The sequence below is a fragment of the Humibacter sp. genome (genome assembly GCF_035547335.1).
In the GTDB taxonomy this organism is placed as follows: Bacteria; Actinomycetota; Actinomycetes; order Actinomycetales; family Microbacteriaceae; genus Humibacter.
On record NZ_DASZVF010000007.1, the window covers coordinates 1 to 56,874 of the forward strand.

The window sequence follows — 56,874 nt, forward strand, 5'->3', positions numbered from 1 at the left end:
GTCCGGTCCGCGTTCGCCGCAGTGGCACGGGGTCTCCCCGGCGATGGCGGCGCGCTCCTCCCCGGGCTGGCGATCGGAGACGTGCACGACGTGCCCGAGTCGCTGTCCGCCGACATGAAGCAGGCCAGCCTGACGCACCTCACGGCCGTCTCCGGTGCGAACTGCGCCGTCGTCGTGTCCCTCGTCGGCGTGACCGCGGGAGCGCTCGGCCTCGGCCGTGGAGTGCGAGCCGTGGCGTCGTTGACGGCGCTTGCCGGTTTCGTCGTGCTCGTGACGCCGCAGCCCAGCGTGCTGCGGGCCGCCGTCATGGCAGCGGTCATCGTCTTCGGAGGCTGGACGGGGAGACCGGAGCGAGCCGTGCCCGCGCTCTCGCTCGCCGTCGTGATCCTGCTCGCGGTCGACCCATGGCTGGCGTTGAGCTACGGCTTCGCTCTGTCGGTGCTCGCCACGGGTGCGCTCCTGCTTCTCGCACCGCCGCTGTCCGAGCGGCTATCGCACTGGATGCCGTCCCGTGTGGGTGCCCTGCTGGCCGTCCCGGTCGCCGCGCAGGTCGTCTGCCAGCCTGTGCTGCTCATGCTCAACCCGACGGTTCCGTTGTACGGCGTGCTGGCGAACCTCGTCGCCGAGCCGGCCGCTCCCGTGGCGACGGTGCTCGGACTGGCATCCTGTGTTCTCCTTCCGGTCTGGCCGGTAGCGGGTTCGGTGCTGGCCCACCTCGCCTGGCTTCCTTCCGCCTGGATCGCCGCGGTCGCCCGGGTGAGCGCCGCGCTTCCAGCGAGCGGACTCGGCTGGGTCGACGGCGTGCTCGGTGTCGTGCTGATGCTCGTGCTCGCTCTCGCCGTCATCCTGCTGGTCGCCCGGCCGGTTCGGGTCTTCGCGCGGTGGGCGCGCGTCGCGGCCCTTGCCGCAGCAGCCGCCGTCACGGTCTGCTCTCTCGCCGGCATCGCCGGCGGGCGCATCGCGCAGGCGGCAGACCGTCCGAGCAGGTGGAGCATTGCAGCATGCGACATCGGGCAGGGCGATGCCGTGCTCCTGCAGAGCAACGGCGCGCACGCGCTCGTCGACACCGGTCCCGACCCGGCGCGGCTCACCGCGTGCCTCGACGAGCTGGGGATCTCCCGCATCGACCTCCTCGTGCTGACGCACTACGACCTGGACCACGTGGGCGGTACCCAGGCCGTGATCGGGAAGGTCGGCGTCGCCATGGTGGAGCCCCCGGCGGACGAGCGGGGAGAACGACTGGACCGGCAGCTCGAGAAGGGTGGCGCGACGGTGCACATCGCGCAGACGGGCGACGGCGGGCGGCTGGGCGACGTGGCCTGGAAGGTGCTGTGGCCCGACAGCGAGCCGCACGGCATGGAGCCGGGGAACGAGCGCAGCGTCACCGTGCTCTTCTCGGGCGACGGCATCCGCTCGCTGTTCCTCGGCGATCTCGACGAACGGGCGCAGGATACCCTGCTGCGGACGGGCCGCGTTCCCCGGGTCGACGTGGTCAAGGTGGCACACCACGGATCCCGCGATCAGGCGGAGCCGCTGTACCGGCAGATCGGGGCCGCCATCGGTCTCATCTCGGTCGGCGCCGGGAACGACTACGGCCATCCCACCGCCACGGCGCTCTCCATCCTGAACCGAGCGCGGACGCTCGTCATGCGCACCGACGTGGAGGGCATGCTGATGATCAGCGGCGACGGGAAGGGCGGCCTCCGCACCTGGACGGAGCGTCATGCCGACAGGGAACAGCTGGCGAGACCCGGATGACGACGGCCGGTGCGAAGCCGAGCACTGCGTCGATCGGCGGGCGGGTCGATCCGTCACGGGATGAGAGTCGGCGGAGCCGAATAGGCTGGGCTCGCGGTATCCACGCGGTATGGAACCCGGGGGAACCGACGTCTCGCAGCGCGGAACGGAAGCCGCGCGGAACGGAAGCCGCGCTGAACGAGAGCCGCGGTGAACGAGAGCCACGGTGAACGAGAGCTACGCGGAACGGAAGCCACGCGGAACGGAAGCCGCGGGAAATGGAGTCGATGCGGTGGCGGCAAGAACGGGTGGCGGGGCGGCACGGTCGTCCGCATCGCGGTCCGGCGGCGGTTCGAGAGCGGCGGCCGGCGGATCGCGTGCTGGTGCTTCGCGATCGTCGTCCGGTCGCGGTGCCTCCGTGAAGGCGGTCATCCCGCAGCTGTCGTGGCACGAGGTGCGTCCCGCGGCCGTGGTTCTCGTCAGCGGCACCGAGACCGTGCTGGCCGAGCGTGCGATGCGCATCCTCCGCGACACTCTTCGAGACGCCGACCCGAGCCTCGAGGTCACCGACGTGGATGCCGCGGACTATGTGCCGGGAGAGCTGGCCTCGCTCGCGAGTCCGTCGTTGTTCGGCGAGCCGCGGCTGATCAGAGTCAGCGGTGCCGAACGTGCCAACGATGCGTTCGTCGACGACCTCATCGGGTACCTTCAGGCGCCCGCCGACGACACGACGCTTCTCGTGCGTCATGGTGGAGGTCAGCGCGGCAAGCGGTTCCTGGACGCCATCCGATCCGGAACGGGCGGCGGCGTCGAGGTCGTCTGCGCGGAGCTGAAGCGCGACGCCGACAAGTACGACTTCGCTCAGGCCGAGTTTCGCATGGCAGGCAAGCGCGTGACGCCCGGCGCCTTGCGCGCCGTGACGAGCGCGTTCACCGACGACCTCGCCGAGCTCGCGGCGGCGTGCCAGCAGCTCATCTCCGACGCGGGTGACGAGGTGACCGAGTCGACCGTCGACCGGTACTACGGCGGCCGGGTCGAGACGAACGCGTTCCGCGTGGCGGATGCCGCTCTGGCCGGACGCTACGGCGAGGCGCTCATCACCTTGAGGCACGCACTGGCATCCGGCGCCGACCCGGTGCCGATGGTGGCGGCGTTCGCGAGCAAACTGCGCACGATGGCGCGCCTCTACGGCGCCAGGGGCAGCTCCGCTCAGCTCGCTTCGCAGTTCGGGCTGGCGCCCTGGCAGGTCGATCGCGCCAGGCGCGACCTTCAGGGGTGGACGGAAGAGGGACTGGCGCGCAGCATCGAGGTCGTCGCCGACACGGATGCCGACGTCAAGGGCGCAGCCCGCGATCCGGAGTTCGCGCTCGAACGAATGATCGCGGTGCTGAGCGCGCGCGGCGAGATCGTGCGCAGTTGAGGTGGCGCCGGACATGAAAGAACCCCGCTCGATAACGGGGTTCTTTCACAACGGTTCGCTGGGCTCGCCGGCATCGCCTCGCTGAAGCGGCGCCGATCGAAGCAGGCCGATCGGCGTGCGGGCCGATCAGAGCGCGGAGACCTGCTTGGCGATCGCCGACTTGCGGTTGGCGGCCTGGTTCTTGTGGATGACGCCCTTGCTGACGGCCTTGTCGAGCTTCTTGCTCGCGAGGGCGAGAGCAGCGGTCGCCTTGTCCTTGTCGCCGGCCACGACGGCCTCGCGCGTGGAGCGGATGGCGGTCTTCAGCTCGCTCTTGACGGCCTTGTTGCGCTCACGCGCCTTCTCGTTCGTCTTGATGCGCTTCAGCTGCGACTTGATGTTTGCCACGGATGATCGTCTTTCGTTCGAAGTATCGAATGGGATGGGCCGCGAGACGAGAGAGGGCATCCCACGGTGTTCGTGCGGTAGAGACCACACGCAAGCCAACAGACAACGATACCAGAAGGCGTGAGGGCGGCCGAATCGGGCTGCGCGTCCGCACGGCTCTCCTCTACCGCGCGGTCGAGGGACAGAGCTGACGGTCGATCGAGGGTCAGCAGGGTGCCTCTCACGACCGATCGAGGGTCTGCGGAGTGTCTCTCTCGGACGATCGAGAGGCTCGGGCGGAGCGTCGACCTTCCGCAACCACCCGATGCGGCACGCCTCAATAGGCTGGAGAGATGAGTTCAGCATCCATCGCCATCATCGGAGCACACGTCGTCCCTGTGAAGGGTGAGGAGATCGAGAACGGCACGGTCGTCGTCGAGAACGGCGTCATCACGGCGGTCGGGAAGGACGTCGCGACGCCGCAGGGCGTTCCCGTCGTGGATGCTCGTGGGCGCTGGCTCCTGCCCGGCTTCATCGAGGCGCACGGGCACGTCGGCATCCACGAGGAGGCCAACGGCAGCGCGGGCAACGACACGAACGAGATGACGGACCCGAACACGGCGGGCGTTCGCGCGATCGACGCCATCGACATCGACGACGAGGGATTCCGCGACGCGTTGAGCGGCGGGATCACGTCGGTGGTCGTCAAGCCGGGCAGCGGCAACGTGATCGGCGGGCAGACCGTCGCGATCAAGACGTGGGGCGGTCGCACGATCGACGAGCAGGTCATCAAAGAGGCCGTCAGCGTGAAGTCCGCACTCGGCGAGAACCCGAAGCGGGTGTACGGCGAGAAGAAGCAGCTGCCGAGCACGCGACTGGGCGTGGCCTATGTGCTGCGTCAGGCGTTCGTCGAGGCGCAGAACTATGTGGCGGCGCGCGACGCGGCTGCAGCCAAAGGCGAGCCCTTCGCGCGCGACCTCGGCAAGGAGACGCTCGGCCGCGTGCTGGCCGGCGAGCTGGCGTGGGACCAGCACGTGCACCGCCACGACGACATCGCGACGGCGCTCCGGCTCGCGGACGAGTTCGGATACCGGCTCGTGATCAACCACGGAACGGAGGGGGCGAAGCTGGCGGACGTGCTCGCCGAACGGGACATCCCGGTCATCTACGGACCGCTGTTCACCTCGCGTTCCAAAGTCGAGCTGCGGGACAGGGCCATCGCCAACCTGGGTCGTCTCGCCGCGGCAGGCGTGCGGGTGGCGATCACGACGGATCACCCCGTCGTGCCCATCAACTTCCTGGTGCACCAGGCGTCGCTCGCGGTCAAGGACGGGCTCGACCCGAAGGTGGCCATCGAGGCGCTCACGTCGAACCCGGCATCGTTCCTCGGACTCGACGATCGCATCGGCGCCATCAGCCCCGGCCTGGACGGCGACCTCGTGCTGTGGTCCGGCGATCCGCTCGATGTCATGAGCCGTGCCGAGCAGGTGTTCATCTCCGGAGTCGAGGTGTACAGGTGGCGGGACGGTCGCGGCGTCGTGACCGAGAGGTCCGAGCGCTTCGACGCGTAACAGCGCGCCGACGCGGAAACCGCCGGGCGCAGTGGCGCCCGCTGTCGAGGCCGGGCGGTCGTGGCCGTCGGGAGCATCCGAAGGTTCATGGGAGAATTGCCGCACGATGTCCCCACGTGCCACGAAGGCTCTCGAGCCCGCCGCGACCGATCCCGCGCGCATCCGCAACTTCTGCATCATCGCGCACATCGACCACGGCAAGTCGACGCTCGCCGACCGCATGCTCCAGCTCACGGGCGTGGTGGAGGAACGCGCGATGCGCGCGCAGTACCTCGACCGGATGGACATCGAACGCGAGCGCGGCATCACGATCAAGAGCCAGGCCGTTCGGATGCCGTGGGAGTTTCAGGGAGACACGTACGCCCTGAACATGATCGACACCCCTGGGCACGTCGACTTCACCTACGAGGTGTCCAGATCGCTCGCGGCGTGCGAGGGCGCCATCCTGCTGGTGGATGCCGCACAGGGCATCGAAGCGCAGACGCTCGCCAACCTCTACCTGGCTCTGGAGAACGACCTCGCGATCATCCCGGTGCTGAACAAGATCGACCTGCCCGCGGCTGAGCCGGAGAAGTACGCGAAGGAGCTCGCCGACCTGATCGGCGGCGACCCCGATGACGTGCTGCGCGTGAGCGGCAAGACCGGGGCCGGCGTCGACACGCTTCTCGACCGCGTCACTGAGCTCGTTCCCGCACCGTCCGGTGTGAAGGATGCCCCGGCCCGGGCGATGATCTTCGACTCCGTCTACGACAGCTACCGCGGCGTCGTCACGTACGTGCGGATGGTCGACGGGCAGCTCACGCCGCGCGAGCGCATCCAGATGATGTCGACGAAGGCCACGCACGAACTGCTCGAGATCGGGGTGAGCTCGCCGGAACCGGTTCCGACCAAGGGGCTCGGCGTCGGCGAGGTGGGCTACCTCATCACGGGTGTCAAGGACGTTCGGCAGTCCAGGGTGGGTGACACGGTCACCAACGCGTCACGGCCGGCATCCGATCCGCTCGCGGGCTACACGGATCCGAAGCCCATGGTCTTCTCGGGCCTCTACCCGATCGACGGCAGCGACTACCCGGATCTGCGCGAGGCGCTCGACAAGCTCAAGCTCTCGGATGCCGCGCTCGTCTACGAACCGGAGACCTCGGTGGCGCTGGGGTTCGGATTCCGGTGCGGATTCCTTGGCCTGCTCCATCTGGAGATCGTCACCGAGCGGCTGGAGCGCGAGTTCGGCCTCGACCTCATCACCACGGCGCCCAGCGTGATCTACGACGTGACGACCGAGGACGGCAAGAACGTCACGGTCACCAACCCGAGCGAGTACCCGACAGGCAAGGTCAGAACCGTGAGCGAGCCGGTCGTGAAGGCGGCCATCCTCACGCCGAAGGACTACGTCGGCACCGTCATGGAGCTCTGCCAGTCGCGACGCGGGACGATGCTCGGCATGGACTATCTCGGTGAGGACCGCGTCGAGATCCGCTACTCGATGCCGCTCGGCGAGATCGTCTTCGACTTCTTCGACCAGTTGAAGAGCCGCACGCAGGGTTACGCCAGCCTCGACTACGAGCCCTCAGGCGAGCAGGAGGCCGACCTCGTGAAGGTCGACATCCTGCTGCAGGGCGAGCAGGTGGATGCCTTCAGCGCGATCGTGCACCGCGACAAGGCCTACGCATATGGCGTCATGATGACCGAGCGTCTGAAGAAGCTGATCCCGCGACAGCAGTTCGAGGTGCCGGTGCAGGCCGCGATCGGGGCGAGGATCATCGCTCGCGAGTCGATCCGCGCGATGCGCAAGGACGTTCTGGCCAAGTGCTACGGCGGTGACATCACCCGCAAGCGCAAGCTGCTCGAGAAGCAGAAAGAGGGCAAGAAGCGCATGAAGATGGTCGGCCGCGTCGAGGTTCCGCAGGAGGCGTTCATCGCCGCGCTGTCCGGCGACGTGGAGACCAAGGACAAGAAGTAAGGGCGCTGCCACGAAGTCGGGGCACCCGGGCCGGGCTGTGTCAAGCGGCGGGGCCGCGCGGCACCGTCCGCTAGACTCTTGGGGCGACAAGGGGGCTCGTCGGCGGCGGCGGTGCTTCACCCCGGATCAGGAATTCGGGCGCCGAGACCGAAGGACGAGCTCACGAAGACCATGCGACGCAGTACTTTCACCGATCAGCCGGTGACCTACGCGGCGGTGGGTGCGACGCTCTCCCACGATCTGACGCTGCATCCGCCGAAGGGCTATCGCGCGCATTCGCGCTCCATCCGGCTGGGGAGTGGCGACGATCGTTTCGCGACGTCGGCGAAGGCGCTCATGACGTGGGGTGTTCAGCGAGGCAGCGGTGTCGAGGTGACGCACGTCGACCCGGGAACCGGCGAGGAGTACGCCGGGGTGCGGTACGCGGAAGACGGCACGCCGGAGCGGCTCGAGCCGCATCACGGCACGGAGGCCGTGTTCGACGAGGACGGGCATCCGTACATCGCCAACGGCATGACGGCGGTGCTGCGCGTGCCGTTCGGCCCGTTCCACGTGAGCGCGCCCGTGCGGGTCGTCTACGTCATCGAGGAGCAGCACAAGGTCGGCTTCGGCTACGGCACCATGCACGGCCATCCGCTCTCCGGCGAGGAGTCGTTCGTGCTCGAGCAGCGCGACGACGACTCGGTGTGGCTGACCATGCGGTCGTTCTCCCGTGCAGCGGGCGGTGCGCGGGCGGCCATCGCGCCCGTCGTGCTCGCCTCGCAGGCGCAGCTCGCCAAGCGCTACCTGCGTGCCCTGCATCCCGTCACCGGTAACCCCGCCATCGGGCCGGCCGCCGCCGGCGGCGAGCCTGCGGGTGGCACAGGGGCCGCCGAGGCGGCCGTGACCGACGTGCGGGTGCATGACGCGCCGCAACTGACCGGCGGTGCCGAGACTCGCTCGCTGCTCGCCGACCGTGACACCGGCGGAGCCGAGGGTGCCGAGCACTCTTCCGATCGCTGACCCCGCGCCGCGCGACGGACTCCTTCCCTCCCACAGCGCGGCAGCATCCGCGGGAGCGGATTTCGGCGTCTACCTGCACGTGCCGTTCTGCCGGGTGCGGTGCGGCTACTGCGACTTCAACACGTACACCGCTACCGAGTTGCGCGGAGCCAGGCAGGCGGACTACGCCGAGCAGGCGGCGACCGAGGTGCGGTTCGCCTCGGACGTGCTCGAGCGTTCCGGCGTGCCCGCTCGCCAGGCGGCCACAGTGTTCTTCGGGGGCGGCACTCCCACGCTGCTGCCTTCGACGGACCTCGGCCTCATGCTGCGTTCGGTGCGCGACACGTTCGGCCTGGCCGACGGAGCAGAGGTCACGACGGAGGCGAACCCCGACAGCGTGGATGCCCGCTACCTCGACGAGCTGGCGGCCGCCGGATTCACGCGGCTCTCGTTCGGGATGCAGTCGGCGGTTCCGCACGTGCTGCGCACCCTCGAGCGCACGCATGATCCCGAGCGCGTGCCGCAGGTGGTGCGCTGGGCGAAGGACGCCGGGCTGCAGGTGAGCCTCGACCTGATCTACGGCACGCCGGGGGAGTCCCTGGCGGACTGGGCGGCATCCGTCGACGCCGCGCTGGAGTGCGAGCCCGACCATCTCTCGGCGTACGCGCTCATCGTGGAGGACGGCACCAAGCTCGCCAGGCAGATCCGCAAGGGAGAGCTGTCCCAGCCCGACGACGACCTGCAGGCCGACATGTATGAGCTCGTCGACGACCGGCTGGCCGCCGCCGGCTTCCGGTGGTACGAGGTGAGCAACTGGGCCAGGGACGAGGCCCACCGATCCCGCCACAACCTGGCGTACTGGCTCGGGCAGGACTGGTGGGGCGTCGGACCCGGAGCGCACAGCCATGTCGGCGGCGTGCGCTGGTGGAACGTCAAGCACCCCGCGGCGTACGCCCAGCGGGTGCTGGCGGGCGAGTCGCCCGCGGCCGGGAGAGAGACCCTGGATGCCGCGACCCGACAGTTCGAGGACATCCTGCTGCGCGTGCGCATCCGCGACGGCCTGCCTGCATCGTCGTTGAGCGCCGCGGGCAGGTCTGCAGTGGCGGGTCTCATCGCCGACGGCCTCGTGGACGCGAAAGCCGCCCTGCGCGGATCCGTCGAACTGACCCGGACAGGGCGGCTTCTCGCCGACGCGGTCGTGCGCCGGCTGGTCGCGTGACGACCCGCTACTTCACGAACGCAATGGTGATCGGGTAGCGGTACACCTCACCGCGGTTGGCGCGGACGGCCGCGATGATGCTGAAGATGATGTTCACCACCCACACGGCGATGAGGATCAGGAAGCCGATGAGGATGAAGGCCGTGATCCAGCCGACGATGACGCCGATGAGCATGGTGAGCTGGAAGTTGAGCGCGTTCTTCGTGTTCTCACGCACGAACGGTCCGCGGTCCTTGAGCACCAGGAAGCCGATCAGCGCGGGCAGGAACGCCAGGCTGGCGTAGGTGATGAACGAGATGATCGCGCCACCGAGGTGGATGAGCATCGACCAAGTCTTCTCACTGGTCGGGTCCATCGGTTGGGAGCTCTGCGCGTACGGGCTCTGCGGCGGCGGAGGAACGTTGGTCATGATGACTCCTTGCACGAGACGGATGAGAGCGATTCAGGTACGGCCACTCAGGGTAGGGGAGCGGCGGCGTGTCGGCCATCCGTTCCCCGGTGTGTCACCGGGGCGGACCGCCCGCCCCGGTGACCGTCGTTCGTCAGCCGAGGGAGGGAACGACAGCTGGACACGTGCGTCGGCTCACGAAGCTGAGTCGAACCGTCACTTGATGAACCGGATGGCGAACGGATAGCGGTAGCTGCCGCCGGCGTTCACCCGCACGCCGCCCACGATGGAGAAGACGACGTCGAGCACGACGAGCGCCCATCCCACGAGCGCCAGGATGATGCCGAGGATGAACCACCCTCCTCCCAGCACGAGCGGCACGAACAGGATGGCGTAGATGATGGCGGCGACGATCGCCCAGACGATCATGGCGCCGACCATCGTGATCTGGAAGTTCAGCGCCTCCTTCGCCTCCTGGCGCACGCGTTCGCCGCGCTTGCCGAACGCGAGGTAGAAGACGAGTGCCGGGATGATGGCGAGGATCGCGAGCCATCCCGTGAAGAGCGCCAGGAACGAGATGGCGCCGCCGAAGTGAGACCACATGGCGTACGTCTTGTCCTGCTCCGGCGTCAACGGTCCGGCGGGGTTCGCGTACGGCTGCGCCGGTTGCGAGCCGGGCTGCTGCGCGTATTGCGGCGGCTGCTGCCCGTATTGCGGCGGCTGCTGCGTGTACTGCGGTGGCTGCTGGCCGTATTGGGGCGGCTGCTGGGGCGGCTGCTGCGTGTACTGCGGTGGCTGCTGCGCAGGCTGCTGGTTCGGTTCAGCCGGCGGTTGGGGTGCGTTCGGATCACTCATGGCGCTGTCCCTTTCCAAGGGTGGGCAGGATCACTGTCTCGTGGGACGCACGCGCGACCACGTGCAGGGGTCACGCACGCCTTCGTGCGAGATAGCGCTAAAAGTACTGCCCGCCAGTGCGCTCTGCAATGATTCCGGCGGGCAATGACCCCGACAAGGGGCCAAGGAGCGCACGCGAGTCCGCGTGTTCGGCTCCGCGGCGCGGTTCGAGCATCCCCAGGGACAGCGGGATATGATTGGCACTCGAACACAGCGAGTGCCAACCCGATCGTTCGCGACGATCGGTGACCGGGAGGGAGTGATCGTCATGGTGTCGGATCGCAGCCTCGAGGTCCTCCGCGTGATCGTGCAGGATTACGTCGCATCCCGCGAGCCCGTCGGATCCAAGAGCATCGTCGAGCGGCACGGCTTCGGCGTCTCCGCCGCGACCATCCGCAACGACATGGCGGCGCTCGAAGAAGAGGAGCTGATCACGGCTCCGCACACGTCATCCGGCCGGGTGCCGACCGACAAGGGATACCGGCTGTTCGTCGACAGGATGTCCGAGCTCCGACCGCTCTCGAGCGCGCAGCGACAGGCCGTCGAGGTGTTCCTCGGGCAGTCGGTCGACGTGGACGACGTGCTTGCGCGCACGGTTCGTCTGCTGGCCCAGCTCACGCAGCAGGTCGCCGTCGTGCAGTACCCCTCCGTGTCGCACGCGCGCGTGCGGCACGTGGAGTTCGTGCCCCTGGCGCCCAGCCGTGTGCTGTGCGTGCTCATCGCCGACTTCGGCGTGGTGGAGCAGGGCGTGGCGGAACCGGAACAGGAGCTCGGCGAAGACGCGCTGGCCGAGTTGCGCGCGCACGTGAACGCGCGCACCGGCGGCATGCGGCTGTCGGATGCCGCCGACGTACTGCGCGAGCTGCCGGAGACGCTGCCGTCGGAACGCTGGTCCCAGCAGGCACGCGACCTTGCGGCGACCCTATGCCAGGTGATCGTGGAGCAGATCGAGTCCACCCGGCACGATCGCCTCATCATGGCAGGCGCGGCGAACCTCGTGCGCACCGAGAACGACTTCAGCGGAAGCGTCACGCCGGTGCTCGAGGCCATCGAGGAGCAGGTCGAGCTGCTCAAGCTGTTCAGCGAGATGGCCAAGGAGCAGCACGGAGTGGCGGTGCGGATCGGCAGGGAGAACGCGGTGTCGCCGTTCTCCGAGGCATCCGTCGTGACGAGCGGCTACACGGGATCCGGATACGACGTCGCCCGGCTGGGCGTGCTCGGACCCACCAGGATGGACTACTCCAACAACATGGCCGCCGTGCGCGCGGTGGCCCGCTATCTTTCCCGGCTGCTCGGCGAGTGACCCTGCCGCAGCAACGCGAAACGTCAAGTACACGATCAGGTAAGGAAACCCCCCTTCCGTGGCCGACCACTACGAAGTCCTGGGCGTCGCTCGCGACGCCAGTCCCGACGAGATCAAGAAGGCGTACCGGCGCCTGGCCCGCGAGCTGCACCCGGATGTGAACCCGAGCCCTGAGGCGTCCGAACGGTTCAAGCTCGTCACGCACGCCTACGACGTGCTGAGCGATCCGCAGCAGCGCCAGCAGTACGACCTCGGCCCCCAGCCTGGTTTCGACGGCGGTGGCTTCGGGGGATTCGGCGACATCTTCGAGACGTTCTTCGGCGGGGCGACGTCCGGTGCGCAGCGCGGGCCGCGTTCGCGGCGGGAGCGCGGGCAGGATGCGCTGCTCCGGGTCGAGGTGGACCTCGACGAGGTGATCTTCGGAGCGCACCGCGACCTGGAGGTCGACACCGCGGTCGTGTGCGAGACGTGCGGCGGCTCGTGCTGCCAGCCGGGCACCGCGCCCGTGACCTGTGACATCTGCCACGGCACGGGAAGCATCCAGCGCACCGTGCGCTCGCTGCTCGGCAATGTCATGACGTCGTCGCCCTGCGGAACCTGCCGCGGCTACGGCACCGTGATAGCCACGCCGTGCGTCACGTGCCAGGGGCAGGGACGCGTGCGGGCGCGGCGCACGGTTCCCGTCGACATCCCGGCCGGCGTTGACACAGGTCTGCGCCTGCAGATGCCGGGCAGCGGCGAGGCCGGCCCGGCCGGCGGCCCCAACGGCGACCTGTATCTGGAGATCAAGGTCCGTCATCACGACGTGTTCAGCCGCGACGGCGACGACCTGCTGTGCACGCTGACCGTCTCGATGGCGGATGCCGTGCTCGGCGCGCACACGAAGGTCAAGGCGCTCGACGGCGACATCGACCTCGAGCTGAAGCCCGGAGTGCAGAGCGCCGACGTCATCACCGTGAAGGGCAGAGGCATCACGCACCTGCGAGGAACGGGCCGGGGAGACCTCCGGGTGGGCGTGCAGGTCGTGACGCCGACCAAGCTCGACCGCAAGGAGCGAGAGCTCATCGAGCAGTTCGCCAAGCATCACAAGGCGGAGACGCCGACGCTGGCGAGGTTCCAGCAAGGGCTGTTCGCGAAGCTGCGCGACCGGTTCCTCTGACCCCAGATGGCCAACCTGTACCTGCGTGAGGATCTCGCCGACGCGACGGTCGGCGGCGAGATCGCGATCGAAGGCGCCGAGGCGAAGCACATCGTGAGCGTCAGCCGTACGCGAGCGGGCGAGGCTCTCACGGTGTCCAACGGTTGTGGGCTCGTCGTCGACGGCACGGTCACGAGCGCCGAACCGTCCAGGGTGGTGGCGCGCGTGGATGCCGTGACCCGCGTCGAGCCGCAGCGCCCCCGCCTCGTGCTGGTGCAGGCGCTGGCGAAAGGCGACAGGGACGAGCTGGCGGTGCAGGCATCCGTCGAGCTCGGGGTGGACGAGGTCGTGCCGTGGCAGGCATCCCGCTCGGTCTCCCGCTGGCAGGGCGACAAGGCGGTGAAGGGCGTGCAGCGCTGGCGCACGATCGTGCGGGAGGCGACGAAGCAGTCCATGCGCGCGTGGCTGCCCGAGGTCGCAGTTCCGGCGACGATCGCGGGGCTGACGTCGAGGGCGCGGGCGAGCCGCATGCTCGTGCTCGAGCCCGGAGCGCCGAGACGGCTGTCGGAGATCCGCGTCGACTCCGGCGACGACCGTGACCTGGTCGTCGTCGTGGGGCCGGAGGGCGGCATCGCGCCCGACGAGACGGAGAGGCTCGTGGAAGCGGGAGCCGAGGCGGTTCGGCTCGGGTCGTCGGTGCTGCGCACGTCGAGCGCGGGCCCCGCGGCGCTCGCGGTGCTCAATGTGGCGCTGGGCCGGTGGTGATGCGTCGGGCCGTGGAACCGCTCCGCGTCGCGCCGTTCTCCATAGAATGAGGGACATGACCCAGACGGAGCCCAGCGTCTTCATGCGCATCATCAACGGGGAGATCCCGGCCGATGTGGTGTACGAGGACGACCGGGTGATCGCGTTCAACGACATCGCTCCGCAGGCACCCGTCCACATCGTGGTCGTGCCGAAGACGGAGCGGTACAGCAACGTGGTGGAGCTCGCGGCGGACGACCCCGGGCTGCTGGCTCACGTCGTCGACGTGGCACGGCAGGTGGCATCCGAACGTGCAGGCGGCGAGTTCCGGCTGGTCTTCAACAACGGCGAATCTGCCGGACAGACGATCTTCCATGTGCACGCACACGTGCTCGCGGGAGATCTAGCGGAAGGAACACTTGGCTCGAAGTGATGAGACGTCGGCCGCGGCTGACGTCACCCGCGACAACGCGGAAGCCCGGCTGCACGTCGATGGCGTCGCCATGGTGCGCCTGCTGGGAGCCCAGGATCGACTGCTCACGACCATCGAGAAGCAGTACCCGCTCGTCAGCGTGCACGTGCGGGGCAACGACATCTCCATCACGGGAGACCCCGGCCAGGTGGAGGCGGCGCGCACGCTCGTCGAGGAGCTCCTCGTCATGGTGCGCGAGGGACACGAGCTGAGCCCCGTCGAGGTGGCCAGCTCCGCACGCATCATCCAGAAGGGCTCGAGCCCGGCTGACGTCTTCGGGCAGGCGATCCTCACCTCGCGAGGCAAGACGATCCGGCCCAAGACGCTCGGCCAGAAGCAGTACGTGGATGCCATCGACCAGAACACCATCGTGTTCGGCATCGGCCCTGCGGGAACCGGCAAGACGTATCTGGCGATGGCGAAGGCCGTGCAGGCGCTGCAGCGCAAAGAGGTGGACAGGATCATCCTGTCGCGTCCCGCGATCGAGGCGGGGGAGCGGCTGGGTTACCTGCCTGGCACCCTCACCGACAAGATCGATCCGTATCTGCGGCCGCTGTACGACGCTCTCAATGAGATGCTGGATCCCGAGCTCGTCCCCAAGCTCCTGGCCAGCGGCACCATCGAGGTCGCACCGCTGGCGTACATGCGAGGACGCACGCTCAACGACTCGTTCGTCGTGCTCGACGAGGCGCAGAACACCACACCCGAGCAGATGAAGATGTTCCTCACCCGTCTCGGCTTCGGATCGAAGATGGTCATCACGGGCGACATCACGCAGATCGACCTGCCGACGGCGGCCAGCGGCCTGCGGCTCGTGACCCGGGTGCTCGACGGGATCGACGACATCCACTTCTCGCGCCTGACGAGCGACGACGTTGTGCGGCACAGCCTCGTCGGCAGGATCGTGGATGCCTACACCGAGTACGACGCGCGCAAGCAGGCTGAGCACTACGAGCGCGAGCAGGCGCGCGAGTTCGCGAACCGCGCAGAACGCCGAGGCGCGACGCCGCGCGACCATCTCCCCAAACGGCGCTGACGCCCTTGCCGTCGACCGGCCATGAGAACACGACGCACCCCAGCACGAGACGCGAAGAGGACACCGTGAGCATCGAAGTCAACAACGAGTCGGCAGTCGAGGTCGACGAGGCCGCGCTGCAGCGGCTGGCCGCGTACGCCCTCGACACGATGCACGTGTCCACCGAAGCCGAACTCGCGATCCTGCTCGTCGACGAGGCCGCCATGGAGCAGCTGCACGTGCAGTGGATGGACGAGCCGGGGCCGACCGACGTGCTGAGCTTCCCCATGGACGAGTTGCGGCCGGGGACCGAGGAGGAGCCGACGCCGGCCGGGCTGCTCGGCGACGTCGTGCTGTGCCCTCAGGTGGCGGGCGCCCAGGCCGAGGCCGCAGGACACGGCCTCATGGATGAGCTCAAGCTGCTCATGGCGCACGGCATCCTCCACCTTCTCGGATTCGATCACGCCGAGCCGGAGGAGGAGCGCGAGATGTTCGCGATCCAGCGCGACATCCTGATCGGTTTCGCGGTCGCCGAACGACGACGATAGGTCGCTCATGATCGCTCTGTTCTTCGTCATCGCGGTGCTGCTGGTGGCGTTCGGCGGTCTCATGGCGGCCGTGGATGCCGCGATCACGGTGCAGTCGCGTGCCGACATCGCCGAGCTGGGACAGATTTCCCGGTTCCGGCGCTCGCTGGAGGCGATCGCGGCCGACCCCGGCGCGCACCTGAATGCCGTGAGCTTCGCGCGCATCATCGCCGAGACGACGGCCGCCGTGCTCGTCACGCTCGCCTTCGCGAGTGTGCTGTCCGAGTGGTGGCTCACGCTCATCCTGTCGGCCGCCATCATGACCGGAGCGTCGTTCGTGCTCGTGGGCACGAGCCCGCGGAGTGTGGGCAGGGCTCATGCCAAGGGCCTGCTGGTCACGACCGCGCCGCTCGTGCACGGCATCCGGGTGCTGATCGGACCTCTCGCCAGGGCCCTCGTCGAACTCGGCAACCGGGTGACGCCGTCGCGCGCCCGGTCGGCCGCCGTCGCCACAGAGGAGCAGCTGCTGAGCATCGTCGACGAGGCCGCCGAGCTCGACGTGCTCGAGGAGGACGACCGGGAGCTCATCCACTCCATCTTCGAGTTCAACGAGACGCTGGTGCGCGAGGTGATGCTTCCGCGAACCGACATGGTGACGGTGGACGCGGACGCCACTGTGTCTGCAGCCATGAGCCTCTTCCTCGCGAAGGGCGTCTCGCGCATGCCCGTCGTGGGCGACGATGTGGACGAGGTCTCAGGCATCCTCTATCTGCGCGATGTCGCGCAGCAGGCGTTCGAGCGGCCGCTCGACGTCGACGTCTCCACCATCGCGTCGCTCGCTCGCCCTGCGCTGTTCGTGCCGGAGTCGAAGAAGGTGGATGCGCTGCTGCGGCAGATGCAGCTGGAGTCGAACCATCTCGCGATGGTCGTCGACGAGTACGGCGGCATCGCGGGACTAGTGACGCTGGAGGACCTCATCGAGGAGCTCGTCGGAGACATCTCCGACGAGTACGACCACGAGGTGCCGCTCGTGGAGCCGCTGGGCGAAGACCGGTTCCGCGTCAGCGCGCGGCTGCCGGTCGACGAGCTGGGCGACCTGTTCGACATCGAGCTCGACGACGACGACGTCGATTCCGTCGGAGGGCTCCTGGCCAAAGCCCTGGGTCGGCTGCCCGTCGAGGGATCGGTGGCGACCGTTTCAGGGCTGCGGCTGACGGCCGACCGGTCAGAGGGCCGGCGCCGGCGGATCAGCACGGTGCTGGCCGAGCGCGACACGGCGCTGTTCGGCATCGCCGAGGCCTCGGGCGACGAGCAGCGCGACCGAGCGGATGCCGCTCCGCTGCAGCGGAGACCGGGCAGACATCACGAGACGGGACCCGTGCCGGTACAGAGCACCGGACAGTCGAGAGGACACGATCGATGAGCCGCGAGAAGCGACGAGACGACACGGCGGAATCGTCGGAGAGCGCGTACCGCGCGGGCTTCGTGTCGTTCGTCGGCCGGCCGAACGTGGGCAAGTCCACGCTGATGAACGCGCTGGTCGGCGAGAAGGTGGCCATCACGAGCTCCAAGCCCCAGACCACCCGCAGGGCGATCCGGGGCATCGTGAACCGGCCGGGCGGGCAGCTGATCGTGGTGGACACGCCAGGCATCCACCGGCCGCGAACGCTGCTCGGTGAACGGCTCAACGCGCTCGTCACGTCGACGCTCGGCGATGTGGATGTGATCGGCTTCTGCGTGCCCGCGGACGAGAAGGTCGGTCCCGGCGACAGGTTCATCAACGAGAGGCTCGACGATTTTCCCCGGGCCAAGAAGGTGGCGATCGTCACCAAGACGGATGCCGAATCCCGGTCCGCCGTCGCCGAGCAGCTCCTTGCCGTGTCGCAGCTGCGCCAGTGGGACACGATCATCCCGCTCTCGGCAGTGCGCCACGATCAGCTCGATCTGCTCGTGGACGAGTTGATCGCCCTGCTCCCGGTCTCGCCCCAGCTGTACCCGGACGACACGATCACCGACGAGCAGCTCGAGGACCGCATCGCCGAGTACATCCGCGAGGCCGTGCTCGAGGATGTCCGCGACGAGCTGCCGCACTCCCTCGCCGTGACGATCGACGACATCGTGGAACGCGACGACAAGCCCATCACCGAGATCTACGCCAACCTGTTCGTGGAACGCGACAGCCAGAAGGCCATCGTGATCGGCAAGGGCGGCTCCCGCCTCCGCGCGATCGGCGAGACGGCCCGAAGCCAGATCGAGCCGCTCGTCGGCAGCAGGGTGTTCCTCTCGATCCGGGTCAAGGTGGCCAAGGAGTGGCAGCGCGACCCCAAGCAGCTGGGCCGCCTCGGCTTCTGACGACGACCACTTCCGGCCGCCGGTTCCCGCGCGGGCTCAGGCGGGCGGTTCCGAGCAGGCGTCGCGGGCCCTGCGTCCGATGCGCGGCATCGGCAGAGGGATGCACGTTCATCCGTCCGAAGGATGATTCCGGCCGCTCGGCAGGGGCGCGTCGGGCCGCTCCCAGTAGCGTTGTCGGGTGATCCGTTCCATCAGCAGAGCGCAGCTCATCGTCGACATCGTCGTCGCGTGCGTGCTGCTGCTCCTCACGATCTGGAACGCGGTCGCGGAGTCGCCCTTCGGCGGCCCGATCGTGGCCGTGATCTACTGCGCGGCGCTGGCGGTGCGTCGGCTGAGCCCGGCACTCGCGGTGATCGGCGTGTGGATCGCGGCGCTGCTACAGATGGCCGTGCTCATCCCGGCGACGGGCGTCGACGTCGCGGTCCTGGGTGTCGCGTACGCCAGCGCCGCGTACGGAGGCAGAACCGTCCGTCTGGTGGGGCTGGGTTCCGCCGTGGGAGGGGGCATGCTCGCCGCCGTCTATCTCACGCTGTCGTCACGCGAGTCCTACTTCAGCCCGGTGGGTGGGGGATCGCACGTGCTGGTGACGCTGATCGCCGTCGCGATCGGCATGGTCACGCTGTTCGGGCTGAGTTGGACGGTCGGTCTGCTCGTGCGAACCGTGCGGCAGTCCCGCGAGGCGAAAGTGCAGGCCGCGGTGGCGGCGCAGCGAGCGGCGTACGAGTCGGCGGCGGAGCAGGAACGCACCCGCATCGCCCGTGACATGCACGACGTGGTCGCGCACTCGCTCGCGGTGGTCATCGCGCAGGCGGATGGCGCGCGGTACGCGGGCGCCCGGAGTCCGCAGGTGCAGTCGGATGCGCTCGGCACCATCTCCGCCACGGCACGCTCCGCACTGGCCGAGGTGCGCCTGCTGCTGACCCAGCTCCGCCAGGAGGAGACGGAGGGGCCGCAGCCGTCGCTCGACGACCTGCCCGGACTCATCGCGGGCATGCGCAGCGCGGGGCTGAGCATCGCGGAGTCCGTCAGCGGCACGCCGGTTCCGCTGCTGCAGGTGACGAGTCTCGCCGCGTACCGCGTGCTCCAGGAGGCGCTCACGAACGCGCTCAGGCACGGAGACCCGACGAAGACGGTCGGGGTCGACCTGCTGTGGGAGGAGCAGGCCCTGCACCTGAGGGTGCGCAATGCGGTGCGGCCGTCGGCGGCCGCCGAGACGGCGTCGGCCGGCCACGGGATCCCCGGAATGCGCGAGCGCGCCGCCCTCGCGGGCGGAGGCCTCAGCGCGGGCCCGACGAGCGAGGTGAGCGGCACGTACGAGGTGACGGCGGTGTTCCCGATCTCCGGGATCGGGCGGGAAGGGGAGCGGACCACATGACCGAGCGCATCCGCGTGGCTCTCGTCGACGATCAGGCGCTGTTCCGTGCCGGCGTGCGCATGCTCATCGAGTCGCAGCCCGATCTCGAGTTCGCCGGCGAGGCGGCCAACGGCCTCGAGGCCGTCGAACTCGCCTCGCGATCGGATCCGGACGTCATCCTCATGGACATCCGCATGCCGGAGCTCGACGGCGTCGCCGCGACAGCCCGGATCGTCGCGCGCAACACGGGGTCGACTCCGCGGGTTCTCGTGCTCACGACGTTCGACGTCGACGAGAGCGCGGCACGGGCAATCCAGGCCGGGGCGAGCGGATTCGTGCTCAAGGATGCCGATCCCGAGTTCCTGCTGGCCGCGATCCGCACCGTGCACGCCGGCAACGCCGTCATCGCGGCGTCGGCGACGCGCCGCCTGCTCGAGCAGTTCACGTCCCGGCAGGTGAAGCGCACGCCGCCAGAACTGGAGACCCTCACTGCTCGCGAGCGTCAGATCTTCGACCTCGCCGCGCGAGCGCTGAGCAACGGCGAGATCGCCGGCCGCGAGTACCTCTCGGAAGCGACCGTCAAGACGCACATCTCCCGGGTGCTCACGAAGCTCGGACTCCGCGACCGTGTGCAGCTGGTGGCGTACGCCTACGAGAACGGTCTCGTGGAGCGCACCGCAGGCTGATTTCGCGCGGCCGGATTATCCTGAGGTCGCATGCGAATGCCCCGCTGGGCCGACGAGGGCGACACCGCCCGTTGCCTAGCGTCGTCGGTATGCAGATCAACTCCTCCGACCTCGGGCTCGCGGCGCGTGTAGCCGGGCTCACCAAGACCTACGGTGCAGGAAGCGGCACGGTGACCGCGCTCGACGACGTCTCGGTCGGCATCCGCACGGGCGAGTTCACAGCCGTGATCGGCGCCAGCGGCTCGGGCAAGTCCACGCTCATGCATGTCATGGCCGGCCTCGACACTCCCACCAGCGGCAGAGTGTGGCTGGGGGAGACGGAACTGACATCGCTCGGCGACCGGGAGCTGACGCGCGTGCGCCGTCGGTCGGCAGGGTTCGTGTTCCAGTCGTTCAACCTGGTGCCGGTGCTCGACGTGCGCTCCAACATCCTGTTGCCTTTTGAGCTCGACGGGCACCGGCCGAGCAAGGACGAGCTGACCTGGATCGACCACCTGATCGGCACGCTCGGGCTGTCGGCGCGCACGGCGCAGCGGCCCTACGAGCTCTCCGGCGGACAGCAGCAACGGGTGGCGATCGCCAGGGCCCTCGCCACCCGGCCTGCGGTGATCTTCGCCGACGAGCCGACGGGCAATCTGGACTCGCGGACCGGGCGCGAGGTGCTCGCGCTCCTCGCCGAGGCGTCGAGCCTGCACGGGCAGAGCATCGCGATGGTCACGCACGACCCCGTCGCCGCCAGCCATGCCGATCGCATCATCATGCTCGCCGATGGGCGCATCGTTCACGATGGGGGTCGCCTCTCTGCGGCCGACGCCTCCGAGCTCATGCTTTCCGTGGAGCCGGCGCGATGACATCGGCGACACGACGCCCCGCCCTCCGCACCGGCAACGGTATTCGGGACAACGTCGCGACGCTGATGGTGTCGGGCGTCAGCGCGCTGTTCGGGGTCGCGCTCATCGAGGCGACCGCCATCGTGGCCGGAGCGGTCGCAGCCTCGCCCGGCGCATCGTCGGGCACTCTCGCCGTCGGTCTCGGCACGGTCTCGGCCGTGTTCCTCCTGCTGGCCGTGTACGTGGCCTCCGTGGTCAGGTCCAACACGTTCGCGACCGTTGTGGCCGGGCGCCGACGATCGATCGCACTGCTGCGAGTGCTGGGTGCCGAGTCGTCGAACGTGCGACGCTCGCTCGCCCGTGAGGGCCTGGTGGTCGGCGCCATCGGCGCAGTGCTCGGTTTGGTCGTCGGTGTGCTCGCGGCCTGGCTGGTCGTCGCCGTCGGCATGTCACAGGGATGGCTGCCGCGCGCCGCCTATGCACTGGCGAACCCTGCCCTCGCGGCACCCGTCGTGATCGTGGCGCTCACCACCTGGCTGGCGGCGTGGATCGGCTGCCGCAGCGTCACCGCTGTGTCGCCCCTCGAGGCCACGGCTGCGGCGGCTGCGTCGGGTTCGAACGCGCGCCCACGGCGATCTCGCGTCGCGGCGGCCGTCGTCCTCCTCGTGCTGGGCGCGGTGCTCCTGGGTCTCGGCCTGCTCGTCGGGATGCTCAGTCCGGTCGGCCTCCTCGTCGCCTTCTTCGGCGGCGTGCTGTCGTTCTCCGGCGTGATCGCCGCGGCGGGCCGGATCATGCCCCGGGTGCTCCGGCTGGTCGGCCGGTTGTTCGGCGGCTCGCCCGCGGCGCGCATCGCCACGGCCAACGCGTCGCGCTACCCCGAGCGCAGCACCAGGGCCACCATGGCGCTCGTCATCGGTGTCACACTCGTCACGACGTTCGCGGTGGCGCTCACCACCTACTACGACGCCGTCATGCTCCACCTTCCCTTGAGCCCCGAGGAGCGCGAGGCGATGGCGAGCACGATCTCCGTCACCATCGGCATCTTCTCCACCCTGGTGGGGTTCTCGGCACTGATCGCCGCGGTCGGCCTGGTCAACACGCTGACGGTGGGCATCCTGCAGCGCATCAGAGAGCTGGGTCTGCTGCGCGCACTCGGCTTCACCACGGGTCAGCTCCGGGTGATGATCCTCGTGGAGGGCGCCCAGCTCACGGTGGGCGCCCTCGTGTTCGGCCTGCTGCTCGGCGTCTTCTACGGCTGGGTGGCCGCGCAATCCCTGATGGGCGGTCTCGTCCGCGGCGTCCTGGCGCCATCGGTGCCCTGGGCCATGGTGGTGGTCGTCGCCGGCGGGGGAGTCCTGCTCACCGCGGTGTGCAGCATCGTCGCCTCGCGCAGAGCCGGCGCCGTCTCACCGGTCGTCGCACTGTCGGTGGAGTGATGGTGGACGACCCCGGAGTGACGATGGCGGGGATCCGCGGGCCGCTTCCCTAGGCTGGAAGCATGCCGCGCATCCCCGACCTGCCTGTGAACCACTTCCGCGGAGCGGATGGCGCGGCCCTCGCGTATCGCGAGACCGGCGAGGGGCGACCCGTGATCCTGATTCACGGGTTCTTCTCCACCGCCTACGTGAACTGGATTCGCTACGGTCATGCGCGGCTGCTCGCCGAAGCGGGGTTCCGCGTGATCATGCCCGACCTGCGTGCTCACGGCGGAAGCGCGAAGTCGCACGACCCGCAGGCGTATCCACGCGACGTGCTGGCCGACGACGCGTTCGCGCTGATCGACCAGTTGGGGCTGACCGAGTACGACCTGGGCGGATACTCGCTGGGCGCCCGCACGACCGTGCGCATGATGGTGCGCGGTGCAGAACCGCGGCGAGCGATCGTCGCAGGCATGGGCCTGTCCGGCATCACGGAAGTGGACAAGCGCAACGAGTTCTTCCGGCGGGTGTTCGACGGTCTCGGCAGCCATCAGCGGGGGAGCGCGGAGTGGCGTTCCGAGGCGTTCCTGCGCACGACGGGCGGTGATCCGACGGCACTCCGCCTGGTGCTGGAGACGTCGGTCGGGGCCACGGAGGCCGAGCTCGCCGACATCCTCACACCGACGCTCGTCGTGATGGGCGACGACGACCGCGGTCTCGGTTCCGGCGCCGAGCTCGCCGACGCCATGCCGCTTGCACGGTTCGTGGAGATTCCGGGCAACCACATGAGCGCCGTGACCGATCCGGCGCTCGGCACCGTCATCAGGGAGTTCCTCCTTGGCTGAGGTTCATCCGATGATCGCGGCCGTCCGTAGACGACCGCCGCGGTCAGGGTCAGACTGGTCTGGCGAACGGCGCATCCGATAGAGTTCACCCGCGGCCGATTGGTCGGATGTTTGCTCCGCACCTCGCCGCGTTCCGCATCCCGACCGATCGAAAGCAGGCAGCCTTGCGCATCGCGAACCTCTCCGGACGACTCGTGCTCCTCTCGGGCGATCGCGCGCTCGACGTCGAACGGGCCAGCGACGGCCGGTTCGAGTCGGACCCGCAGAGCGTGTACGCGCGATGGGACGAGCTCACGCGGTGGGCGGCCGATCAGGATGCCTCCCTCGGCTCCGCCTTCGAGGCGAGGGATCTCGGTCCGGCCGTTCCGCGACCTCCACAGGTGTTCGCGATCGGCCTCAACTACGCCAGCCACGCCGGGGAGTCGGGGCTCAGCGTCCCGGAGAACCCCATGGTCTTCACGAAGTTCGTCTCGAGCTTCGCGGGAGCCGAGACCGAGGTGGAGCTGACCGGAAGCACTGTCGACTGGGAGGTCGAGCTCGTCGCCGTCATCGCGGCCGGCGGCCGCGACATCGCCGAGGACGACGCCTGGAGCCACGTCGCAGGGCTCACGGTGGGGCAGGACATCAGCGACCGCACCGTGCAGTTCTGGGGAGACCCGGCGCAGTTCAGCCTCGGCAAGTCGCTCAGGGGGTTCGCCCCGATCGGACCGGCCGTTGTCACACTCGACGAGATCGATGCCGTCGCCGACCGCGACGACCTCGCCATCGGATGCACGCTGACGCGCGCCGACGGAACCACGGAGCTGCTCCAGAGCGGCCGCACCCGCGACATGATCTTCTCCGTCCCCTCGCTCATCGCGCGCCTGTCGGCTCTCGTCGAGCTGTTGCCGGGAGACGTGATCTTCACCGGAACGCCAGACGGTGTGGGGCTGGGACGGAATCCGCGCGTGTACCTGGAGGCCGGGCAGACCGTGACGAGCGAGATCGAGGCGCTGGGCAGCATCCGTCAGCACTTCGTGGCGAAGGCCTGAGGCGCGAACGGGTGTACCCTTTTCTCGTGCGCTTCGGCATGCTCCTTCTTAGCTGCCGCGACGAGGCCTAGTCTCTCGGCCTCCCTCGTCGCGGAGTTCGTTGTCGGCTGACAAGATTCGCGAGATCGAGAAGAAGAGAATCATGCAGAACACCCAGCAGCCGTCTGCGATGCCGATCCACAAATATCGGCCGTACCACGAGCAGATCAAAGTCGAGCTCCCCGACCGCACGTGGCCGGATGCCCGCATCGCCAAAGCGCCCCGGTGGTGCGCCGTCGACCTGCGCGACGGCAATCAGGCGCTGATCGACCCGATGAGCCCCGAGCGCAAGCGCATCATGTTCGACCTGCTCGTGCGCATGGGCTACAAGGAGATCGAGGTCGGCTTTCCCAGCGCGAGCCAGACGGACTTCGACTTCGTCCGCAGCCTCATCGAGACCGGCGCGATCCCCGACGACGTCACGATCCAGGTGCTGACGCAGGCGCGCGATCACCTGATCGAGCGCACGTACGAGGCGATCCGCGGCGCGAAGCAGGCGATCGTGCACCTCTACAACTCCACGAGCGTGCTGCAGCGTGCCGTCGTGTTCCGCACCGACCAGCAGGGCATCATCGACATCGCCCTGCACGGCGCGCGCAAGTGCAAGGAGCTCGAGGCCACGGTTCCCGGCACCACCATCTACTACGAGTACTCGCCGGAGAGTTACACCGGCACCGAGCTCGAGTTCGCCGCCGAGATCTGCAACCAGGTGCTCGAGGTGTTCGAGCCGACGCCGGAGCGCAAGGTCATCATCAATCTGCCGTCCACTGTCGAGATGGCCAGCCCGAACGTCTACGCGGACTCCATCGAATGGATGTCGCGTCACCTGAATCACCGCGAGAACGTCATCCTGTCGCTGCACCCGCATAACGACCGTGGCACGGCGATCGCGTCGGCCGAGCTCGGCTACATGGCCGGTGCCGACCGCATCGAGGGATGCCTGTTCGGCAACGGTGAGCGCACCGGCAACGTGGACCTGGTGGCGCTCGGCATCAACCTGTTCACGCAGGGCATCGACCCGCAGATCGACTTCAGCGACATCGACGAGGTGAAGCGCACCGCCGAGTACTGCAACCAGCTGCCGGTGCACGAGCGCAGTCCGTGGGCGGGCGACCTGGTGTTCACGGCGTTCAGCGGATCGCATCAGGACGCCATCAAGAAGGGTTTCGAGGCCATGGCGGCGCGCGCCGACGAGCAGGGCGTCGACGTCGACGAGCTCGTGTGGGCCGTTCCGTATCTGCCGGTGGATCCCAAGGATCTGGGCAGGAGCTACGAGGCCGTCATCCGGGTCAACTCGCAGTCCGGCAAGGGCGGCGTCGCCTACCTGCTCAAGTCCGACCACTCGCTCGACCTGCCGCGCAAACTGCAGATCGAGTTCTCGGGTGTCGTCCAGGCCAAGACGGATGCCGAGGGCGGCGAGGTCACGAGCGACCAGCTCTGGAGCATCTTCAGCGACGAATACCTGCCGAGCGCCGACGAGAGCGAGAAGTGGGGACGCTTCGAGGTGCAGTCGACGGCCACATCGAAAGACGAGTCGGGAACGGTGTCGCTTCGCGTGAAGCTGCGCGACGGCGACGACGTCGAGTGGACGGAGGCGAGCGGGAACGGACCGATCAACGCGTTCCTCACGCTGCTCGCCGACCGCGGCATCGAGGTGGCCCTCTACGACTATGTGGAGCACACCATGTCGGAGGGCGGCGACGCGCAGGCCGCGTCGTACGTCGAGCTCCAGGTGGGCGACCGCAGGCTGTGGGGCGTCGGGATCGACGCCGACACGGTGGCGGCATCCCTCAAAGCCGTGGTGTCCGCCGTGAACCGCGCGGTGCGCATCGGCGGGGTGGGCGAACTGGGCGAGCGCCAGCTCACCACCGTCTGAGTGACGGTCTCCGGTTCTTCCGGCATCGGCGCACCCGACACCGGGTCGCCGGCCGGGACGCACGGCGTTCGTGTCTTCTCCGGACGACCCGAAGCGTCGTTCGCCGTCCCCGAGCCGCTCAGAAGGCGACTCGGGGACGGCATCGAATCGGTGGTGTGGGTCAACGAGATCGGCGGCGTGACCGTGAGCGGGAGCCTCGGCCGAGAGCCCGTGTTCGCGAAGTGGGCTCCGCCGGGGAGCGAGCTGGATCTCGCCGCCGAGGTCGAGCGGCTGGCATGGGCGGGCCGATACATCCGGGTACCCGAAGTGGTGGAGTACAGCTCCGGGGAGGACGGCGACGTGCTCGTCACGCGGGCCATTGCCGGTGCCAACGCCGTGACGCAGAGGTGGCTGGCGGAACCGCGCCAGGCGGTGATCGCCCTCGGAGAGGGACTCCGGTCGCTTCACGAGTCGCTGCCCGTGGCGAGCTGCCCGTTCGAGTGGACCGTGAAGGCGCGCGTCGCGCGGAGCCGCGCTGAGGGCATCCGGGAACGCATCGACCTGCTCGACCGGCTGCCGCCCGCGCCCTCCGTCGACTCCCTCGTCGTGTGCCACGGCGACGCGTGCGCGCCGAACACCCTGCTGACCGACGAAGGAACGGTGGCGGGATACGTCGATGTCGGGCGGCTCGGCATCGGCGACAGGTGGGGCGACATCGCCGTCGGAGCATGGAGCACCGAGTGGAACTACGGCGAGGGATACACCGGCCTGTACTACGAGGCGTACGGGGTCGAGCCGGACGAGGAGCACATCCGCTTCTACCGGTCGTTGTGGGACGCCACCTGAGCGGTGCGCGAGGCGCTCAGTCGCGTCGCACGATGGGCACCGCGGCCGTCTCCGCCGCCACCTTGCGCCGGTAGAGCATGCGCTGCTCGGGCAGCGACAGGTCGAAGACGACGGCCAGGATGCGGATGACGGCCGTGAGGGCGAATCCCGCGATGCCGGAGACGAACAGGTCGACGCCGAATGCGTGGAGCACGACGAGGAGCACGCATCCGGCCGCCGCGGCCACCGCATAGAGCGAGCCGACGTGCATGATCGCCACGGGCAGGCCCATGATCATGTCACGCAGCACGCCGCCTCCGACGGCGGCGAACACGCCGACGAAGACCGCAGGCACGACGGGAACGCCCAGTCCGAGCGCCTTCGCCGTGCCGAACGCGCCGAACATGCCGATCACGAGGGCGTCGAGCACCACGATCAGGGAGTTGAGCCTGTGCAGAGGTCCGGCGAGCAGCATGCCGAGCAGGGATGCCGCGATCACGGTGATCAGGTACCAGTTGTTGGAGAGCATGCTCGGCCGCACCACGAGCAGCAGGTCTCTGATGAGCCCGCCGCCCAGACCCACGACGGTGCCGATGATGGCGACGCCCAACAGGTCGAGCCGGCGCTGACCCCTGAACCCCGAGGCGAAGAGCGCTCCCTGCACGCCGCCGAGCGCCACCGCGGTCAGGTCGGCCCAAAGAGGAATGGTGAAGACGGGCTCGGTCACGCTTCCATTCTTCTGCGCTGTGCGCTCCGTGGTGCACCGGCGGTGACCAGCCTCACCGCGATAATGGAGCGGTGCCCACCTATCGTGATGAAGCAGTCGTGCTGCGCACCCACAAGCTGGGCGAAGCCGACCGCATCGTGACGCTGCTCACGAGAGGCCACGGCAAGGTGCGGGCCGTCGCCAAAGGTGTCCGGCGCACGGCGTCGAAGTTCGGCGCACGGCTGGAGCCGTTCATGGTCGCGGATGTGCAGCTCTACGAGGGCCGCAGCCTCGACATCGTGAACCAGGCCGAGTCGCTCGGCGCCTATGGTGCAGAGATCGCAGGTGACTACGCGAGCTTCACGGCGGCGAACGCCATGGTCGAGACGGCCGATCGGCTGACGGAGTCGGAAGGGGCGTCGCAGCAGTACCTGCTGCTGGTCGGCGCGCTGCGATCGCTCTCCCGGCACGAGCACGATGCCTCGCTCACGCTCGACTCCTACCTGCTGCGCGCGCTCTCGCTCGCAGGCTGGGCGCCGAGCTTCGACGCGTGCGCGCGGTGCGGACGACCGGGCGAGCACACGAGCGTCGTGGTGCAGCTGGGCGGCGTGGTGTGCGACGACTGCGCCCCGAGCGGCGCACCGCGTGTCGGGCGCGTCGTCATCGACCTGCTCGCGGCGCTCGTCAAGGGCGACTGGGCGGCCGCCGAGACGACCGACCAGGGAACGAGGGCCAAAGCGAGCGGCATCGTCTCCGCCTACACGCAGTGGCACCTGGAGCGCGGACTCCGTTCTCTGCCCTACGTGTCCCGAGCAGCGGGGGAGTCGGCATGAGCCCGAAGCCGTACACGCACAAGGATGCCGTCGCGTACCGTCCGGTCGACTGGACAGGGCTCTATCCACCGCGGCTGCCGGCATCCGCCGTGCCCGACCACGTCGCGCTGGTCATGGACGGCAACGGCCGGTGGGCCAACCGGCGAGGGCTGACGCGCATCGAAGGCCACAGAGCAGGCGAGGCGTCGCTTCTCGACGTGGTGGCCGGCGCCATCCAGGTCGGCATCAAGCACCTGAGCGTGTACGCGTTCTCCACCGAGAACTGGCGCCGCTCGCCCGACGAGGTCCGATTCCTCATGGGCTTCAACCGCGACGTGCTGCACCGCAGACGCGACCAGCTCAACGAGTGGGGCGTTCGGGTGAGGTGGGCAGGGCGGCGCCCGCGCCTGTGGGCATCCGTGATCAAGGAGCTCCAGTTCGCCGAGCGACTCACTGCGGGCAACGACGTGCTCACGTTGACGATGTGCGTCAACTACGGCGGACGCACGGAGCTCGCCGACGCCGTTCGCGACATCGCGTCCGAGGTGGCAGCAGGCAGGATGCGCCCCTCGGCGATCAGCGAGAATACGATCCAGCGGCACCTGTACGTGCCCGATCTGCCCGACGTCGATCTCTTCGTGCGCAGCTCGGGGGAGCAGCGCACCAGCAACTTCATGCTCTGGCAGAGCGCGTACGCCGAGATGGTCTTCCTCGACACGCTGTGGCCCGACTTCTCGCGCACCGACCTGTGGCAGGCGATCGAGACGTACGCGGCACGCAACCGGCGCTTCGGCGGTGCCGTGGATGCGCCGACGGCCGACTCGGAATAGCGCCGAACGCTGTGCCGTTGCACCCAGGCGTGACTGATCCGATCAAGGTTGACATCTGGTCCGACGTGGCGTGCCCGTGGTGCTACATCGGAAAGCGCAAGTTCGAGGCGGGATCCGGCCTCTTCGCCGGAGCAGGCGACGGTCGAGGCGTCGAGGTCGAATACCACTCCTTCGAGCTCTCACCCGACACTCCCGTGGACTTCGAGGGGATCGAGTCGGACTACCTCGCGCAGCACAAGGGCATCAGCCAGGAGCAGGCTTCCGAGATGCTGGCCCGCGTCGGCGGCATCGCCAAGCAGGTGGGCCTCGACTACGACTTCTCCGCGATGCATCACACGAACACGGTCAAGGCGCACGAGCTCATCCACTATGCGAAGGCGCACGGCAAGCAGTCCGAGATGAAGGAACGGCTCCTCAAGGCGTACTTCGTCGAAGGCGGCCACGTCGGCCGCATCGACGATCTTGCGGAGTACGCCGCCCAGATCGGCCTGGACCGCGAGGACGCGCGCGCCGCGCTCGAGCGCAGCGACTACCTCGCGGCGGTGCGGGAAGACCAGGCCGTCGCGCAGGAGTACGGCATCGGCGGCGTCCCATTCTTCGTGATCGACGGCAAGTACGGCGTCTCAGGCGCACAGGAAGCCGCCACGTTCGCTCAGGTGCTCGAACAGGTGTGGCACGAACGCGACGAGTCCGCCGAGCCGGAGGAGGCGACGGCGTGAGCGGCCTCATACCCCTCGGCGACGCGAACGCCCTCGTCTGCGACGGCGACGTCTGCGTTCTCCCAGCAGCATCGCCCGCGGCTGACCCGGGAACCGCCGACGAGGCCGAGCAGGTCACTCCGGCTCGGTGATGTCGGCGACCGTCGCGTCGAAGCCCTTGATCAGCGCGTCCGCGTCGACGAACGCGCTGTAGCCGTGCGCGCCTGCGCCCATCGCCACCGTGCGGCCGACGATGCTGGAGTCCGCGAAGACCGGCCACGCCGTGGTCGAGCCGAACGGCGTGATGGTGCCGCGTTCGTATCCCGTGGCCTCCAGCGCGAGGTCGGCATCGGGCAGTGAGAGCTTGTTCGCCCCGACGAGGGAGCGCAGCTTCGCCCACGAGATCTTGCGTCCACCGGGAACGAGGGCGAACAGGTAGTCGCCGCTGTGCCGCTTGACGACGAGCGTCTTCACGATGTCGCCCGGCTGGATGCCGAGCAGTGCTGCCGCCTCGTGCAGAGAGCCGGCCGCCGGCCGCTCGACGATGCGGACGTCCACGCCGCGGGAGGCGGCATCCTGCAGCACTCGATCTCGTCCGTCCGCCATCGCTGTCCACCGCTCCTCTCGCTCGCCTGTTCTTTCAGGCGCAATCTGGGAGAATCATGAACGATGTCTCCCTCCGCAACCCTAAGCGCCGCGCCGCCTGAGCACGGGTCCCGCACCGACGGCCGGCTGGCCATCGGGCCGCTGTCACTCGACGTTCCGGTCGTGCTCGCCCCCATGGCGGGCATCACGAACACGGCGTTCCGGCGCCTGTGCCGCGAGTTCGGCGCCGGTCTCTACGTCAGCGAGATGATCACGTCGCGCGCGCTCGTGGAGCGCACGCCGGAGTCGATGCGGCTCATCAGGCACCACGAGAGCGAGACGCCGCGTTCCATCCAGCTCTACGGCGTCGATCCGACGACGGTGCGCGAGGCCGTCACCATGCTCGTCGCCGAGGACCGCGCGGATCACATCGACCTGAACTTCGGATGCCCGGTTCCCAAGGTCACGCGCAAGGGCGGCGGTGCCGCGCTGCCGTGGAAGGTCGACCTCTTCCGCGACATCGTGACCAGCGCCGTGCAGGCATCCGGTGAGCTGCCGCTGACCATCAAGATGCGCAAGGGCATCGACGCCGACCACCTCACGTACCTCGAGGCGGGCCGCATCGCCGAGGACGCCGGTGTCTCCTCGATCGCGCTTCACGCGCGAACGGCGAGCGAGTTCTACTCCGGCCATTCGGACTGGTCGGCGATCGCGAAGCTGAAAGAGACGGTGACGAGCGTTCCGGTGCTCGGCAACGGCGACATCTGGACGGCACAGGACGCCGTGGCGATGGTCGAGCAGACGGGCTGCGACGGTGTCGTCGTCGGTCGCGGCTGCCTGGGGCGTCCCTGGCTGTTCGGCGACCTGGCCGCCGCGTTCCGCGCACGTTCCGGGCAGCTCAGCGCCGAGGAGGCGTCCGCCGCCACCGCGCATCCCGATCTCGGCGAGGTGATGGCCGCATTCCGCAGGCATGCCGAGCTGCTCGTGGAGTTCTTCGAGAGCGAGGAGCGCGGATGCCGCGACATCCGCAAGCATGTCGCGTGGTACTTCAAGGGCTACCCGGTCGGCGGCGAGCTGCGCGCGAGGCTCGCCACCGTCGAGTCGCTGCAGCAGCTGGACGATCTGCTCGGCACGCTCGACCCCACGCTGCCGTACCCGGGCGAAGACGCGGAGGGTCCGCGCGGGCGGGCGGGAACGCCCAAGGTCCCTGCGCTGCCCGACCGATGGCTCGAGTCCCGGTCCATCGCGGCCGACCAGCACGCGCAGCTCGCCGAGGCTGAGGTGAACACGAGTGGCGGCTGATCCCGGCACCACCATGGAGGCCGACGCGGGTGCGGCGCACCACAACCGTTCGTCGGAGCAGGCGGGCTACACCGCCTTCGACCGCGAGCGCTGGCTCGCCGAGGAGCACTCGACGCGGCGCAGCGACTTCGCCCGAGACCGCGCGCGGCTGCTGCATTCCAGCGCGCTGCGCAGGCTCGCCGCGAAGACGCAGGTGCTCAGCCCGACGGCGGGCCTGGACTTCGCGCGCAACCGGCTCACGCACTCGCTCGAGGTGGCGCAGGTGGGCCGCGAGCTGGCATCCAGCCTGGGGCTCGACCCCGACGTCGTGGACACGGCGTGCCTCGCGCACGACATCGGGCATCCGCCGTTCGGGCACAACGGGGAACGCGCGCTGTCCGAATGGGCTGCAGACATCGGAGGGTTCGAAGGCAACGCGCAGACGCTGCGCCTGCTCACGAGGCTCGAGCCCAAGGTGTTCGGCTCGGATGGTCGGCCGTACGGGCTGAATCTCACGCGCGCCAGCCTCGACGCGAGCTGCAAGTATCCATGGCCGGCGTCATCCTCCGTCGCCGACCCCAGCGGTCGCGCCAAGTTCGGCTTCTACGCCGACGACGAGCCGGTCTTCCACTGGCTGCGGCAGGGCGCACCGGACCGCGTGCGCTGCATCGAGGCGCAGGTGATGGACCTCTCCGACGACATCGCGTACTCCGTGCACGACTTCGAGGACGCCGTGGTGAACGGATACATCGACGTCGCGGCGCTCGGCCGCCGGGTCGACCACGACGCGCTCGTCGGTTCGATGTACGAGTGGATCGGCGGCGAGGTCGGCCACGACGAGCTCATCGAGGCGTTCGACCGGCTGGACAGCCTGGATGTCTGGCTCGACGACTGGGACGGCTCCCGCAGAGCCCAGGGGCGGCTGAAGAATCTCACGAGCCAGCTGATCGGCCGGTTCGCGGTGTCGTCGGCGCGTGCCACCAGGGAGGCGTATCCGCAGACGAGCCTCATCCGGTTCGGTGCGGAAGTCGTCGTGCCGCGCGGCATCCAGGCCGAGATCGCCGTGCTCAAGGGCATCGTGGCGACGTTCGTGATGTCACGGAACACGAGGCAGCCCATCTACGCCAGGCAGCGGACGATGCTGTCGGAGCTTGCCGACGTGCTGCTGTCGACGGGCGAGCAGAACCTCGACCCCGGCTTCGCTGAGGACTGGCGGCAGGCGTCGGACGACGCTGAGCGTAAGCGTGCGGTGGTGGATCAGGTGGCGAGCCTCACCGACCAGTCGGCCATCGCCTGGTTCGAGCGCCTACGCCACGCGCCGCACGCCGCAGACTGAGCTGCCGCTTCCGGGGCGCAGACCCTGCGTCCACAGGCGCTTCCGACCCCCACGGGAGCGAGCTCGCGGCCGGTGGCGCGGCATCGCCCCTAGAATCAACGCCATGGCGGGCCGCATTCGACAGAGCGATGTCGAAGAGGTCAAGGCCCGCACGAACATCGCCGACATCGTCGGCGACTACGTTGCGCTGAAGTCCGCGGGCGTCGGGTCGCTGAAGGGCCTGTGCCCGTTCCACGACGAGCGGAGTCCGAGCTTCCACGTGCGGCCTCAGGTGGGGTTCTATCACTGCTTCGGCTGCGGCGAGAGCGGCGACGTCTACAGCTTCCTGCAGAAGATGGACCACGTCACGTTCGCCGAAGCGGTCGAACGGCTGGCTGCGCGCATCGGGTTCAGTCTGCACTACGAAGACGGCGGGCCCGCTGCGGCCGAGGTCGGCAACCGGGCACGGCTCATCGCCGCGAACGCGGCGGCCGAGGAGTTCTTCCGTGAGCGGCTCGGCGCCCCCGAGGCGGAGGCAGCCAGACGCTTCCTCGGCGAGCGCGGCTTCGACCCGGCCGCCGCCGAACGATTCGGCGTGGGGTTCGCGCCCAACTCGTGGGATGCCCTCGGTGCGCACCTGCGCGGCCGCGGTTTCAGCGCCGAGGAGCTTGCGGCATCCGGACTCGTCTCCACGGGCGAGCGCGGCAGCGCCTATGACAGGTTCAGGGGGCGCGTGATCTGGCCGATCCGCGATGTGACCGGCCAGACGGTTGGCTTCGGCGCCAGGCGGCTGTTCGACGACGACAAGGGTCCCAAGTATCTGAACACGCCGGAGACGGCGATCTACCACAAGGCTCAGGTGCTCTATGGCCTCGATCTCGCCAAACGCGAGATCGGGCGCTCGCATCGCGTGGTTGTCGTCGAGGGATACACCGACGTGATGGCGTGTCACCTGGCGGGAGTCGATACAGCCGTCGCCACGTGCGGAACCTCGTTCGGCGTCGACCACATCAAGGTGCTGCGCCGCGTGCTGGGCGACGACAACGGCCTCGGCGAAGTCGTCTTCACGTTCGATCCCGACGAGGCGGGCCAGAAGGCGGCGTTGCGCGCGTTCGGCGAGGAGCGGCGCTTCGCCGCGCAGACGTACGTCGCGGTCGGCCCGGAGGGTCTCGACCCGTGTGATCTCAGGCTGGCGCAGGGTGACGCGGCCGTTCGGCGCATGGTGGACACGAAGCGCCCCATGTTCGATTTCGTGATCCGGCAGGCGCTCGGCAAGTACGACCTGGAGACGGTCGAGGGGCGGGTCGCAGCACTGCGCGAGTGCGCGCCGATCGTGGCGGGCATCCGGGATGCCGCGCTTCGCCCCGGCTACACCAGGCAGCTGGCGCGCATGCTCGGCGCGGAACTGGGTGAGGTGCAGTCGGCCGTGCAGGCGGCGCTGCGGCATCCTGCAGCTCAGGGAGGACCCGGTCAGGCACGGGGCGAGACGGGGGGCCGTGACCGGCCCGGCCAGCAAGGAGTCGGCCAGCAGAGACCCGGCCAGCAGGGAGCCGGCCAGAGGCGCGCGGAGCAGGAACACGAGGCTCCGCGGGCTCCGGAGGTGAGCCTGTCGAGCATCGGCTCCGATCCTGCCACCCGGCTGGAGCGAGAGGCCCTGATGGCTGTGCTGCAGTACCCGCAGCATGTCGGCCACGAGCGCGCCGTTGCGGTGTCGCATGCCGGCTTCTCCAACGCATCGCTCGCCGTGGTCCGCGACGCGGTAGCGGCCAACGTCGATTCGTACGCGGCGCCCGGATGGCTGGAGCGCGTGGTGAACGACGTGCCGGCCCCGTTCCGGGCGCTGACGCTTCAGCTGAGCGTCGCACCCATCCCGGCACGCGATGAGGCCGGTGCGGCCGTCTTCGCGACCTCCGTGACGGCATCCATGCTCGACCGCGACCTGCTGCGCCGCAAGGCAGACGCGCTCGGCCGCTTGCAGCGCACCGACCAGTCCGACCGCGAGGCGCTGGCCGCCATCCAACGCGAGCTGGTGCAGATCGACGCCGAGCGGGCGCGACTGCGGGGCGAGTGACTTCGAGTCACAGGCCGCTCGGCTCCGGCAGCAGGGTGTCCCGGGCCGCCCTCGCCGGCGCACCCCAATAGGCTGAATGTCATGCTCGCCGGAGTCACCGCATGACCGAACAGACGTACCGTGACCCGATCGTGCTCGACGATCTCTCGGCGGAGTACCCGCCGCACGGCGCTTCGAGCGGATGCGTCGCCCTCCGCGGCATCAGCCTGCGCGTTCGACCCGACGAGGTGCTCGGCATCCTGGGCGAGAGCGGCTCGGGCAAGAGCACGCTTGCCCGCATCATCTCTGCCAGGGCCGACTCCGACGGCGCCGCCGCACCGCGCATCACGGGCGGGGATGCGACCGTGATGGGGCATTCGATCCGCAGGCTGCGTTCGCGCGCAAGGGACGAACTGACGTTCCACGTCGGCTATCTGCGACAGGATGCCGGCGCCCGACTGGATCGCGTGATGACGGTCTCCGACCTGGTCGCCGCGCCCATCTACGAGCGCGACAAGCGGTTCAGCAGGCGTGACGCGGGCCTTCGCGTGGCATCCATGCTCGACTCCGTGCAACTGCCGCTCGGCGTGCTGGACAAGTACCCGTACGAGCTCAGCAGCGGCCAGCGGCAACGAGTGGCCATCGCCCAGGCGCTCGTGCTCGGGCCGAGCGTGCTGGTCGCGGACGAGCCGACGGCGGGCATCGACGTCACGGTTCGAGACGCCGTCGTCGACCTGCTCGCGCAGCTGCACGGAGAGCACGACTTCGCCGCCGTCATCGTCAGCCACGACGCCCGCGTGCTGCGCCATGCGACGGCCACTGTCGCCGTGCTGCAGTCGGGTTCGCTCGTCGGCTACGGCACGATGGAGGACGTTTTCACGGCTCCGACCCACCCTTATGTCGCCCAGCTCGCCGAGGCTCTCAAGCTCAGCGAGTGAGCGCCGCCCGGCGGCACGCGCAGGGGCGCTTCTCGATTTGGTCGTGGCCCCCGCTTTGGTAAAGTAGGGGAGCCCCTTCACGGGGCATTCCTCCATAGCTCAATTGGCAGAGCAGCCGGCTGTTAACCGGCAGGTTCTTGGTTCGAGTCCAAGTGGGGGAGCAGCAGAAGGCTCTCATCACTCCCGATGGGAGCCTTCGTCGTTCCGGCCATCGCGCTCGGGCCGTGCTCCTCGTGCCCAGAGCCTCGAGCCTCGAGCCTCGACCCTCGCGCCCCGTGCCTCGAGCAGCGTGCCGCTGCGTCGTCCCCGCGAACGAAGTCCGGAGTCGATCGGTACCGTTGCCTGCATGTCCGATCGCGACGACATCCTCATCACACCCGACGATCTGGCTGCAGCGCTCGAAGCGGCACACTCCGGCGGCAGGCCGGTGCGCATGCTCGACGTGCGCTGGCGACTGGATCGGCCGGACGGACGCCCGCAGTACAGCGCCGGCCACCTGCCCGGCGCTGTGTACGTCGATCTTGACACGCAGCTGGCCAGGAAGGGCGAACCGCGCGAGGGCAGGCATCCGCTGCCTCCCGTCGAGCAGCTCGAGGCCGACGCGCGTCCGTGGGGCATCGACGACGGGGATCTCGTCGTGGTGTACGACGATCTGGGCAACATGTCGGCGGCTCGGGCATGGTGGCTGCTGCGGCACGGCGGCTTCGAGGGTGTGCGGATGCTCGACGGCGGCCTCCGGGCATGGATCGCCTCAGGCCGTGCGCTCGAGACCGGTGACGTGCACGTGCTCCCGGGCACGGTGTCGCTCGAGTACGGCAGCCTCCCGGTCGTCTCGATGGAGGAGGCGGGCGCGATTCCCGAGCACGGCGTGCTGCTGGATGCTCGCGCGCCCGAGCGATATCGGGGCGAAACGAAGCCGGTAGACCCGCGAGCCGGGCACATACCCGGGGCTCGGAACACGCCCACCTCCGGCAACATCGACGCAGCGGGCAGATTCCTGGCGGTGGATGACCTGAAGGCGCGGTTCCGGGAGGCGGGCGTCACGGGTGACGGGCAGGTCGCCACGTACTGCGGCTCGGGCGTCACCGCCGCGCACAACACGGCCGCGCTGATGCTCGCGGGCTTCTCCGCTGCGCTGTACCCCGGCTCATGGAGCCAGTGGTCTCAGCACGCGGACCGTCCGGCGGAGACAGGGGCGGCGCAAGGGACGTAGGCCGGAGGCGAGGATCCTCAGCTGCATCCCGTCCTCAGCGGCATTCGCGAGGCCGGTCGTCGTACTCCCCGGGGAGTAGCACGCCTCGCCGTCAGGCCGATGGGCGCTCTGAGCGCGCTGGCTAGCATGAGGAGGTGCCATACCCGCCCTGGCTGCGCACCGGGCCAGAACTCTCGCCCGGGCAACGGGCGCGCCGGTCATGGCGGGCGAGGATCTTCGCCGCGGCGCTGAGCGTGTTCGTTCAGCTCCCGGGACTCGCGTTCGCGATCGCCGGACCCTGGCACAGAACGCACACCCTGCCTGACGCGCTCGCGGTGCTGGCCGTCTGCAGCGGGATCGTGGCCGCCGCGCTGCTCCTCGTTCCGTCGAGACGAGTCGCCGTCATCGCCGTCGCTGCTCTAGCGCTCCCGTCGATCGCACTGGCACCAGGGCCCCCGATCGCAGCGCTCCCCGTCGCCTTCGCGGTGGGCAGGGCGATCGTCGCGGGCGACAGCGTGTGGGCGTGGAGCACGCTGGCCGGGATGGGGTCGGCAGGGGTCGTCTGGATCCTGGTGCGAGCAAGAGCCGACGGCGGCATCCGGCTGCTCGCCGCGACCGTCGTGCTCTGCGTTGTGGCGGCAGCGGTCACGGGCGCGAGCACGCGCAGGGAGCGCTTCAGGGCGGCGGCACGCGAGGAGAGATCGCGCCGGCGTTCGGCAGCCGAAGAGGAACGACTGCGCATCGCGCGCGAGCTGCACGACGTGATCGCGCACTCGCTGTCGCAGATCAGCGTGCAGGCCGGCGTGGGCCTGCACCTCTTCGACGACGATCCGGAAAGCGCCAGGCGCAGCCTACAGTCGATCCGCGACACGAGTGCGACGGCATTGGAGGAGGTCCGCGGCGTGCTGGGCATGCTGCGGCAGTCGGACGAGCCCGGCGCCGAGTCGGCCGTTCCCCGTCGTCCGGAACCCAACCTCGCCGCCATTCCGGCCCTCCTGGAGGAGACGCGACAGCTGGGCCTGGAGATCGTGGCGTCAGGCGACATCGCGACGGGAACAGGCACGGGCGGTCGTGCCGTCTCCGTGGCGACACAGAACGCGGCCTACCGCATCGTTCAGGAGTCGCTCACGAACGTGCGACGCCACGCGGCGGCGTCCACCGTCGACGTGGAGGTGACCGCGTCGGACGACGCGGTCGACATCCGGATCGAGAATGCGGCGTCGGCGTACGACGCGGCGGGGCGCGGCCTTGGCGATCGCGCCGAACCGGATGCCGAACAGGGGAGCGCGACGCGGGTGCCGGGACGCGGCATCCTCGGGATGCGCGAACGCGCCGCCGCGCTGGGCGGCACACTTGAGGCTGGTCCCACGCCGAACGGTGGCTTCCGCGTGGTGGCGCGGCTTCCGCTGACACCGTCGGCCGGTACAGGAAGGGGTTGGACATGATCCGCGTCGTGCTCGCCGACGACCAGCAGCTGGTGCGCGCGGGATTCCGCTCGCTCCTCGACCACGAGCCGGACGTCACGGTCGTGGGCGAGGCGTCGACGGGCAGAGAGGCCGTCGAGCTCGTGCGACGGGAGCGTCCCGATGTCGTGCTCATGGACATCCGGATGCCGGACGGCGACGGCCTCTGGGCCACGGCCCAGATCGCCGCCGACGAGGCGCTTGCCGAGGTGCACGTCGTGATCGTGACCACGTTCGAGCTCGACGAGTACGTGTCGGAGGCGATCAGGGCAGGAGCGAGCGGATTCCTCGTGAAAGACACCGATCCGGTGGAGCTCATCCGCTCGGTTCGCGTCGCGGCGGCGGGGGAGGCGCTGCTGTCGCCCGGGGTCACCAAACGCCTGCTCGCGCGCCTCGCGGCGTCCCCTCGTCCGGAAGTCACGGCGTCGGTGCTGGAGCCGCTCACCGAGCGTGAGCGCGAGGTGCTGGCGCTCGTCGCGGAAGGCCTCAGCAACGCCGAGATCGGGCTGCGGCTGTTCATGAGCCCGCTCACCGCGAAGACGCACGTGTCGCGCATCCTCACCAAGCTCAGTGCGCGCGACCGCGTGCATCTCGTCGTGATCGCCTACGAGTCAGGACTGGTGACGCCCGGTCGGTTCTGACGCCGCGCGCGTCAGGAGCACGCGATGCCCTTGCGCTGCTCCAGATGGAGCAGTCGGATTCCTCCCGCCGGCGGACGCGCCGGAGATCGATCAACAAGAACCTGGAATCGGCTCGAACCGAGCCCCTTCATGAGAGAAAGGTTCTCGCATCATGTTCAGTGCACTCATCCTGTCGGCGGGTCAGTCGTCGGCCGGCGTGGCAGCGGCCGCCGCCGCGCACTGGGTCGGGCCATGGGCGGGCGGGTTCTTCCCGTTCTTCTTCATCATCCCGATCTTCTGGATCCTGGTGATCGGCCTGATCGTCTTCCTGGTGACTCATCGCCGCCGGGCGTTCTGGCGCGAACACGGCCCGTACGGGCAGTTCGGTCCGTGGCAGGCGAGCAGCAACGCCGAGGCGACGCTCGCCGAGCGGTTCGCTCAGGGTGACATCGACGAGGTGGAGTACCGCAAGCGCCTCGAAGTGCTCCGCGCCAATCGCCCGGGGCCGATGACCCGATGAACCGATGACCGGATGCCCGCCCGCTGCCGGAGCACCGGTGCGGGCGGGCGCCGGCATCGCCGGCTCTCCGTGCACAGCGCCCCAGAAGCGTCGATGCGAGCTGCGCTCAGTCCTCCAGGTGATCCACGCCGGGCAGCCAGCTCTGTCCGGGCACGCCCCAGCCGCGCTTGCGCTCCACCTTCGCGGCCGTGCGAGCGAAGCCGTCGGTCAGGCGGTCGACGTACAGCAGCCCGTCGAGGTGGTCGTACTCGTGCTGGAAGATCCTCGCCAGCCATCCGTCGGCGCGCACCTCGAACGGCTTCTGGTCGGCATCGACGGCCTGCAGGATGGCACGCGGCGAGCGGCGCAGCGGGAATCGTTCGCCCGGGAACGAGAGGCACCCTTCCGATTCGGTGTCGGCATCCGCTTCGCCGGCCGGAACGGGTGCGATCCAGAGCGTGGGGTTGATCGCTACGCCGCGGTGGCGTACCTCGCTGTCATCCGTCCAGTCGTAGACGAACAGCCTGCGGTCGACTCCGACCTGAGGACCGGCCAGGCCGACGCCTGGAGCGGCCGCCATGGTGTCGAACATGTCGCGCACCAGCTCGTGAAGTCCGGCGTCGAACTCGACGACCTCGGAGGCGGGGGAGTGCAGCACAGGATCGCCACAGATACGGATCGGAAGAACGGCCATTCGACCAGGGTATCGGCGCCGATTGCGGTTAGTGTCGTGGGGTGATCACCGATCTGGCTGCTTCGTCGAGCGACCTCTCGGCACTGCAGCCTCGCCAGTTCATCGGCATCCCGATCGCGTTGCTCGGAGCGGTCTTCCTCTCGCTCGGGGCACAGCTGCAGCACAGAGGCGTCACCAAGGTCGAGACCAACACCGACCACGACGGCCGCGGCGGTCTGAAGGTCAGACAGCTGACGCTGCTGCTCGCGAGGCCGTCATGGGTGCTCGGCACGGTGATGCTCGGCCTCGCGATCGCACTGCAGCTGACCAGCCTTGCGTTCTCCCCGCTGATCGTGGTGCAGCCGCTCGGCGCCGTCTCGCTGGTGATCACGTCGATCGTCAACGCCAGGGTGAGCGGAAACAAGCTGAACAAGCGCTCAATCCTCGCCATCTGCCTGTGCGTCGGCGGTGTCGGCGCATTCGTGCTGATCGCGGCGTTCGCCGCGAGGGAGGTGCCCGTCACCGAGAGCGATCTCATCGAGATCCTGATCGTGCTCGGCGTCGTGCTGGTGCTGTCGGCCATCGCGTTCATCGTCTTCAGGGCGAAGCTGCCTGCTCTCGGATACGTCGTCGGCGCTGGCCTCTTGTACGGCTTCGTCGCGACCCTGGCGAAATCGGTGATCGCGCGCATCGAGCAGCAGGAGTTCGACCTGCTCACGCTGTGGTGCGTTCTCGCACTCCTTGCCGCTGTCGTGCTCGGCGCGTACTTCGTGCAGAACGCGTACGCCTCCGGGCCGCCCGACCTCGTCATCGCCGGGCTCACCGTGATCGACCCGCTCGTCGCGGTCACGATCGGCATCGTCATCCTCAACGAGGCCGCAGGCGCCGAACTGTGGCAGATGCTCGCGTTCGTCGTGCTCGGAGCTGTGGCCATCGTGGGCGTGATCCTGCTGGCGAGGGTGCACCCGGGGGTTCGGGCGTATGACGACGCGGCCGAGACCGAAACGCCCGGCGGCTAGACGCCTGCATAGACTAGGGCCTTGTATTCTCGCCCGGTCTCGGCTCCCGGTGCGACTATCGTGCCGCGCTCCCATCGGCATGAAGAAAAGGATGGCTTCTTGACCCACTCACACGACGCGGAAGCGGAACCACCGCTTACGCCTGCGCCCGTGCGAGCGCCACTGAAGGTCCTCATCGGTGCCGACACCTTCGCGCCCGACGTGAACGGTGCCGCCCGCTTCGCGGAACGCCTCGCCGCCGGCCTCGTCGCCAGGGGACACGAGGTGCATGTCATGGCGCCGTCAGCAGGGCGCAGGCACGGCACCTGGGTGGAGGAGCACGAGGGCCAACGGATGATCATGCACCGCCTGCACAGCTGGCGCTGGCCTCCGCACCCGTGGCTGCGCTTCGCTCTTCCGTGGCGGATCAGGCAGAACAGCGCCAGAGTGCTCGACGAGGTGAAGCCCGACGTCGTGCACTTCCAGTCTCCGGTCATCGTCGGACGCGGGCTCGTGATCGAGGCGCAGAAGCGCGGCATCCGGGTCATCGGCACGAACCACCTGATGCCGGAGAACATGCTCGAGTTCTCGCTGATCCCGAAATGGCTGCAGGACTGGGCGGTCCGCATCGCCTGGAAGTCGGTTCGCCGCACGTTCTCGAGAGCCGAAGCGGTGACCACCCCGACGCATCGCGCGGCGCAGTTCCTCGAGGAGCACACCGGCCTTCGCGGCGTGTACGCGATCTCGTGCGGCATCGACGCACACAAATACACACCGTCGTTCGAGCCGCGAACGGAGAATCGCATCGTCTTCGTGGGCCGGGTCACGGGGGAGAAGCGCATCGATGTGCTCGTGCGTGCCTGCGGACTGCTCCCCGCCGATCTCGACGCCAAGCTCGAGATCGTCGGCGACGGCGACCAGAGCAAGAATCTCGAGCAGCTCGCGAGCCAGCTCGGCATCGCCGACCGGGTGACGTTCACCGGTTACGTGTCCGAGGACGAGCTTCGCGAGGCGTACACGCGCGCAACGGTGCTCGGGATGCCGTCCATCGCCGAACTGCAATCCATCGTGACGATGGAAGCCATGGCATCCGCCTTGCCCGTCGTGGCAGCCAACGCCATGGCGCTGCCGCATCTCGTGCACGACGGCCAGAACGGATACCTGTTCACCCCGGGAGATGCTCAGGATCTCGCCGACAAGCTGGAGAAGATCCTCCGTATGCCGATCGAGGAGCTCACGGCGATGAAGAAGGAGTCGCTGCGCCTCATCGCGGCTCACGACATCCAGCGCACCTTGACCACGTTCGAGTGCCTGTATCGTGGGGAAGCGGTGCCGGACGTCGCCGTCGACGACGTGGCGCCCGCCGCGGCGGACTGATCGCGGCATTCGCAAGGGGCGGTAGCTCAGCTGGTTAGAGCATCGGACTCATAATCCGCCGGTCACGGGTTCAAGTCCCGTCCGCCCTACTTTCGCTTCGATTCAGACCGTGGCATTCACACCGTGGCCAGCAGACCGGCGACGGCGTCGAGTGCGCCGGGAACGAGCCGGTAGTAGTGCCAGGTGCCGCGTTTGGTCACGGTGAGGTATCCCGCGTCGACGAGCACCTTCAGGTGGTGCGATACCGTGGGCTGGCTCAGCCGGAGGGGGCCGGTGAGATCGCACACGCATGCTTCGCTGTCTGCGTGCGCGGCCACCATCGACACCAGGCGCAGCCGGGCAGGGTCCGCCAATGCCTTCAGGGACTTGGCAAGCGACTCCGCGTTGGCGGTGTCGATCGGCTCGCGCGCGATCGGCGCGCAGCATGCCTGCAGGTCGCGGATCGGCAGGAGTTCGGTGACGGACATGACATCAGTGTCGCACATACATTGACAAGGGTCGATGTTTAATCGGAGACTGCCCCTGATCGACATCCGTCGATGGAAGGAGGGCTGACGATGAACGATTGTTGTGACCCCGAAGAGGGCTGCTGCGAGCCTGGCTGCTGCTGACCCCCTCGGCCGGCCGCCACGAAACGGTGACGGCCGGTACACACGTATTGACTGGAGGAAGCGATGACGGAGAAGCCCATCGTGCTGTTCGTCTGCGTTCACAACGCCGGTCGTTCCCAGATGGCAGCCGGCTACCTCGCTTCTTCGGCACCGGGCCGCGTGGATGTCCGCTCGGCCGGCTCACAACCAGGGGACAGGGTCAACCCGGTAGCCGCAGCAGCCATGGCCGAAGATGGTATCGACATCGCCGCCTGCAGGCCACGATTGCTCGACGTCGACGACGTGCGCGTCGCAGACATCGTGATCACCATGGGCTGTGGTGACGCGTGTCCCGTGTTTCCCGGCAAGCGCTACGAGAATTGGGATCTCGCCGACCCCGCCGGGCTGCCTCTCGAGAAGGTGCGCCCGATCCGGGACGAGATCCGCCGTCGTGTCGAGGCGCTGATCGCACAGCTTTACCCCGCATAGCAGGCCCACTACTCTCGACCCACCGGAAGGAAGGCGACATGGCGCTCATCGTGCGGCCGATGCAGGTCGACGACTGGCCCGCGGTGCAGCGGATATATCAGCAGGGCATCGACACGGGGAATGCCACGTTCGAGGCCCGGCCGCCCAGCTGGGCCGAGTTCGACGGCGCCAAGGTCGGCAGCCCGCGCCTGGTGGCCGAGCGGGACGGCCGGGTTGCCGGTTGGGTTGCCGCCTCACGAGTGTCCTCGCGCTGCGTCTACGAGGGCGTCGTCGAGCATTCCATCTATGTTGCCGAGGACGAGCGCGGCCAGGGCACCGGCCGCGCCCTGCTCGACGCGTTCGTGACGGCGGCGGAAGCCGAAGGCATCTGGACGGTGCAGTCGGGCATCTTCCCCGAGAACGAAGCAAGCCTCGCGCTGCACGCCGCCACCGGATTCCGCACGGTCGGGATCCGGCAGCGTGTCGGCAAGATGGGATACGGGCCCTATGCCGGTCAGTGGCGCGACGTGGTGATGATCGAACGACGCAGCACCATCGCGGGCCAGTAATACCGCAGGCGGGCACACGACAACCAACGGAGGCGCGGTGCGTTCATCCAAACCCATTCCCGGCAATCCATGGCCGCACGACATGCAGATCACGGTGATGGATGACTCACAGGCCCTACTGGAGCTCTTGTGGCTGCGCGAGGCGTGGGGCCTGGATCCGGTCGGCGAGGATCTTCCGCCGCGACTTGTCGACACACCGTCTCCTGTGGATGGGGCGGCCCGATCCGCTGCTCCTCTCGGTATGTGGCGAGAGAAATGGCCAGAGCTGTGGCGTGAATGTCTTCACCACAGCGCTGAACCCCTAGACCTGGACGCGCTGGAACGCTTGCATGCATCCGAACCGGGGTCGGACGAACGGGGCCGATTGCTGCGCGAGCTGGCCGGCCCATCCTGGCGCGAGGACGTGGGACCGGATGCCCTCACAGAACAGATCGCGCAATGGATGCGTAGGCTGTCCGAGCAGCACGTCCGAAGGAGTCGATTGCCTGCATCTGAGCAGCCCGAGCATGCCGCCCTGGACGCACTGATTCCGGCATGGAGATCGGGACTGACGACGATCGTGGAGATCCCGTGCCGAGGCACATACACGAGAGTCATCGGCAGCCGCGCTCTCCTCGTCACGAGCGAGACCCGGTCCGACCCGGCCCGCTATCGAGAGGCTCTTGCGGTCTTTCCGTGAATCTGTAGTTCGCCCCGATCACTCCGTAGTCGGCGTCGTCCGAGCTGCCATCCGCAGAAGGAACGATGTTCAGCCTCGTCACGGCTTCATCCTTGCACCGCAGGGCTCGACCGCATTCAGTGCTGTGGCCGCCTCCAGTTCGGGTCGGGAGGCGGCCACAGTACAGGGGGAGATATTCGGTTCTAAAGCGGTTCGGGTTCCGCCTGAATCCATCGTCGCTCACCAAGCTCAGGCGGGCGCCGATGACTGCTCAAGAGCGCCTCAGGGTTGCCTACGCCGATCACGGCTTGCGCTGGATTGGGCCTGTGCCGGCGCGGCGCCTGGCACACATTGCACCGGCGCTGCTGGTTCATGCCGGTCATGGAGATCGCTCGACGGCATCGAGCACCAGGCAGCACAGGCGATGGATGCCTGGCGCTGAGAGCACTCTCACGTGGCGGCTCGTCCCTGCGTTCCCGCTGTCTGCGTCATGGGGGTCACCTGGCACATTCCTGAAGCGGCCGCTCAGCCGAGCGGGAGCCGCTTGAGGGCCGACCAGAATCGGTCTTCTGCCCCATGAGCTGCGGAGAGAGCCGGAGGGATGAGCATGCTGCACGCGGTGATGACGCTGCGCGTCGACAAGCCTCCTTTCCTCATCGCGGTGACCGTGCTGGCGGGCGTCGGTCTGCTGATTCTTCTCGTGCGGCGGTACTCGATCCGGTCGGCAGCCGTCGCCATTGCCGTCGCCGTGCTCGGCACGGTGGTGGGCGGCGTACTCGGCTGGCTGACGAGCGATGTGTGGCAGGTCTTCGGCCTCCCGCTCACGGTCGTCACTCGCGCCTGGATCGCCTGCGGTGTCGGCGCACTGGCGGTCGCAGCGTGGAGCGTCGTGACCCGTCCATGGTGGCGGCGTGCGGTGGCTGTTGTCTGCATCCCACTGTTCCTGCTGACCTCGGCCGCCTGGATCAACGTCGATTTCGGCGCTTACCGCGACCTGACCGACGCGCTCGGCATCGACCCGTACCCCGCGCTCGCGCTGCACCATCAGTCGCGGGCGACGGCTCCTCAGAATCCGCGGCTGGGCAGTGAGTGGACCGCACCCCAAGGCCTTCCGAGGCACGGCGAGATCGGGCATGTGCAGATCCCCGCGACGCTGTCGCACTTCGCCGCGCGACCCGCGATCGTCTACCTGCCTCCCGCCGCCCTGGTGGCGCATCCGCCCACGCTTCCCGTGATCGAGATGTTTTCCGGCCAGCCAGGCACCCCGGCGGACATGACGTCCGCGGCTGGGGTCGGACGGTATCTCGACCGGTACGCCGAACGGCACCAGGGCCTCGCGCCGATCGTCGTGGTGCCGGACCAATTGAGCAGGCCCGAGCACAACCCGATGTGCGTGGACTCGCCGCTCGGCGACTCGGCGACGTACCTCACGCGAGACGTGCCCGACTGGATCCGATCCCACCTGAACGTGGGCACAACCCGCTTCTCGTGGGTCGTCGCCGGATACTCTCAGGGCGGTACGTGCTCCATGCAGTTCGGTGCGGGCGACCCGCAGCTGTTCGGCTCCATCGTGGACGTCTCAGGCGAGGTGGCGCCGACCATCGGCACCGGCACGCTCGCGCAGGGCTTCGGCGGGTCCGAATCCGCCTACCAGGATGCCAGCCCTCTCCACCTCCTGAAGGCGCACGCACCGTACGACACCTGGGCCGTCTTCGGGTACGGGACCGCCGACAGCAAGTTCGGGCCGGGCCTGCTGCGCACGGCAGCGGCAGCGAAGGCCGCTGGCATGACGGCGACGGTGATCCCCGCTGAGGGGAGCGGACACGACTGGAACACGGTGCGCACGGTCTTGTCCCGCGCTCTGCCATTGCTCTGCGACCACCTCGGGCTGGGGACGAAGTGACGGACGACACTGCTGCGGGAGAGACGAGGGCCGGCGTACTCACGCTGCGGCGCGTGCTGGACGCCGCGGTGCGCATCCCGTTTACGATCGTGTACCTCGCAACCGTGGGCTCGGGAACGATCGCCCTCTGGCTGTCGGCAGGCATGGGGATGTCCGTCAGGCGAGAGCTCGCCACCGGCTTCAAGCCCTTGGCGCTGTGGGGCCATTGGTGGAGTCCCGTGACCTCCCTGCTCGTCGCCGACGACGCCGTCGGTCTCGTGGTCGCTCTCGGCGTCGGAGCGGTCGCGCTCGGCATCAGCGAGCGCCGCATGGGCACCGCCCGCACCGTCATCGCCTTCTTCGCGACGGCGATCGCGGCCGACGTCGTCGGTGCGACGGTGCAGGCCTTGCTCGGATACGCCGGCGGCATGTGGGACGGCGGTGTGCGGGCATCTCTCGTGCTCGACCCGCTCACCGGTGTGGCCGGTGCCGTGATGACGGCGAGCGCCTTCGTGACGGCTCGAACCCGACGACGGATGCGTGTGCTCACCGTCGTCGTCACGGTGATGTTCCTGCTCTACCGCGGCGAACCCGTCGACGTGTACCGGTCGCTGGCCGTCGTGGTGGGCCTAGTGCTCGGAATCGCGCTGAGACCGGGCAGTCGTACAACGGAGTGGGCTCGCAGTTCGCATCACGAGGTGCGCGTCTTCATGGCCTCCGTCGTGGCGACGGGAGCCGCAGGACCGGTCATCGCCGCCATGTCGAGACATCCGCATGGTCTGCTCGCCCCCATCGCCATGCTTCTCGACGACGGGTCGGCCGTCGACCCTGCGGGGCTTCGCAGTTGCAGCGTGTACGCCGTCAGCCGCGCCTGCATGCACGCCATGACGCTCGAGCGAATCGGCTCGGTCGGCCCCATCGTGCTGAGCGTGCTTCCCCTCCTCGTGCTCGTCGTGGTCACCTGGGGGCTGGCGCGAGGGCGACGGTTCGCCTGGGGACTCGGCGTCGGCATGAACGTGGTGCTCGCCGTCTGCGCGGGGTATTACCTGGGATTCCTCCCGCATTCCGGCCTGCCCGGCGTCGACGCCGTACCGCACGGGGAATCCTGGGGCGTCGTCCTGACGCTCGGCGCCACCGTCGTCGCCCCGACGCTGACGGCGATCCTGCTGCTGGCGACCCGACGCAGTTTCAACGTTCCGCCGCCTCCGCGAGCGGTGCGACGCTATCTCGTCACGGTCACCGGTACGGCGCTCGCGCTCGTCGTCGTGTACATGGGCCTCGGTTGGGCGCTGCGCACCACGGCGTTCGACCGGCCCGTGAGCGTGGCGGATCTGGCGTTCGACGCCGTCGAGCGCTTCGTTCCGGTGGAGTTCCTGCACCGTGAGATCCCCGACTTCCTGCCGTCGTCGAAAGCCGGCGCGGTGTTGTACCACGGAGTGGGACCGGTGTTCTGGGCGGTCGTGGTGATCGCCGCCATCCCGCCACTGGTCGCCAGGGCCGCATCGTCGACGGCCGACGCGCAACGTGCGCGACGCATCCTCCAGACGCACGGCGGCGATCACATCGCTTTCATGTCCACCTGGCCGCTGACCTCGTATTGGTTCGGTGCGGACGGCGAAACCGCCATCGGCTACCGCCTTGTCGGCGGGGTCGCGATCACGATCGGCGCGGCCTTCGGCAGACCGGATGCCGTCGCTGACGCGATGACGGACTTCGCTCGGCACTGCGACGATCACGGCTGGACGCCGGCGTTCTACAGCGTCGACGCCGGGGACTGGGATGCGCACTTCGCGGCGATCGGCTGGGACAGGTTGGTCATCGCGGAGGAGGCGGTGATCGATGCGCGGGCCTGGTCGCCGAAAGGGCGGCGGTTTCAGGACATCCGCACGGCGGTCAACAGGGCACGCCGGGACGGGCTCGGCGTGGAGTGGACGAGCTGGACCGAGCTCTCGAGAGAGACGGCCGCGCAGATAGCTGACATCTCGGAGGAGTGGGTCGCCGGAAAGGAGCTGCCCGAGATGGGCTTCACACTCGGCGGCCTCGACGAGGTTCGCGACCGCGATGTCGCGCTCATGATCGCGCGCGCCTCGGACGGCACGGTCCAGGCCGCTACGAGCTGGATGCCCGGGTACCGTGACGGTCGCGTCGACGGCTGGACGCTGGACTTCATGCGGCGCCGAACGGACGGACCGAACGGTGTCATGGAGTACCTCATCGCGGCGACAGCCGAGCGGGCGCGCGATGACGGCCTGAGCTTCGTGAGCCTGTCCGCCGCGCCGTTGGCACGCTCTGCGCCGTCCGATGCCCGGCAGGGCACCCTCGAGAGGGTGCTCCGCCTCCTCGCGTCGTCGCTGGAGGCGATGTACGCCTTCGGCTCGCTTCTGGCATTCAAACGCAAGTTCCAGCCCGAGCTGCGGCCGCTTCTGCTGGCCTACCCGGATCCCGCTGCACTCCCCGCCATCGGACTCGCGCTCGCCCGGGCGTATCTTCCTGGATTCACCGTGCGCGACGCGGTTGCGCTGTTGCGCAGACAATGAGCGCCGACGAGGGAGGACGTCCCTAGGATCGAAGAGATGTTCGACCCGCTGGCCGTGAGCCGCCGCGGGTGTCCTTTCGTCCGCTGAAGCCGTATCGAGGTGCCATGGCAGAGTCCGCCGTGCCGGACAGCGACGCCGTGTATCGACTCGTCCGACACACGGCGCCCGCCGGGAGGTCCTCGAGCGGTCGACCAGGCACACCGGAGCCGGTGAGTTCCGGCCTTCGCGACGACTCCTGGGTGCCGGGAAGCTCCGACGTCCTCGTGACCGAGGTCACGGCTGCCGGTGCGGCGCTGCGTGACGAGCGGATCTCGCGCACGGAGTGGCCGGGCAGGGTGCACGAGCGTGAGACCGCGTCATCCGTGCGCCCGCGATGGACGTGGCGCAGTTCGCGTTCGTGGTACCCGTCGCTGCTGGCCGACGGAGTGCGCGTGGAACGCTGCTGGGACCTTGCGCTCTGCGGTGCGATCCTGCGGAGCGCCGAGGCGACGACGATGACGCCGCTTCACGGCGCGGCGCCGGCCTGGGGCGCAGAGGCGACCCCGGTCCAGGAGCCGGCAGGGCAGGCAGAGCTGTTCCGGCTCGATGAACCGTCGTCGGTTGCAGTGGAAGCCGACGAGCTCGACGAACTGCGGGCACAACTGGATGCCGTGGCATCCGTCTCGGACGACAGGGCGCGGTCGCGCCTGCGCCTGCTGCTGGCCGCGGAATCGGCGGGATCGCTGGCGGCGTCCGAGATGCGGCACGCCGGCATCCCGTGGCGTGAAGACGTCCATGACCGACTGCTGTCGAGCGCGCTCGGAACGCGGCATCCGTTCGGCGGTCGCCCGGAGCGCATGGAAGCACTGGCCGAGCAGATCCGGCGCGAACTGGATGCGCCTGCCCTGAACCCCGATTCGCCTGGCGAGCTCACCAAGGCGATGCAGCGCGCAGGCATCAACGTGACGAGTGCGCGGGCGTGGGAGCTGCGCGAGGTGCGTCACCCTGCGATGCCGGCTGTGCTGGAGTACAAGAAGCTGTCCAGGCTGCACACGGCGAACGGGTGGACGTGGCTGGCGACCTGGGTGCGCGATGGCCGGTTCCGGCCGGACTACGTTCCCGGCGGTGTGGTCACCGGGCGGTGGGCGACCAGCGGCGGCGGCGCGCTGCAGCTGCCCAAGCAAGTGCGCGCGGCCGTCGTCGCGGATCCCGGCTGGAAGCTCGTCGTGGCCGACGCAGCCCAGCTGGAGCCGCGCATCCTTGCCGGGCTCGCTCGCGACGAGCGGATGGCCGCGGCCGGCCGCGGCAGGGACCTCTACGACGGGCTCGTGGCATCCGGCATCGTCGACACGAGGCAGCACGCGAAGGTGGGGATGCTCGCCGCCATGTACGGAGGAACGACGGGCGACGGCGCGCGCGTGCTTCCGCGACTGGCGCGAGCGTTCCCGCTCGCCGTGGCGCTGGTCGCCGACGCGGCCGCGACCGGTGAACGCGGGGGAACCGTGAGCACGCTGCTCGGTCGCACCTCGCCGCCGCCGCCCGAGGAGTGGCTCGCCGCACAGCACGCGGCGTCGCTTCCGTCCTCGACGGCTGAGCAGGAGCGGCGGGCGCGCTCGCGTGCTCGCGACTGGGGGCGGTTCACACGCAACTTCATCGTGCAGGGCACAGCCGCGGAGTGGGCGCTGTGCTGGATGGCGGAGCTGCGCAACAGACTCACGTCGATCGTGGGCCAGGAGCAGGGGCTCGCTGCACCGCCGTTCGACCGCAGGCCCCACGTGGTCTACTTCCTGCACGACGAGGTCGTCGTCCACGCTCCGGCGTCCGTCGCGGACGAAACGGCCGACGCGGTCCGTCGATCGGCCGCGGAGGCCGGCCGGCTCCTCTTCGGCGACTTTCCCGTCGAGTTCCCGCTCAGCGTGGCCGTCGTGGACAGCTACGACCAGGCCAAGTGATCGGGGGACGAACGAGCGTGCCGCCGAGACGATCACGGATCCCGGTCGAGACGCGGCATATTCCGGGTGTCCGATCGGTTGGAAGACACAGCGACGGCGGGCATCATCGACTCGTCACGTCGCGCGATTCTTCACCAAAAGACACCCCGTCGGTGAACGGCCGCCGTGCCATGGAGTAGCAGAGGATAGAAGCATGACCGACACCGCAGCAGCGCCCGCGACAGATCCCGCCGAGCTCCTGGCGACGTTCCGTGAGCGGCGGGAGTACTCCGTCGTGCAACCGAACGGCAACCTCGCGCTGGTGAACACGCAGTGGATCACCGAGACGCAGCCCCAGCCCGTGTGGGGTGCCGCCGGACTCTGGTCGCCGCTGCCCGCCAGTGAATCGGGTCTCAAGGTGACGGCATCCGCTGCCGATGGCGTCGTCGTCGACGGCGAGGTCGTCGACGGCGAGGCCGTGGTGAGGGGCAAGGACACGGATGACCCGAGCACGATCGCCTTCAGCGACACCGTGACGGGAACGGTAATCGGCAACGAGGCAGGGGAGTACGCCCTGCGAGTCTGGGACACGCAGTCGGAGGGCATCCGGGAGTTCGGCTCGATCGACGCGTTCCCGTACAACCCGGAATGGGTCATCCAGGCGGTGTTCACGCCGGTTGAGGGGCTCTCGGTCGGGTTCGAGCACCTCAAAGACGAAGGCGCCACCCGTGAGATGGCGATTCCGGGGGAGATCACGTTCAGCAAGGACGGCATGGATTACAACCTCGCCGCGTTCAAGGCCGGGCGAGCGCTGCAGCTCGTGTTCTCGGATGCGACGAGCGGCGACGACACCTACTCCGTCGGCCGGTTCCTGTTCGTCGCGCCGAACCCGGACGGCAGCATCACCCTGGACTTCAACCGCGCCATCCTGCCGCCGTGCGCGTTCAGCTACGCGTTCAACTGCCCGATGCCGCCGCGGCAGAACCGGTTCGGCGTGCGCATCGAGGCGGGCGAGAAGAACGTGCTCAAGAAGGACGGGTCGCTACTGCACGAGTTCTGATCCGCACCTCCTGGGCCACGCCTGCTGACCCGCAGCGGCGCGCGCCACATCCATCACGTGCGCTGTCGGACAGATCAGGCCCGCCCCGAAATCAGGATGACCGGCCGGTCGGAGGCATATCGCCGATGAGCTCGCGCGTGTCCTGAATACGGCATGCCTGAATACGGCATGCCTGAATACGGCACGCCGGGCCTGTGCCTGGTCACCGAAGCCGTGGGTGTCAGAGCCGGCGGCATCGCATCGAGAGCCGGTGACATCGCATCGACGGCCGGCAGCGATCGTGCCGAATCAGGATGCCGGGTCCGAGCCGAGCGGGTCCGCGTCCGTCGCGCGCCGCAGGAGCTCGTAGCGTTCGCGTTCGTTGGACGTGAGCGAGGCCGCCGCGAGGAAGGACTGCCGCGCCTCAGAACGTCGGCCGAGCCGTTCCAGCAGGTCACCGCGCACGGCCGGGAGCAGAGCGTAGCCGGCCAGTGCGGCGTCCGACTGGAGCGGCTCCAGTGCCTCCAGTCCTGCGTCGGGCCCGTACGCCATACCCAGGGCAACGGCCCTGTTCAGCTCCACGACGGGTGTCGGCAGCCGGGCGACGAGCGCGTCGTAGAGGCCGGCGATCTGCTGCCAGTCCGTGTCGTCGGCGCTGGCGGCCCTGGCATGGCAGGCGGCGATCGCGGCCTGCAGCGCGTACGGCCCCCGCTGACCGCCCAGCGCGTCGGCGCGGTCGAGCGCCGCCAGTCCGTGGGCGATGAGAAGGCGGTCCCAGCGCATGCGGTCCTGGGCGGCGAGCGGCACGGCCGAGCCGTCCGGCGCGCGGCGGGCGGCGAAGCGCGATCCGTGCAACTCCATGAGTGCCACGAGAGCGTGCGCCTCTGCATGATCGGGGACCAGCTCGGCGAGCACGCGACCGAGCCGCATGGCCTCCTCCGCGAGCGTCGGACGCATCCATTCGTCGCCGAAGGTCGCGGCGTACCCCTCGTTGAACACGAGATAGACGACCTCGAGCACGGATGCCAGGCGCTCGTCGAACTCCGTGCGGTCGGGCACCTCGAACGGCACGTTGGCCGCCGAGAGCGCGCGTTTCGCCCTGGTGATGCGTTGACCGATCGTGGCGGACGGAACCAGGTACGCGTGCGCGATCTCCTCGGTGGAGAGTCCGCACAGCACCCGCAACGCAAGCGCCACCCGGGAGGCCGGCGGCAGCACGGGATGACAGCAGACGAACACCAGGCGCAGAAGGTCGTCGTCGATCCGGGTCTCGTCGGGTTCGTGCGCCTCGTCGACGCCGTTCTCGGCGGCAGCGATGAGCGCGTACTTCTCCGCAGCTCGTTCGTCGCGACGCCACGCGTCGATGGCTCTGCGCTTGGCGACCGACGTGAGCCAGGCGGCGGGATTGCGCGGGATGCCCGTGCGCGGCCACGACTGCATCGCCTCCACCAGGGCATCCTGCGCGAGGTCCTCGGCTCTGCCGAGATCCCCGACCATCCTCGCCAGGGTGGCGACGACCTTGGCGGCCTCCAGCCGCCACACCGTCTCGATCTCGCGCGCGACGGTCGATCGTTCCGTGCTCATTCGCCCGGATGCCGCCACAGCGTCCCCCTCACCGGCGTCGTGTACGGCGGTGAGCCCGTTCCGCCCAGCTCCAGCACGCGGTGCACCTCGATGCGTCCCCTACCCAGCGGGCTGCGCCTTGCCCACTCCATGGCTTCCTCCCGGGAGGCGACCTGAACGATCCAGACCGCGGTCGGCGAGTCGCCCATGTGGTGCTCGCCGTAGTCGACGGCGTCGTCGTCTCCCGTGCAGTCCACCACGACGCCCTCGTCCGGCGCCAGCCGTTCTCCGGCGAGCAGCACTCCGGCCTTCGCCAGCCGCTCGTCGAACTGCTCCACCGATTGCCATCCCGCGAGACTGTCGTCCACGCCACCCTCAGCGCTCTCCGGTCCGGATGCCCGCAGCATCAGCATGTACTTCATCCCACGTCCTCAGCCCATCGCGCTCGAGCCGCTCGGCTCGCATCCGCGCTCGTCATGACGTCGAAGGAGGGGCCCCGTTTTCGACAGGCGCCGGCCGGTTCCGCTCGGATCCGCCGACCAGCTGCGGCGATCCTGCCGTTCGTCTTCCGCGTCGGCCGATCATCACGATGCCGGCGAGCAGATACAGACAGCCCTGGATCTCCAGCAGCGGCAGCAGACCCGACGCCGGCTGCAGAACTCCGGCCGCCACGAGCCCCAAACCCTGCCCGATCGCGTTCACGAGCCCGTACGCGGCGAACGCCGACCCTCGATCGTGTGCCGTCGTCTGGATCACGCTGATGTAGCCGGTAGCCAGAAGCAGCCCAGGCGCACCCACGAGCACGAACAGCACGACATACGGCCACGGCTCCGTCGTCGCGGCCGGGAGGTTCCACACCACGAGCGAGAGCACGCCGAACGCGATGGCCCCGATGACGGCCAGGCGCCGCGGACGAGTCGCGATCGAGAACAGCCCGAGCGCCGCGCCCGCCGCGATCGATCCGATCGCCTGGATGCCCCGCAGCAGCCCGACTTCCGCGTCCGATCCGTGCAGCGTATCGGTGACGAACAGCACGAAGAGCACGAGGAAGAGTCCCTGCGCCGCCGCGGCGAGCCCGATGGAGGCGAACGTCGTCCGCAGTCCGGCTTGCCGCAGGGCGTGCAGGACACCCGTTCGTCCCCGGATGGGCGCGGACGCGCCGGCATCCTCCTGCCCGCTCCTCGCGTCACGCGGCGCGCTCCAGAGCAGTGCAGCGGCGATCACGAAGCTCGCCACGTCAGCAGCGACCACGACGTCGAGGCGGCCGAAGGCCAACAGCGCGCCGCCGAGCGGACCGCCGACCAGTCGCCCGACGTTCTGCGCGAGTCCGACGAGGGCGTTCGCGCTCACGAGCCGGTCGGGCGGCACCAGTTCTGGCAGCCACGAGTCCTTGGCCGGCTCGAAGATCGCCGAGCAGGATGCCTGCAGCACGATCACGCCGTACAGCACTCCGACCTGGTCCGCGCTGCGCACCACGAGCAGGGGTGCGACGGCGGCCGCCTGCACGAGCGAGACGACAACGAGCAGCACCCTGCGATCGAAGCGCACGATGAGCCTCGCTGCGACCGGAGCGAGCAGCACAGCGGGCGCGAGTTCGAGGAGGAACGCGAGCGATGTGCCGAGTGCGGAACCCGTGAGCCGGTAGATCACGAGCGGGAGGGCGACGAACAGCATCCAGTCGCCACTGTCGGACACGAAACCCGCCAGCAGCACGCGCGCGAAGACGGGGGAGCGCAGCGCGGAGTTCACGATCCGGCACCGGGTGACGGCTTGGGCAGCGCGAGGAGGGACAGATTCACCGTCGCGGCGTCATCGGGCGCCCCGTCACGCACCGCGCCGATGTACGGGCGCACGATGTCGTCGATGCGCTGGATGATCTGCGAGAGCTCCGCCGGTGTCACGCGCAGACCGTAGTGCGCATGGACATCCGTTTCGCGCCACGCGTCGTCGAGGCGTGACCTGTCGCGCAGGTACTGCCGTGCGGCCTGGTAGTCGGCCTGGACGGATGCGGCGAAGAGCTCGTCGGAACCGCCGGCGTTCGGATCGATGGTGAATCCGGTGATCGTCGCGCGCCAGCGCCGTTCCCTGCCGTCCTGCGAGGGGTCGTCCTCGACGAGCCCGAGCCCGGCCAGCACGCGCAGATGGTAACTGCAGTTCGACGGGTTGTCGCCGATGGCCCTGGCGCACTGGGACGCCGTCGCGGGTCCGTCGCTCATCAGATGCCCGAGCAGATCGAGGCGAACCGGATGCGCCAGCGCTGCGACCGCGCGCGGATCGTCGAGCGTGACCCTCTTCTCCTGCATCGCCGTCCCTTCTGAAAGACCGTTTCAGAATAGGCGGAGCACGGTCGGTCTGCAATGCTCTTTCAGAATTGCCCCCAGCGATGGGGCCGCACGCACAGCGGGATGACTCACACCGCGACGGTTGTGTCGGGTCCTTCGGCGACAGCCGAACGTGCCGGGCGTCCTCGCTTCGGCGGCGTCGCATCCAGCGCAACCGGCCTGCGTGCAGCTTCGGGCGCCCGCCGGAGCGTCTCGACGACGTGCGCGAGCCAGCGCACCTCCGCCTCGGCCTGGAACACTCGGGCGTCCCGCGCGAGGATGCCCGCGAGGTCGGCGGCATCCAGCGCGTCGTCCGGGCGTCGCTGCGCGGCC

53 protein-coding genes and 2 tRNA genes (1 of these 55 only partly in view) are annotated in these 56,874 nt (G+C 69.0%); 43 read left to right on the forward strand and 12 right to left on the reverse strand.

Features of this window, described 5'->3' with window-relative positions:
- Together VHB92_RS01495 and holA are read left to right on the forward strand one after the other, a co-directional pair.
- Positions 1–1,758, forward strand: a 1,758-nt coding sequence (locus tag VHB92_RS01495) for a ComEC/Rec2 family competence protein (protein ID WP_325450663.1), incomplete at its 5' end; no start/stop codon positions are given.
- 397 nt (positions 1,759–2,155) lie between these two features.
- Positions 2,156–3,157 (forward strand): DNA polymerase III subunit delta, encoded by a 1,002-nt coding sequence (gene holA / locus VHB92_RS01500; RefSeq protein WP_325450665.1) that lies wholly within the window; start codon positions 2,156–2,158, stop codon positions 3,155–3,157.
- 126 nt (positions 3,158–3,283) lie between these two features.
- Here holA and rpsT read toward each other — a convergent pair whose 3' ends face one another.
- Positions 3,284–3,544 (reverse strand): 30S ribosomal protein S20, encoded by a 261-nt coding sequence (gene rpsT, locus VHB92_RS01505; protein WP_325450667.1) that lies wholly within the window; start codon positions 3,542–3,544, stop codon positions 3,284–3,286.
- Positions 3,545–3,876: 332 nt separating this feature from the next.
- On the opposite strand from rpsT, the gene VHB92_RS01510 reads away from it, so the two are divergent.
- From VHB92_RS01510 to hemW, 4 genes are all read left to right on the forward strand, one after another.
- Positions 3,877–5,094 carry an amidohydrolase gene (locus VHB92_RS01510; protein WP_325450668.1) on the forward strand — a complete coding sequence of 406 codons (1,218 nt, stop codon included), beginning with the start codon at positions 3,877–3,879 and terminating at the stop codon, positions 5,092–5,094.
- 106 nt (positions 5,095–5,200) lie between these two features.
- On the forward strand, positions 5,201–7,051 hold the full coding sequence (gene lepA, locus VHB92_RS01515; RefSeq protein WP_325450670.1) for a translation elongation factor 4: 1,851 nt from the start codon (positions 5,201–5,203) through the stop codon (positions 7,049–7,051).
- A gap of 171 nt (positions 7,052–7,222) precedes the next feature.
- Positions 7,223–8,053 carry a DUF1990 domain-containing protein gene (locus VHB92_RS01520; protein ID WP_325450672.1) on the forward strand — a complete coding sequence of 277 codons (831 nt, stop codon included), beginning with the start codon at positions 7,223–7,225 and terminating at the stop codon, positions 8,051–8,053.
- Entirely contained in the window at positions 8,028–9,251 is a 1,224-nt protein-coding gene (hemW, locus tag VHB92_RS01525; protein WP_325450674.1) for a radical SAM family heme chaperone HemW, read from the forward strand. The genes VHB92_RS01520 and hemW overlap by 26 nt, the downstream gene beginning before the upstream one ends.
- A 7-nt stretch (positions 9,252–9,258) precedes the next feature.
- Here the strand turns inward: hemW and VHB92_RS01530 are convergent, their stop codons facing one another.
- Both VHB92_RS01530 and VHB92_RS01535 read right to left on the reverse strand, forming a co-directional pair.
- Positions 9,259–9,660, reverse strand: coding sequence for a DUF4870 domain-containing protein (locus VHB92_RS01530; protein ID WP_325450676.1), 402 nt, complete (start codon positions 9,658–9,660; stop codon positions 9,259–9,261).
- A 195-nt stretch (positions 9,661–9,855) separates the two neighbouring features.
- Positions 9,856–10,494 (reverse strand): DUF4870 domain-containing protein, encoded by a 639-nt coding sequence (locus VHB92_RS01535; RefSeq protein WP_325450678.1) that lies wholly within the window; start codon positions 10,492–10,494, stop codon positions 9,856–9,858.
- 307 nt (positions 10,495–10,801) lie between these two features.
- Here VHB92_RS01535 and hrcA point away from each other — a divergent pair, with 307 nt between their 5' ends.
- The 16 genes from hrcA (at position 10,802) to VHB92_RS01615 (ending at position 26,988) form a co-directional block, all read left to right on the forward strand.
- Positions 10,802–11,836, forward strand: coding sequence for a heat-inducible transcriptional repressor HrcA (hrcA, locus tag VHB92_RS01540; protein ID WP_325450779.1), 1,035 nt, complete (start codon positions 10,802–10,804; stop codon positions 11,834–11,836).
- 58 nt (positions 11,837–11,894) lie between these two features.
- Positions 11,895–12,995 carry a molecular chaperone DnaJ gene (gene dnaJ / locus VHB92_RS01545; RefSeq protein WP_325450680.1) on the forward strand — a complete coding sequence of 367 codons (1,101 nt, stop codon included), beginning with the start codon at positions 11,895–11,897 and terminating at the stop codon, positions 12,993–12,995.
- Between the two features lie 6 nt (positions 12,996–13,001).
- Positions 13,002–13,739 (forward strand): 16S rRNA (uracil(1498)-N(3))-methyltransferase, encoded by a 738-nt coding sequence (locus tag VHB92_RS01550; protein WP_325450682.1) that lies wholly within the window; start codon positions 13,002–13,004, stop codon positions 13,737–13,739.
- 55 nt (positions 13,740–13,794) lie between these two features.
- Positions 13,795–14,151: a histidine triad nucleotide-binding protein gene (locus tag VHB92_RS01555; RefSeq protein WP_325450684.1), complete on the forward strand. Its 357-nt coding sequence runs from the start codon at positions 13,795–13,797 to the stop codon at positions 14,149–14,151.
- A gap of 70 nt (positions 14,152–14,221) precedes the next feature.
- Positions 14,222–15,226 carry a PhoH family protein gene (locus tag VHB92_RS01560; RefSeq protein WP_325450780.1) on the forward strand — a complete coding sequence of 335 codons (1,005 nt, stop codon included), beginning with the start codon at positions 14,222–14,224 and terminating at the stop codon, positions 15,224–15,226.
- Positions 15,227–15,291: 65 nt separating this feature from the next.
- The gene (ybeY, locus tag VHB92_RS01565) at positions 15,292–15,753 is read left to right on the forward strand and encodes an rRNA maturation RNase YbeY (protein WP_325450686.1); all 462 of its coding nucleotides are present in this window, start codon (positions 15,292–15,294) and stop codon (positions 15,751–15,753) included.
- Positions 15,754–15,760: 7 nt separating this feature from the next.
- Positions 15,761–17,155: a hemolysin family protein gene (locus VHB92_RS01570; protein ID WP_325450689.1), complete on the forward strand. Its 1,395-nt coding sequence runs from the start codon at positions 15,761–15,763 to the stop codon at positions 17,153–17,155.
- Positions 17,152–18,084: a GTPase Era gene (gene era, locus VHB92_RS01575; RefSeq protein ID WP_325450691.1), complete on the forward strand. Its 933-nt coding sequence runs from the start codon at positions 17,152–17,154 to the stop codon at positions 18,082–18,084. The genes VHB92_RS01570 and era overlap by 4 nt, the downstream gene beginning before the upstream one ends.
- A gap of 178 nt (positions 18,085–18,262) precedes the next feature.
- Positions 18,263–19,459 carry a sensor histidine kinase gene (locus VHB92_RS01580; RefSeq protein WP_325450693.1) on the forward strand — a complete coding sequence of 399 codons (1,197 nt, stop codon included), beginning with the start codon at positions 18,263–18,265 and terminating at the stop codon, positions 19,457–19,459.
- The gene (locus VHB92_RS01585) at positions 19,456–20,124 is read left to right on the forward strand and encodes a response regulator transcription factor (protein WP_325450695.1); all 669 of its coding nucleotides are present in this window, start codon (positions 19,456–19,458) and stop codon (positions 20,122–20,124) included. The genes VHB92_RS01580 and VHB92_RS01585 overlap by 4 nt, the downstream gene beginning before the upstream one ends.
- An 89-nt stretch (positions 20,125–20,213) precedes the next feature.
- Entirely contained in the window at positions 20,214–20,975 is a 762-nt protein-coding gene (locus VHB92_RS01590) for an ABC transporter ATP-binding protein (protein ID WP_325450697.1), read from the forward strand.
- Complete coding sequence (locus tag VHB92_RS01595; protein WP_325450699.1) at positions 20,972–22,390, forward strand: ABC transporter permease; 1,419 nt, start codon at positions 20,972–20,974, stop codon at positions 22,388–22,390. The genes VHB92_RS01590 and VHB92_RS01595 overlap by 4 nt, the downstream gene beginning before the upstream one ends.
- Before the next feature lie 62 nt (positions 22,391–22,452).
- Positions 22,453–23,217 (forward strand): alpha/beta hydrolase, encoded by a 765-nt coding sequence (locus VHB92_RS01600; protein ID WP_325450701.1) that lies wholly within the window; start codon positions 22,453–22,455, stop codon positions 23,215–23,217.
- Between the two features lie 107 nt (positions 23,218–23,324).
- Positions 23,325–24,248: a fumarylacetoacetate hydrolase family protein gene (locus tag VHB92_RS01605; RefSeq protein ID WP_325450702.1), complete on the forward strand. Its 924-nt coding sequence runs from the start codon at positions 23,325–23,327 to the stop codon at positions 24,246–24,248.
- A 142-nt stretch (positions 24,249–24,390) separates the two neighbouring features.
- Complete coding sequence (gene leuA / locus VHB92_RS01610; RefSeq protein ID WP_325450704.1) at positions 24,391–26,163, forward strand: 2-isopropylmalate synthase; 1,773 nt, start codon at positions 24,391–24,393, stop codon at positions 26,161–26,163.
- Positions 26,164–26,988 carry an aminoglycoside 3'-phosphotransferase gene (locus tag VHB92_RS01615; RefSeq protein ID WP_325450706.1) on the forward strand — a complete coding sequence of 275 codons (825 nt, stop codon included), beginning with the start codon at positions 26,164–26,166 and terminating at the stop codon, positions 26,986–26,988.
- 16 nt (positions 26,989–27,004) lie between these two features.
- Here the strand turns inward: VHB92_RS01615 and VHB92_RS01620 are convergent, their stop codons facing one another.
- A complete protein-coding gene (locus VHB92_RS01620) occupies positions 27,005–27,694 on the reverse strand; it encodes a trimeric intracellular cation channel family protein (protein ID WP_325450708.1) in 690 nt (229 codons plus the stop codon).
- Between the two features lie 71 nt (positions 27,695–27,765).
- Between VHB92_RS01620 and recO the strand changes: the two genes are divergently transcribed.
- From recO to VHB92_RS01635, 3 genes are read left to right on the forward strand one after another with little or no spacing between them, the layout of a single operon-like run.
- Positions 27,766–28,506, forward strand: a complete 741-nt coding sequence (gene recO, locus VHB92_RS01625) for a DNA repair protein RecO (RefSeq protein ID WP_325450710.1) — start codon at positions 27,766–27,768, stop codon at positions 28,504–28,506.
- On the forward strand, positions 28,503–29,315 hold the full coding sequence (locus VHB92_RS01630; protein WP_325450712.1) for an isoprenyl transferase: 813 nt from the start codon (positions 28,503–28,505) through the stop codon (positions 29,313–29,315). The genes recO and VHB92_RS01630 overlap by 4 nt, the downstream gene beginning before the upstream one ends.
- A 29-nt stretch (positions 29,316–29,344) precedes the next feature.
- On the forward strand, positions 29,345–30,034 hold the full coding sequence (locus tag VHB92_RS01635; RefSeq protein WP_325450714.1) for a DsbA family oxidoreductase: 690 nt from the start codon (positions 29,345–29,347) through the stop codon (positions 30,032–30,034).
- Positions 30,035–30,148: 114 nt separating this feature from the next.
- Here the strand turns inward: VHB92_RS01635 and VHB92_RS01640 are convergent, their stop codons facing one another.
- Positions 30,149–30,619, reverse strand: coding sequence for a YbaK/EbsC family protein (locus VHB92_RS01640; RefSeq protein ID WP_325450716.1), 471 nt, complete (start codon positions 30,617–30,619; stop codon positions 30,149–30,151).
- Between the two features lie 63 nt (positions 30,620–30,682).
- On the opposite strand from VHB92_RS01640, the gene dusB reads away from it, so the two are divergent.
- The 9 genes from dusB to VHB92_RS01685 all read left to right on the forward strand — a co-directional run bounded on the left by dusB (position 30,683) and on the right by VHB92_RS01685 (position 39,977).
- On the forward strand, positions 30,683–31,900 hold the full coding sequence (dusB, locus tag VHB92_RS01645) for a tRNA dihydrouridine synthase DusB (RefSeq protein ID WP_325450718.1): 1,218 nt from the start codon (positions 30,683–30,685) through the stop codon (positions 31,898–31,900).
- A 13-nt stretch (positions 31,901–31,913) separates the two neighbouring features.
- Entirely contained in the window at positions 31,914–33,215 is a 1,302-nt protein-coding gene (locus VHB92_RS01650; protein ID WP_325450781.1) for a deoxyguanosinetriphosphate triphosphohydrolase, read from the forward strand.
- Positions 33,216–33,318: 103 nt separating this feature from the next.
- Positions 33,319–35,265 carry a DNA primase gene (dnaG, locus tag VHB92_RS01655; protein WP_325450720.1) on the forward strand — a complete coding sequence of 649 codons (1,947 nt, stop codon included), beginning with the start codon at positions 33,319–33,321 and terminating at the stop codon, positions 35,263–35,265.
- Positions 35,266–35,366: 101 nt separating this feature from the next.
- Positions 35,367–36,182 (forward strand): dipeptide/oligopeptide/nickel ABC transporter ATP-binding protein, encoded by an 816-nt coding sequence (locus VHB92_RS01660; RefSeq protein WP_325450723.1) that lies wholly within the window; start codon positions 35,367–35,369, stop codon positions 36,180–36,182.
- Positions 36,183–36,270: 88 nt separating this feature from the next.
- Positions 36,271–36,343 (forward strand) — tRNA-Asn (locus VHB92_RS01665).
- A gap of 185 nt (positions 36,344–36,528) precedes the next feature.
- Positions 36,529–37,395 (forward strand): sulfurtransferase, encoded by an 867-nt coding sequence (locus VHB92_RS01670; RefSeq protein ID WP_325450725.1) that lies wholly within the window; start codon positions 36,529–36,531, stop codon positions 37,393–37,395.
- Positions 37,396–37,529: 134 nt separating this feature from the next.
- Positions 37,530–38,819: a sensor histidine kinase gene (locus tag VHB92_RS01675; RefSeq protein WP_325450727.1), complete on the forward strand. Its 1,290-nt coding sequence runs from the start codon at positions 37,530–37,532 to the stop codon at positions 38,817–38,819.
- A complete protein-coding gene (locus VHB92_RS01680) occupies positions 38,816–39,478 on the forward strand; it encodes a response regulator transcription factor (protein WP_325450728.1) in 663 nt (220 codons plus the stop codon). The genes VHB92_RS01675 and VHB92_RS01680 overlap by 4 nt, the downstream gene beginning before the upstream one ends.
- Positions 39,479–39,629: 151 nt before the next feature.
- Positions 39,630–39,977 carry a hypothetical protein gene (locus VHB92_RS01685; RefSeq protein WP_325450729.1) on the forward strand — a complete coding sequence of 116 codons (348 nt, stop codon included), beginning with the start codon at positions 39,630–39,632 and terminating at the stop codon, positions 39,975–39,977.
- Between the two features lie 106 nt (positions 39,978–40,083).
- On the opposite strand, the gene def is transcribed toward VHB92_RS01685, so the two are convergent.
- Positions 40,084–40,650 (reverse strand): peptide deformylase, encoded by a 567-nt coding sequence (gene def, locus VHB92_RS01690; protein WP_325450731.1) that lies wholly within the window; start codon positions 40,648–40,650, stop codon positions 40,084–40,086.
- Positions 40,651–40,691: 41 nt separating this feature from the next.
- Here def and VHB92_RS01695 point away from each other — a divergent pair, with 41 nt between their 5' ends.
- The 3 genes from VHB92_RS01695 (at position 40,692) to VHB92_RS01705 (ending at position 43,093) form a co-directional block, all read left to right on the forward strand.
- Positions 40,692–41,648, forward strand: coding sequence for a DMT family transporter (locus VHB92_RS01695; RefSeq protein WP_325450733.1), 957 nt, complete (start codon positions 40,692–40,694; stop codon positions 41,646–41,648).
- A gap of 99 nt (positions 41,649–41,747) precedes the next feature.
- Entirely contained in the window at positions 41,748–43,004 is a 1,257-nt protein-coding gene (locus VHB92_RS01700; RefSeq protein ID WP_325450735.1) for a glycosyltransferase, read from the forward strand.
- A 15-nt stretch (positions 43,005–43,019) separates the two neighbouring features.
- Positions 43,020–43,093, forward strand: a tRNA-Ile gene (locus VHB92_RS01705).
- Between the two features lie 27 nt (positions 43,094–43,120).
- Here the strand turns inward: VHB92_RS01705 and VHB92_RS01710 are convergent.
- Complete coding sequence (locus tag VHB92_RS01710) at positions 43,121–43,471, reverse strand: metalloregulator ArsR/SmtB family transcription factor (protein ID WP_325450737.1); 351 nt, start codon at positions 43,469–43,471, stop codon at positions 43,121–43,123.
- Positions 43,472–43,678: 207 nt separating this feature from the next.
- Between VHB92_RS01710 and VHB92_RS01715 the strand changes: the two genes are divergently transcribed.
- The 6 genes from VHB92_RS01715 (at position 43,679) to VHB92_RS01740 (ending at position 52,678) form a co-directional block, all read left to right on the forward strand.
- The gene (locus tag VHB92_RS01715) at positions 43,679–44,083 is read left to right on the forward strand and encodes an arsenate reductase ArsC (RefSeq protein ID WP_325450739.1); all 405 of its coding nucleotides are present in this window, start codon (positions 43,679–43,681) and stop codon (positions 44,081–44,083) included.
- Between the two features lie 38 nt (positions 44,084–44,121).
- Entirely contained in the window at positions 44,122–44,631 is a 510-nt protein-coding gene (locus VHB92_RS01720; RefSeq protein ID WP_325450742.1) for a GNAT family N-acetyltransferase, read from the forward strand.
- Between the two features lie 1,259 nt (positions 44,632–45,890).
- Complete coding sequence (locus tag VHB92_RS01725) at positions 45,891–47,192, forward strand: alpha/beta hydrolase (protein WP_325450744.1); 1,302 nt, start codon at positions 45,891–45,893, stop codon at positions 47,190–47,192.
- Positions 47,189–49,708 (forward strand): DUF2156 domain-containing protein, encoded by a 2,520-nt coding sequence (locus VHB92_RS01730; RefSeq protein ID WP_325450746.1) that lies wholly within the window; start codon positions 47,189–47,191, stop codon positions 49,706–49,708. The genes VHB92_RS01725 and VHB92_RS01730 overlap by 4 nt, the downstream gene beginning before the upstream one ends.
- A 209-nt stretch (positions 49,709–49,917) precedes the next feature.
- Positions 49,918–51,639, forward strand: a complete 1,722-nt coding sequence (locus VHB92_RS01735; RefSeq protein ID WP_325450748.1) for a bifunctional 3'-5' exonuclease/DNA polymerase — start codon at positions 49,918–49,920, stop codon at positions 51,637–51,639.
- 193 nt (positions 51,640–51,832) lie between these two features.
- Entirely contained in the window at positions 51,833–52,678 is an 846-nt protein-coding gene (locus tag VHB92_RS01740; protein WP_325450750.1) for a DUF1684 domain-containing protein, read from the forward strand.
- Positions 52,679–52,966: 288 nt separating this feature from the next.
- Here VHB92_RS01740 and VHB92_RS01745 read toward each other — a convergent pair whose 3' ends face one another.
- The 5 genes from VHB92_RS01745 to VHB92_RS01765 form a co-directional block, all read right to left on the reverse strand.
- Positions 52,967–54,241 (reverse strand): RNA polymerase sigma factor, encoded by a 1,275-nt coding sequence (locus tag VHB92_RS01745; RefSeq protein ID WP_325450752.1) that lies wholly within the window; start codon positions 54,239–54,241, stop codon positions 52,967–52,969.
- Positions 54,238–54,642: a YciI family protein gene (locus VHB92_RS01750; protein WP_325450754.1), complete on the reverse strand. Its 405-nt coding sequence runs from the start codon at positions 54,640–54,642 to the stop codon at positions 54,238–54,240. Before VHB92_RS01750 ends, VHB92_RS01745 begins: the two co-directional genes overlap by 4 nt.
- 52 nt (positions 54,643–54,694) lie before the next feature.
- Positions 54,695–55,969, reverse strand: a complete 1,275-nt coding sequence (locus VHB92_RS01755; RefSeq protein ID WP_325450755.1) for an MFS transporter — start codon at positions 55,967–55,969, stop codon at positions 54,695–54,697.
- Positions 55,966–56,523: a helix-turn-helix domain-containing protein gene (locus VHB92_RS01760; protein ID WP_325450757.1), complete on the reverse strand. Its 558-nt coding sequence runs from the start codon at positions 56,521–56,523 to the stop codon at positions 55,966–55,968. Before VHB92_RS01760 ends, VHB92_RS01755 begins: the two co-directional genes overlap by 4 nt.
- A 107-nt stretch (positions 56,524–56,630) precedes the next feature.
- Positions 56,631–56,874 carry the 3' portion of a PadR family transcriptional regulator gene (locus tag VHB92_RS01765; protein ID WP_325450759.1) on the reverse strand. It continues 380 nt past the right edge of the window, so only the last 244 of its 624 coding nucleotides appear in the window; the start codon falls outside the window, past its right edge; it ends in the stop codon at positions 56,631–56,633.

Bases quoted from the DNA above. Each gene is read 5' to 3' on its own strand.
- VHB92_RS01560 (WP_325450780.1), top strand. From the start codon at position 14,222: ATGGTGCGCCTGCTGGGAGCCCAGGATCGACTGCTCACGACCATCGAG.
- VHB92_RS01550 (WP_325450682.1), top strand. From the start codon at position 13,002: ATGGCCAACCTGTACCTGCGTGAGGATCTCGCCGACGCGACGGTCGGC.
- VHB92_RS01720 (WP_325450742.1), top strand. From the start codon at position 44,122: ATGGCGCTCATCGTGCGGCCGATGCAGGTCGACGACTGGCCCGCGGTG.
- VHB92_RS01585 (WP_325450695.1), top strand. From the start codon at position 19,456: ATGACCGAGCGCATCCGCGTGGCTCTCGTCGACGATCAGGCGCTGTTC.
- VHB92_RS01650 (WP_325450781.1), top strand. From the start codon at position 31,914: ATGGAGGCCGACGCGGGTGCGGCGCACCACAACCGTTCGTCGGAGCAG.
- leuA (WP_325450704.1), top strand. From the start codon at position 24,391: ATGCAGAACACCCAGCAGCCGTCTGCGATGCCGATCCACAAATATCGG.
- VHB92_RS01710 (WP_325450737.1), bottom strand. From the start codon at position 43,471: ATGTCCGTCACCGAACTCCTGCCGATCCGCGACCTGCAGGCATGCTGC.
- VHB92_RS01750 (WP_325450754.1), bottom strand. From the start codon at position 54,642: ATGAAGTACATGCTGATGCTGCGGGCATCCGGACCGGAGAGCGCTGAG.
- VHB92_RS01600 (WP_325450701.1), top strand. From the start codon at position 22,453: ATGCCGCGCATCCCCGACCTGCCTGTGAACCACTTCCGCGGAGCGGAT.
- dusB (WP_325450718.1), top strand. From the start codon at position 30,683: ATGTCTCCCTCCGCAACCCTAAGCGCCGCGCCGCCTGAGCACGGGTCC.
- VHB92_RS01745 (WP_325450752.1), bottom strand. From the start codon at position 54,241: ATGAGCACGGAACGATCGACCGTCGCGCGCGAGATCGAGACGGTGTGG.
- VHB92_RS01660 (WP_325450723.1), top strand. From the start codon at position 35,367: ATGACCGAACAGACGTACCGTGACCCGATCGTGCTCGACGATCTCTCG.
- VHB92_RS01685 (WP_325450729.1), top strand. From the start codon at position 39,630: ATGTTCAGTGCACTCATCCTGTCGGCGGGTCAGTCGTCGGCCGGCGTG.
- VHB92_RS01530 (WP_325450676.1), bottom strand. From the start codon at position 9,660: ATGACCAACGTTCCTCCGCCGCCGCAGAGCCCGTACGCGCAGAGCTCC.
- def (WP_325450731.1), bottom strand. From the start codon at position 40,650: ATGGCCGTTCTTCCGATCCGTATCTGTGGCGATCCTGTGCTGCACTCC.
- VHB92_RS01760 (WP_325450757.1), bottom strand. From the start codon at position 56,523: ATGCAGGAGAAGAGGGTCACGCTCGACGATCCGCGCGCGGTCGCAGCG.
- lepA (WP_325450670.1), top strand. From the start codon at position 5,201: ATGTCCCCACGTGCCACGAAGGCTCTCGAGCCCGCCGCGACCGATCCC.
- VHB92_RS01520 (WP_325450672.1), top strand. From the start codon at position 7,223: ATGCGACGCAGTACTTTCACCGATCAGCCGGTGACCTACGCGGCGGTG.
- VHB92_RS01725 (WP_325450744.1), top strand. From the start codon at position 45,891: ATGAGCATGCTGCACGCGGTGATGACGCTGCGCGTCGACAAGCCTCCT.
- VHB92_RS01680 (WP_325450728.1), top strand. From the start codon at position 38,816: ATGATCCGCGTCGTGCTCGCCGACGACCAGCAGCTGGTGCGCGCGGGA.
- VHB92_RS01535 (WP_325450678.1), bottom strand. From the start codon at position 10,494: ATGAGTGATCCGAACGCACCCCAACCGCCGGCTGAACCGAACCAGCAG.
- dnaG (WP_325450720.1), top strand. From the start codon at position 33,319: ATGGCGGGCCGCATTCGACAGAGCGATGTCGAAGAGGTCAAGGCCCGC.
- VHB92_RS01595 (WP_325450699.1), top strand. From the start codon at position 20,972: ATGACATCGGCGACACGACGCCCCGCCCTCCGCACCGGCAACGGTATT.
- VHB92_RS01715 (WP_325450739.1), top strand. From the start codon at position 43,679: ATGACGGAGAAGCCCATCGTGCTGTTCGTCTGCGTTCACAACGCCGGT.
- VHB92_RS01740 (WP_325450750.1), top strand. From the start codon at position 51,833: ATGACCGACACCGCAGCAGCGCCCGCGACAGATCCCGCCGAGCTCCTG.
- VHB92_RS01640 (WP_325450716.1), bottom strand. From the start codon at position 30,619: ATGGCGGACGGACGAGATCGAGTGCTGCAGGATGCCGCCTCCCGCGGC.
- VHB92_RS01590 (WP_325450697.1), top strand. From the start codon at position 20,214: ATGCAGATCAACTCCTCCGACCTCGGGCTCGCGGCGCGTGTAGCCGGG.
- VHB92_RS01670 (WP_325450725.1), top strand. From the start codon at position 36,529: ATGTCCGATCGCGACGACATCCTCATCACACCCGACGATCTGGCTGCA.
- VHB92_RS01605 (WP_325450702.1), top strand. From the start codon at position 23,325: ATGTTTGCTCCGCACCTCGCCGCGTTCCGCATCCCGACCGATCGAAAG.
- hrcA (WP_325450779.1), top strand. From the start codon at position 10,802: ATGGTGTCGGATCGCAGCCTCGAGGTCCTCCGCGTGATCGTGCAGGAT.
- VHB92_RS01555 (WP_325450684.1), top strand. From the start codon at position 13,795: ATGACCCAGACGGAGCCCAGCGTCTTCATGCGCATCATCAACGGGGAG.
- VHB92_RS01510 (WP_325450668.1), top strand. From the start codon at position 3,877: ATGAGTTCAGCATCCATCGCCATCATCGGAGCACACGTCGTCCCTGTG.
- era (WP_325450691.1), top strand. From the start codon at position 17,152: ATGAGCCGCGAGAAGCGACGAGACGACACGGCGGAATCGTCGGAGAGC.
- VHB92_RS01570 (WP_325450689.1), top strand. From the start codon at position 15,761: ATGATCGCTCTGTTCTTCGTCATCGCGGTGCTGCTGGTGGCGTTCGGC.
- VHB92_RS01630 (WP_325450712.1), top strand. From the start codon at position 28,503: ATGAGCCCGAAGCCGTACACGCACAAGGATGCCGTCGCGTACCGTCCG.